This is a genomic window from Bartonella sp. AP9QHHD (assembly GCF_042195625.1).
Taxonomy (GTDB): Bacteria; Pseudomonadota; Alphaproteobacteria; order Rhizobiales; family Rhizobiaceae; genus Bartonella.
Genome location: NZ_JBHIOP010000060.1, coordinates 1 through 57,671, shown reverse-complemented (window position 1 = coordinate 57,671; position 57,671 = coordinate 1). Strand labels below are relative to the sequence as shown.

The 57,671-nt window shown below is 38.5% G+C and carries 45 protein-coding genes and 1 pseudogene (1 of these 46 running past the window's edge); 27 read left to right on the top strand and 19 right to left on the bottom strand.

The window, feature by feature from the left end; genetic code table 11:
* The 5 genes from argH to ACFIK4_RS04710 form a co-directional block, all read left to right on the top strand.
* Nucleotides 1-1,182, top strand: the 3' portion of a protein-coding gene (gene argH / locus ACFIK4_RS04730; protein WP_375675193.1) for an argininosuccinate lyase. It extends 219 nt beyond the left edge of the window; only the last 1,182 of its 1,401 coding nucleotides appear in the window; the start codon falls outside the window, past its left edge; its stop codon occupies nucleotides 1,180-1,182.
* 51 nt (nucleotides 1,183-1,233) lie between these two features.
* Entirely contained in the window at nucleotides 1,234-1,413 is a 180-nt protein-coding gene (locus tag ACFIK4_RS04725) for an LPS translocon maturation chaperone LptM (RefSeq protein ID WP_375618333.1), read from the top strand.
* An 8-nt stretch (nucleotides 1,414-1,421) separates the two neighbouring features.
* Entirely contained in the window at nucleotides 1,422-2,702 is a 1,281-nt protein-coding gene (lysA, locus tag ACFIK4_RS04720) for a diaminopimelate decarboxylase (RefSeq protein ID WP_375633602.1), read from the top strand.
* Between the two features lie 126 nt (nucleotides 2,703-2,828).
* The gene (locus tag ACFIK4_RS04715) at nucleotides 2,829-5,249 is read left to right on the top strand and encodes a TIGR02302 family protein (protein WP_375675190.1); all 2,421 of its coding nucleotides are present in this window, start codon (nucleotides 2,829-2,831) and stop codon (nucleotides 5,247-5,249) included.
* A gap of 222 nt (nucleotides 5,250-5,471) precedes the next feature.
* Nucleotides 5,472-6,242 carry a methyltransferase domain-containing protein gene (locus ACFIK4_RS04710; RefSeq protein ID WP_375675188.1) on the top strand — a complete coding sequence of 257 codons (771 nt, stop codon included), beginning with the start codon at nucleotides 5,472-5,474 and terminating at the stop codon, nucleotides 6,240-6,242.
* Nucleotides 6,243-7,141: 899 nt separating this feature from the next.
* Here the strand turns inward: ACFIK4_RS04710 and ACFIK4_RS04705 are convergent.
* From ACFIK4_RS04705 to tsaD, 3 genes are all read right to left on the bottom strand, one after another.
* On the bottom strand, nucleotides 7,142-7,822 hold the full coding sequence (locus ACFIK4_RS04705; RefSeq protein WP_375612220.1) for a response regulator transcription factor: 681 nt from the start codon (nucleotides 7,820-7,822) through the stop codon (nucleotides 7,142-7,144).
* A gap of 907 nt (nucleotides 7,823-8,729) precedes the next feature.
* The gene (locus ACFIK4_RS04700; protein WP_375612221.1) at nucleotides 8,730-9,164 is read right to left on the bottom strand and encodes an EVE domain-containing protein; all 435 of its coding nucleotides are present in this window, start codon (nucleotides 9,162-9,164) and stop codon (nucleotides 8,730-8,732) included.
* 677 nt (nucleotides 9,165-9,841) lie between these two features.
* Nucleotides 9,842-10,936 (bottom strand): tRNA (adenosine(37)-N6)-threonylcarbamoyltransferase complex transferase subunit TsaD, encoded by a 1,095-nt coding sequence (gene tsaD / locus ACFIK4_RS04695; RefSeq protein WP_375675185.1) that lies wholly within the window; start codon nucleotides 10,934-10,936, stop codon nucleotides 9,842-9,844.
* Nucleotides 10,937-11,242: 306 nt separating this feature from the next.
* Between tsaD and ACFIK4_RS04690 the strand changes: the two genes are divergently transcribed.
* The 4 genes from ACFIK4_RS04690 (at nucleotide 11,243) to ACFIK4_RS04675 (ending at nucleotide 16,651) form a co-directional block, all read left to right on the top strand.
* Complete coding sequence (locus tag ACFIK4_RS04690) at nucleotides 11,243-12,427, top strand: COG4223 family protein (RefSeq protein ID WP_375675183.1); 1,185 nt, start codon at nucleotides 11,243-11,245, stop codon at nucleotides 12,425-12,427.
* An 11-nt stretch (nucleotides 12,428-12,438) separates the two neighbouring features.
* The gene (locus ACFIK4_RS04685) at nucleotides 12,439-13,998 is read left to right on the top strand and encodes a heme biosynthesis protein HemY (protein ID WP_375675181.1); all 1,560 of its coding nucleotides are present in this window, start codon (nucleotides 12,439-12,441) and stop codon (nucleotides 13,996-13,998) included.
* A gap of 146 nt (nucleotides 13,999-14,144) precedes the next feature.
* The gene (locus tag ACFIK4_RS04680; RefSeq protein ID WP_375606037.1) at nucleotides 14,145-14,891 is read left to right on the top strand and encodes a glutamine amidotransferase; all 747 of its coding nucleotides are present in this window, start codon (nucleotides 14,145-14,147) and stop codon (nucleotides 14,889-14,891) included.
* Between the two features lie 797 nt (nucleotides 14,892-15,688).
* Nucleotides 15,689-16,651 carry a DUF2125 domain-containing protein gene (locus tag ACFIK4_RS04675; RefSeq protein ID WP_375675179.1) on the top strand — a complete coding sequence of 321 codons (963 nt, stop codon included), beginning with the start codon at nucleotides 15,689-15,691 and terminating at the stop codon, nucleotides 16,649-16,651.
* A gap of 1,312 nt (nucleotides 16,652-17,963) precedes the next feature.
* Here ACFIK4_RS04675 and ACFIK4_RS04670 read toward each other — a convergent pair.
* Nucleotides 17,964-22,673 carry an NAD-glutamate dehydrogenase gene (locus ACFIK4_RS04670; protein WP_375675177.1) on the bottom strand — a complete coding sequence of 1,570 codons (4,710 nt, stop codon included), beginning with the start codon at nucleotides 22,671-22,673 and terminating at the stop codon, nucleotides 17,964-17,966.
* Nucleotides 22,674-22,939: 266 nt separating this feature from the next.
* Here ACFIK4_RS04670 and ACFIK4_RS04665 point away from each other — a divergent pair, with 266 nt between their 5' ends.
* The 4 genes from ACFIK4_RS04665 to rpsP all read left to right on the top strand — a co-directional run bounded on the left by ACFIK4_RS04665 (nucleotide 22,940) and on the right by rpsP (nucleotide 26,140).
* Nucleotides 22,940-23,596 (top strand): carbonic anhydrase, encoded by a 657-nt coding sequence (locus ACFIK4_RS04665; protein WP_375612226.1) that lies wholly within the window; start codon nucleotides 22,940-22,942, stop codon nucleotides 23,594-23,596.
* Between the two features lie 230 nt (nucleotides 23,597-23,826).
* Nucleotides 23,827-25,395, top strand: a complete 1,569-nt coding sequence (gene ffh, locus ACFIK4_RS04660; RefSeq protein WP_375638445.1) for a signal recognition particle protein — start codon at nucleotides 23,827-23,829, stop codon at nucleotides 25,393-25,395.
* Between the two features lie 24 nt (nucleotides 25,396-25,419).
* The gene (locus ACFIK4_RS04655; RefSeq protein ID WP_375638439.1) at nucleotides 25,420-25,749 is read left to right on the top strand and encodes a chorismate mutase; all 330 of its coding nucleotides are present in this window, start codon (nucleotides 25,420-25,422) and stop codon (nucleotides 25,747-25,749) included.
* 16 nt (nucleotides 25,750-25,765) lie between these two features.
* Nucleotides 25,766-26,140, top strand: coding sequence for a 30S ribosomal protein S16 (gene rpsP / locus ACFIK4_RS04650; RefSeq protein ID WP_273787601.1), 375 nt, complete (start codon nucleotides 25,766-25,768; stop codon nucleotides 26,138-26,140).
* Nucleotides 26,141-26,275: 135 nt separating this feature from the next.
* Here the strand turns inward: rpsP and ACFIK4_RS04645 are convergent, their stop codons facing one another.
* On the bottom strand, nucleotides 26,276-26,491 hold the full coding sequence (locus ACFIK4_RS04645) for a DUF1674 domain-containing protein (RefSeq protein ID WP_273790074.1): 216 nt from the start codon (nucleotides 26,489-26,491) through the stop codon (nucleotides 26,276-26,278).
* Nucleotides 26,492-26,574: 83 nt separating this feature from the next.
* On the opposite strand from ACFIK4_RS04645, the gene htpX reads away from it, so the two are divergent.
* The 3 genes from htpX to ACFIK4_RS04630 all read left to right on the top strand — a co-directional run bounded on the left by htpX (nucleotide 26,575) and on the right by ACFIK4_RS04630 (nucleotide 30,843).
* The gene (gene htpX, locus ACFIK4_RS04640; protein WP_375638440.1) at nucleotides 26,575-27,621 is read left to right on the top strand and encodes a zinc metalloprotease HtpX; all 1,047 of its coding nucleotides are present in this window, start codon (nucleotides 26,575-26,577) and stop codon (nucleotides 27,619-27,621) included.
* 47 nt (nucleotides 27,622-27,668) lie between these two features.
* Nucleotides 27,669-29,033, top strand: a complete 1,365-nt coding sequence (locus ACFIK4_RS04635; RefSeq protein ID WP_375612722.1) for an RsmB/NOP family class I SAM-dependent RNA methyltransferase — start codon at nucleotides 27,669-27,671, stop codon at nucleotides 29,031-29,033.
* 64 nt (nucleotides 29,034-29,097) lie between these two features.
* Nucleotides 29,098-30,843, top strand: a complete 1,746-nt coding sequence (locus ACFIK4_RS04630; protein ID WP_375668528.1) for a heparinase II/III family protein — start codon at nucleotides 29,098-29,100, stop codon at nucleotides 30,841-30,843.
* A gap of 925 nt (nucleotides 30,844-31,768) precedes the next feature.
* Here the strand turns inward: ACFIK4_RS04630 and ACFIK4_RS04625 are convergent.
* The 3 genes from ACFIK4_RS04625 to ACFIK4_RS04615 all read right to left on the bottom strand — a co-directional run bounded on the left by ACFIK4_RS04625 (nucleotide 31,769) and on the right by ACFIK4_RS04615 (nucleotide 35,435).
* A complete protein-coding gene (locus ACFIK4_RS04625; RefSeq protein ID WP_375612232.1) occupies nucleotides 31,769-31,921 on the bottom strand; it encodes a DUF1127 domain-containing protein in 153 nt (50 codons plus the stop codon).
* A 364-nt stretch (nucleotides 31,922-32,285) separates the two neighbouring features.
* Nucleotides 32,286-33,905, bottom strand: coding sequence for a bifunctional phosphoribosylaminoimidazolecarboxamide formyltransferase/IMP cyclohydrolase (gene purH / locus ACFIK4_RS04620; RefSeq protein ID WP_375638442.1), 1,620 nt, complete (start codon nucleotides 33,903-33,905; stop codon nucleotides 32,286-32,288).
* 747 nt (nucleotides 33,906-34,652) lie between these two features.
* A complete protein-coding gene (locus ACFIK4_RS04615) occupies nucleotides 34,653-35,435 on the bottom strand; it encodes an SURF1 family protein (RefSeq protein WP_375675172.1) in 783 nt (260 codons plus the stop codon).
* 296 nt (nucleotides 35,436-35,731) lie between these two features.
* Here ACFIK4_RS04615 and rpmB point away from each other — a divergent pair, with 296 nt between their 5' ends.
* The 3 genes and pseudogenes from rpmB to ACFIK4_RS04600 all read left to right on the top strand — a co-directional run.
* Entirely contained in the window at nucleotides 35,732-36,049 is a 318-nt protein-coding gene (rpmB, locus tag ACFIK4_RS04610; protein ID WP_375612235.1) for a 50S ribosomal protein L28, read from the top strand.
* 119 nt (nucleotides 36,050-36,168) lie between these two features.
* Complete coding sequence (locus ACFIK4_RS04605; protein ID WP_375612236.1) at nucleotides 36,169-36,852, top strand: VUT family protein; 684 nt, start codon at nucleotides 36,169-36,171, stop codon at nucleotides 36,850-36,852.
* Between the two features lie 1,162 nt (nucleotides 36,853-38,014).
* A pseudogene (locus ACFIK4_RS04600) lies at nucleotides 38,015-38,161 on the top strand (HaeIII family restriction endonuclease); the annotation flags it as partial.
* A 48-nt stretch (nucleotides 38,162-38,209) separates the two neighbouring features.
* On the opposite strand, the gene cobT reads toward ACFIK4_RS04600, so the two are convergent.
* From cobT to ACFIK4_RS04585, 3 genes are all read right to left on the bottom strand, one after another.
* On the bottom strand, nucleotides 38,210-40,105 hold the full coding sequence (gene cobT, locus ACFIK4_RS04595; protein WP_375628610.1) for a cobaltochelatase subunit CobT: 1,896 nt from the start codon (nucleotides 40,103-40,105) through the stop codon (nucleotides 38,210-38,212).
* 14 nt (nucleotides 40,106-40,119) lie between these two features.
* On the bottom strand, nucleotides 40,120-41,100 hold the full coding sequence (gene cobS, locus ACFIK4_RS04590; RefSeq protein WP_375612717.1) for a cobaltochelatase subunit CobS: 981 nt from the start codon (nucleotides 41,098-41,100) through the stop codon (nucleotides 40,120-40,122).
* 202 nt (nucleotides 41,101-41,302) lie between these two features.
* Entirely contained in the window at nucleotides 41,303-41,923 is a 621-nt protein-coding gene (locus tag ACFIK4_RS04585; protein WP_375612239.1) for a J domain-containing protein, read from the bottom strand.
* Between the two features lie 124 nt (nucleotides 41,924-42,047).
* Here ACFIK4_RS04585 and ACFIK4_RS04580 point away from each other — a divergent pair, with 124 nt between their 5' ends.
* Nucleotides 42,048-42,320, top strand: coding sequence for a BolA family protein (locus tag ACFIK4_RS04580; RefSeq protein ID WP_375612716.1), 273 nt, complete (start codon nucleotides 42,048-42,050; stop codon nucleotides 42,318-42,320).
* 18 nt (nucleotides 42,321-42,338) lie between these two features.
* On the opposite strand, the gene ACFIK4_RS04575 is transcribed toward ACFIK4_RS04580, so the two are convergent.
* Together ACFIK4_RS04575 and ACFIK4_RS04570 are read right to left on the bottom strand one after the other, a co-directional pair.
* Nucleotides 42,339-43,307: a tyrosine recombinase XerC gene (locus tag ACFIK4_RS04575; RefSeq protein ID WP_375638443.1), complete on the bottom strand. Its 969-nt coding sequence runs from the start codon at nucleotides 43,305-43,307 to the stop codon at nucleotides 42,339-42,341.
* A gap of 3 nt (nucleotides 43,308-43,310) precedes the next feature.
* Nucleotides 43,311-44,132: a SapC family protein gene (locus tag ACFIK4_RS04570; protein WP_375612242.1), complete on the bottom strand. Its 822-nt coding sequence runs from the start codon at nucleotides 44,130-44,132 to the stop codon at nucleotides 43,311-43,313.
* Nucleotides 44,133-44,264: 132 nt separating this feature from the next.
* Here ACFIK4_RS04570 and rimM point away from each other — a divergent pair, with 132 nt between their 5' ends.
* The 7 genes from rimM to ACFIK4_RS04535 all read left to right on the top strand — a co-directional run bounded on the left by rimM (nucleotide 44,265) and on the right by ACFIK4_RS04535 (nucleotide 50,402).
* The gene (gene rimM / locus ACFIK4_RS04565; RefSeq protein ID WP_375618306.1) at nucleotides 44,265-44,822 is read left to right on the top strand and encodes a ribosome maturation factor RimM; all 558 of its coding nucleotides are present in this window, start codon (nucleotides 44,265-44,267) and stop codon (nucleotides 44,820-44,822) included.
* 284 nt (nucleotides 44,823-45,106) lie between these two features.
* A complete protein-coding gene (gene trmD / locus ACFIK4_RS04560) occupies nucleotides 45,107-45,805 on the top strand; it encodes a tRNA (guanosine(37)-N1)-methyltransferase TrmD (RefSeq protein WP_375612244.1) in 699 nt (232 codons plus the stop codon).
* A gap of 209 nt (nucleotides 45,806-46,014) precedes the next feature.
* Nucleotides 46,015-46,455, top strand: a complete 441-nt coding sequence (gene rplS / locus ACFIK4_RS04555; protein WP_375612245.1) for a 50S ribosomal protein L19 — start codon at nucleotides 46,015-46,017, stop codon at nucleotides 46,453-46,455.
* A 495-nt stretch (nucleotides 46,456-46,950) separates the two neighbouring features.
* Nucleotides 46,951-47,352, top strand: a complete 402-nt coding sequence (sdhC, locus tag ACFIK4_RS04550; protein ID WP_375606014.1) for a succinate dehydrogenase, cytochrome b556 subunit — start codon at nucleotides 46,951-46,953, stop codon at nucleotides 47,350-47,352.
* A gap of 18 nt (nucleotides 47,353-47,370) precedes the next feature.
* Nucleotides 47,371-47,757 carry a succinate dehydrogenase, hydrophobic membrane anchor protein gene (gene sdhD, locus ACFIK4_RS04545; RefSeq protein WP_375612246.1) on the top strand — a complete coding sequence of 129 codons (387 nt, stop codon included), beginning with the start codon at nucleotides 47,371-47,373 and terminating at the stop codon, nucleotides 47,755-47,757.
* Between the two features lie 6 nt (nucleotides 47,758-47,763).
* Nucleotides 47,764-49,608, top strand: coding sequence for a succinate dehydrogenase flavoprotein subunit (sdhA, locus tag ACFIK4_RS04540; RefSeq protein WP_375620955.1), 1,845 nt, complete (start codon nucleotides 47,764-47,766; stop codon nucleotides 49,606-49,608).
* Nucleotides 49,609-49,622: 14 nt separating this feature from the next.
* Nucleotides 49,623-50,402, top strand: coding sequence for a succinate dehydrogenase iron-sulfur subunit (locus ACFIK4_RS04535; RefSeq protein WP_005774220.1), 780 nt, complete (start codon nucleotides 49,623-49,625; stop codon nucleotides 50,400-50,402).
* 1,893 nt (nucleotides 50,403-52,295) lie between these two features.
* Here the strand turns inward: ACFIK4_RS04535 and ACFIK4_RS04530 are convergent.
* The 6 genes from ACFIK4_RS04530 to ACFIK4_RS04505 form a co-directional block, all read right to left on the bottom strand.
* The gene (locus ACFIK4_RS04530) at nucleotides 52,296-52,571 is read right to left on the bottom strand and encodes a hypothetical protein (RefSeq protein ID WP_375668537.1); all 276 of its coding nucleotides are present in this window, start codon (nucleotides 52,569-52,571) and stop codon (nucleotides 52,296-52,298) included.
* 1,160 nt (nucleotides 52,572-53,731) lie between these two features.
* Nucleotides 53,732-54,793: a P-type DNA transfer ATPase VirB11 gene (gene virB11 / locus ACFIK4_RS04525; RefSeq protein WP_375612249.1), complete on the bottom strand. Its 1,062-nt coding sequence runs from the start codon at nucleotides 54,791-54,793 to the stop codon at nucleotides 53,732-53,734.
* The gene (gene virB10 / locus ACFIK4_RS04520; protein WP_375606219.1) at nucleotides 54,768-55,925 is read right to left on the bottom strand and encodes a type IV secretion system protein VirB10; all 1,158 of its coding nucleotides are present in this window, start codon (nucleotides 55,923-55,925) and stop codon (nucleotides 54,768-54,770) included. The genes virB11 and virB10 overlap by 26 nt, the downstream gene beginning before the upstream one ends.
* Nucleotides 55,925-56,731 carry a P-type conjugative transfer protein VirB9 gene (virB9, locus tag ACFIK4_RS04515; RefSeq protein WP_375606008.1) on the bottom strand — a complete coding sequence of 269 codons (807 nt, stop codon included), beginning with the start codon at nucleotides 56,729-56,731 and terminating at the stop codon, nucleotides 55,925-55,927. The genes virB10 and virB9 overlap by 1 nt, the downstream gene beginning before the upstream one ends.
* Before the next feature lie 13 nt (nucleotides 56,732-56,744).
* Nucleotides 56,745-57,446: a virB8 family protein gene (locus ACFIK4_RS04510; RefSeq protein WP_375606007.1), complete on the bottom strand. Its 702-nt coding sequence runs from the start codon at nucleotides 57,444-57,446 to the stop codon at nucleotides 56,745-56,747.
* Nucleotides 57,443-57,586, bottom strand: coding sequence for a TrwH protein (locus ACFIK4_RS04505; protein WP_273790050.1), 144 nt, complete (start codon nucleotides 57,584-57,586; stop codon nucleotides 57,443-57,445). Before ACFIK4_RS04505 ends, ACFIK4_RS04510 begins: the two co-directional genes overlap by 4 nt.
* Nucleotides 57,587-57,671 lie beyond the last annotated feature (85 nt).

The window sequence follows — 57,671 nt, the reverse complement described above, 5'->3', positions numbered from 1 at the left end:
CAAGAAATTGAAGACGGTAAATTTGTTTTTTCACGAAAGCTTGAAGATATTCATATGAATATTGAAGCGCGGCTGAGCGAATTGATAGGTCCTGTAGCTGGGCGTTTGCATACGGCGCGTTCACGCAATGATCAAGTTGCTGTTGATTTTCGCTTGTGGGTACGTGAAGCAACGCAAAAGATAGCACAAGCTTTAAAAGGATTGATAGAGCAATTACTTATTCGCGCAGAACAACATGTTGATACCTTTATGCCAGGCTTTACGCATTTACAATTGGCTCAACCCGTAACATTGGGTCATTATATGATGGCTTATGTTGAAATGTTTGGTCGAGATTTATCGCGGATGCGTGATGCTGTTGAGCGAATGAATGAATCGCCTTTAGGGGCGGCTGCTTTAGCGGGGACAGGCTTTCCAATTGACCGTTTTATGACAGCAAAAGCGCTAGGCTTTCGGGAACCTACACGCAATTCAATTGATAGTGTTTCAGATCGTGACTTTGCATTGGAATTTTTAAGCGCTGGCGCTCTTTGTGCAACACATCTTTCGCGATTGGCGGAAGAAATTGTCCTTTGGTCAAGTGCACAGTTTTGTTTTATTCATTTATCAGATGCTTTTTCAACAGGGTCTTCCATTATGCCACAAAAGAGAAATCCTGATGCGGCAGAGTTAGTACGAGCGAAAGCAGGTCGATTGAATGGTGCACTTATGGGATTGTTAACGGTGATGAAAGGATTACCGCTTGCTTATTCAAAGGATATGCAAGAAGATAAGGAATATGTGTTTGATGGGGCTTTGAGTTTGGAATTATCACTAGCAGCAATGACAGGGATGATTGCTGATTTGAAAGTGAGTAAAAAAGCCATGAAACAAGCAGCGGATTTAGGGTATGCAACAGCTACAGATTTTGCGGATTGGCTTGTACGCAATTTAGGGATTCCTTTTCGCAAAGCACATCACATCACAGGGTGTGCTGTGGCATTGGCAGAAAAAAAACAGTGTCGCCTTCATGATTTATCATTAGATGAACTTCAAGCAATTTGTCCTGATATCAATGCGACACTTTTTGATGTTTTGACCGTTGAAAAATCTGTTGAAAGTCGTAAAAGCTTTGGGGGAACAGCGCCTTCAGAGGTTCTTCGGCAAATTGCGTATTGGAAAAAGCGTCTCGTGAGCGCTTGAGTGATTGTATTTTAAAGGTAACAAAGAGATCGAGATGAGGAAAGAGGACAAATGAAAATTATATTAAAGGGGTTGGTGATTGTCCTTTTGGGGGGCTTGGGTATTGTTGGGTGTGGGCGTAAAGGGTCATTAGAGTTACCTCCTTCAACAGGAGTGAATTCTTCACAAGGAACTTTTGTTTCTCAAGGCAAAACAGATAAACCTTTTATTCTTGATCGGTTAATACAATAGGAATTTTTATGCGTTTTTTTTCTTATCATCAGGGTGTGCTTCACGCTGAAGGTCTTTCTCTTTTGGAACTTGCGCGGGAAGTTAGAACACCTTTTTATTGTTATTCAGCTAGCGCAATCGTTGCACATTTTAAAGATTATCAGAATGCATTTCATGATATGCCGAGTTTAATTGCTTATGCGGTTAAAGCGAATTCCAATCAAGCAGTTTTACAACTTTTAGCTAACAATGGAGCGGGAGCTGATGTGGTCTCAGAAGGGGAATTACGGCGTGCACTTGCTGTTGGTATTCCTGCGCAGAATATTGTTTATTCTGGTGTTGGTAAAACAGTGAGAGAAATAGATTTTGCTCTTGCACAAGATATTTATTGTTTTAACGTTGAATCAGAGCCAGAACTTGAACAATTATCGGCGCGGGCTGCTGCGCTTTCAAAAACGGCTCGTATTTCTTTACGCATTAATCCTGATGTGGATGCTAAGACTCACAAGAAAATTACAACAGGTAAGTCTGAGAATAAATTTGGTATTCCACTGTCTTTGGCGGGTGATGCATATAAAAAAGCAGCCCAATTGCCCGGTCTTCATGTGTGTGGTGTTGATCTCCATATTGGCAGTCAAATTTGTGATTTAAAACCGTTTGAAGATGCATTTGTTATTGTTGCAGATTTTGTGCGTCAATTATGGAATAATGGTTATGCGATAACCCATATCGATATTGGGGGTGGGCTTGGTATTCCTTATGGTTATGAGCAGCATCCAGTACCTTCTCCTTTTGAGTATGCAGCACTGGTAAAGAAACATATTGCGCCTTTAGGGATCAATATTATCCTAGAACCTGGGCGTAGTATTGTTGGTGAAGCCGGTGTATTGGTAACATCGGTTGTGTATTTAAAAAAGGGGGAAGGACGAAATTTTGTTATTGTTGATGCGGCGATGAATGATTTCATGCGTCCAACGCTTTATGATGCGTGGCAAAATGTAATGCCAGTGAAAAAAACACCAGTAGATGCCCCTCTGATTAATGCTGATATTGTCGGTCCTATTTGTGAAACTGGTGATTATTTAGGCTTGGAACGTTCTTTACCAGTGTTGAAAGCGGGTGATGTTTTGATGTTAACAGGAGCAGGGGCTTATGGCGCAGTGATGGCAAGCACTTATAATAGTCGACTTTTGGTGCCGGAAGTTCTGGTTCAGGATACGCGTTATGCAGTCATTCGTCCACGCCTTGATTATGCACAATTGATAGGCTGTGATCATATTCCAGATTGGATTGAGCCCAAATTAGATTGAGCATTATTAAATATTTTGGGTCTTATTTTTACTAAACTTTGATGAAACAATTTATTTTCTAGAAATTGTTTTGTATGGGGTTTATGATCTTAATGCACCACGATAAAAGGGGATAAATGCTTGTTTATGAAAAATAAAAACATCAAAGGTTTTGCAATGAAGCTTTTGTGTGTGCGCATTTTGATGTGGGGGATCCTTTCATTTGAACGGATGTGGGTACGGTTGTTGCCATTTTTCCTCGTTCTTAGTCTCTTTTGTTCGTTTAGCTGGTTGGGACTTTTTGGTATTTGGGGCTATTGGTCACATTTGCTCTTACTTGGGGTTATACTTATTTGTGCTGGGGCGAGTTTATTTTTTCTTATTCGTTTTCGGTTTCCCACAATGCGGGAAGTAAATTGCCGCCTTGAACGCGTCAATGATCTTAGACACCAGCCTTTGAATATTCAGACAGATCGTTTATGTTCTGAAAATGATGAAGATTTTAGTGCTGTTATTTGGCGTGAACATCAACGCCGAATGGCAAAGCAATTATACCATTTAAAAACTGGATTTATCTCTCTTAATAATGCGGATTATGATCCTTTGGCTTTGAGGGCTTTGTGTGCTCTTCTTTTTGTGTGCGCTTTTAGTTTTTCTTTTGGTTCACAAGGGGGGCGTTTGGCTGATGCCTTTGATTTTCGTCCTATCGTTGATGAAAAACTCATGCGGATTGATGCTTGGGTAACACCACCTGCTTATACCGGTGTGGCACCGATTTATTTGACAAAAGATGAGAAAACACAACTAGAAATCCCTGAAGGGAGTAATGTTGTTGTGCGTGTTGTCAATGGGGCTGGCATTACAGTAAAAGCAAAGTCTGTAGAAGATGGGAGGGAAGTTTCGTTTTCAGAGAAAACGGAACAAACAGCTTTGAATGATCCAATTGTTCATTTTGAAACACATTTAAAGCATCCAATAAATTTATTTGTATCATCACATCGTAAAAAACAGCAATGGCATTTGCAGATAATTAAGGACACGCTTCCAACAATTCATTGGTTGGAAAAACCAGGGAGGATTTTAACGGGATCATTGGAGTTACGATATGTGGTGGATGATGATTATGGTGTGACAAAGGCTTTTGTTGAAATAGAGCCTTTTCTTCCTCAGAATAAAAGTGCTTCTTCTCTTTATAATGCTCCGGAAATAGAGCTTCTTCTTCCGCGTGGTGGAAAGGGGAAAATGCGAATGGTGCAGGATATATCAGCGCATCCATGGGCGGGTTCGCAAGTCAAAATTACTTTGGTGGCAGAAGATGGTGCGGGGCAGAAAGGGCGTAGCAAAACTTTTGTTATGATATTACCACAGCGTGTTTTTTCGAATCCTGTTGCACGCGCAGTGGTTGAACTGCGTCGTTTATTAGCTCTTAATCCTTTAGCGCGAGAGCGGGTACTTGATATGCTTTCTGCTTTGCTTGTACGTCCAGAAAAGGGGTTGCAAAATGCATCGCATTTTATTGTTCTACAAAGTGCGTGGACAAGACTTTCTTTAGCACAAACAGACGAGGATTTGCGCGATGTGGTGGATTATTTATGGCAAATTGCTTTGGGTATTGAAGATAATCAGCTTGAATCCGTGCAAAAAAAGTTAAAACAAGCACAAGCTGCTTTACGTGATGCATTGCGTTACGGTGCTTCAGCGGCAGAAATTGAACGGCTTATGGCAGATTTACGTCAAGCTATGGATGAGTATATTCGTGCTTTGGCTGAAAAAGCACCGGATAGTCAAGTTTCTAAAAGCTCAAAAAGTCCTAATCTTTCTGAATCTACATTACAAGAAAAGCTAAATTTAATTGAGGAAATGGCTAAAACGGGCTCTTCTTTAGCAGCTGAACAACTCTTGGCGGAAGTTGAACAGACGCTTGATCATTTGCATGTGCAAAAAGGCAATCAAAATGAGGGAGAAAAAAGCCAATCTGCACAAATGAAAGAAAAGATGGACCAGCTTGGAGATTTAATGCGTCGTCAGCAAGAAATTCTCAATGAAACACATCAGTTAGAGATGGAACAAAAACGCGGAGAAAATGTACCGGAAACACAAAAAAAATCTTTAAAAAAACGTCAAGCTGAATTGCAATCTGAATTATCAACATTAGAAAAAGAATTATCAGAACAAGGATTTGAAACAGGGGGGGCGTTGAAAAGGGCAGAAGAAAAAATGAATTCTGCGGAAAATGCTCTTGATAATGGAAATCATCAGGTATCTATACAAAATCAGTCTGATGCTTTGGAATCTTTGAGGCAAGGTGCACAAAATGTTTTGAAAAAAATGCGCGAAACACTTAAAGAAACGGGAGATGATCAAAATGCTGATTTTGGTCCTAAAGATCCGTTAGGACGTCCACTTTCTTCAACAACAGATGAAGAACAAGAAGGCGAGGCACTACCACAAGAAAGTGATCAAATGCGTACGCGGCAGATTTTGGATGAAATTCGCAAACGTCTTGGTAAAGAGCATCTTTCAGAAGAAGAAAAAAACTATCTTGAAAGATTGCTTCATTTTAATTAACCAGTGTTGGCTTTTTTCTTAATTGATGTCAAAAACAGTATATGAAGAACCTCTATGGGGTTTATCTCCAAAAAAATGATTAAAGTGCTTGTAAGGCAATAATCATCCTGTTGTACTGATTTTTTAATCATTTAAGTTTAAAATATGCAATATTGAAATGTTCGCTATTGCGGAAAAAAAGCAGAAGTCCATATAGGTTTGGTATATGAAAATCTGTAATGTTTGAAATTTGTTTCTACATGGTATGTTGAGTTGGATATCGTTACGCTGAAAGATTTTTATGCTTCTGCACTTGGACTGCGTGTGCAAAAAACGCTGTGTGACCAATTGAATTTATGGTGGCCTGATCTTACGGATAAACGGATTATGGGATTGGGTTATGCACTTCCTTATCTTTCTACATTGCGTGAACGTGCCCAACAATGTTTTGCTTTTATGCCAGCTTCTCAGGGTGTTTCGCCTTGGCCTTGCTCTGAGCAAGTTGCTACAGCGCTTGTTTTTGAAGAAGATTTGCCACTTCCGGATGCGTCAGTTGACTGTATTTTATTGGTACATGCATTAGAATATACAGAAAATTCATTTGAAACGTTGAATGAAATATGGCGTGTTTTAGCACCCAATGGCCACTTGATCGTTATTGTACCTAATCGCTCTGGTTTTTGGGCGCGCAATATTACTACGCCCTTTGGTTATGGCGAACCCTATAGTCGGCAACAAATTACTCGTTTGTTCGAAAAAACAAATTTTGTTTCTGGGCCAATACAAGAAATTGTACACTATATGCCCTCTACGGGTTATTTTTCGCGATTGTTCTCATTTTTTTATGAGCCATTTGCTTGCTATCTTTTGCCTTATTTTGGTGGACTCTTAATGTGTCAGGCACAAAAACGTGTTTATCAGGGTTTGCTCGTACAGCGTCGTCAGTCGCGACGTATTTTTATTCCTGCTTTATCACCACAGACAAGAAATATTTTAATTTATAAAGATAATTAATCATTTTGTCATTGTCATAAGAACCGCAAATATAGAGGCATTCTCTTATTTCAATTTTTTGCATTTACAATTAAAAAATATTCTTTTGTACATTAATATGTGGAATTGGTATGTGAATAAAAATCTCAAGTATCTATATACCAAACCATATTTCATGAATAGTGGAAACATTTTAAAAGAAAAAAATGCTGGTATCTTCGTAAACGTAAAAATAGCAGAGTCCAAGAGATCTTACATAATATGGTTTATGGTGGTTAAAAACTGTACAAGGAAGGATTACAATGCTTCTTATAAACCATCTCAAGTATCAAGGGCTCCTCTGCAACATCAAGATCTAACATAAGTGTGATGGTGCTGGCTTGTTCTTTTATAAGCGTAAAGATGGTGGTGCCCAGTGGCTTTATCGTTAGGATAAACATTTAGCGTTATATCATGAATTATATAACCTCTTAAGAGGAGATAAAGTCATAAAGAATAGAGGAAAACTATAAAGATAAAAAACATCTCTCAATTTAGGTTAGTGAATGTGAGATAAAGCAGTGCGTGGAGCGGTTTTTCTGAAAAAAATAATCATAAATAGCACTCATCTAAAGATGATAGTTATGATCAAGAATGTTGCTAAAAGATATCACGATTATTTATATGCGAAACATATTAAAAACTTTAGAAAGAACAAAAGCATGTGAAACAGAAGTTACAAAGTATATCGTGAGGGTTGAAAGCATTTTTGTTTTTGGTTCTCATGTTGGAATATTTCGTTTTTTATTCATAATGTTATATATTTTGTCATAAGAGTAAGTTCTATGTAATAGCATTCGAATTATATGCGAAGGTTTTTTCATCTCGTTTCTGTTTTCATTTAGAATATTAAAATTATTTTTGAAACAGAAAATCTCGAATTAAAGATTTAAACGGTAACCATTTTGATCTGTTATGAGAATTTGCGCATTGGAGGGATCGTTTTCGATTTTTTGTCGCAAACGATAGATATGGGTTTCTAAAGTATGGGTGATAATATTTTCATTATATCCCCAAACTTGTTCTAACAATGTTTCACGGCTGACAATTTTATCATTGGCATGATAGAGACATTTAAGGATCGCTGCTTCTTTTTCTGTGAGACAGATTTTATTGTTGCATTGATCAAGAAGAAGTTTTTGTCTTAGTTTAAAAGTATAGGGACCAATATGAAAGGTTGCGTCTTCATTTTGTTCATATTGGCGCAACTGTGCTCGAATTCTCGCTAATAACACCGCAAAGCGAAAGGGTTTTGTTACATAATCATTGGCGCCTGTTTCAAGATCTAAAATATTATCACAGTCTGTATCATAATTTATTATCATGATAATGGGGGCACGAAATCCTTGGGTGCGTAATTGTTTAACGGCTTTGTAGCCATCAAGATCAGGAAGTTGAAATCCCAAAATAGTGAGATCAATATTTTCTTCTTGGATTATTCTCATTCCCGCTTCTGCTGTTTTTGCTTGGAAAATTTTAAACTCTTGATGCATTTGCAATTGTTCTACTAAAATAGGGCGTAGATCATCGTCTTCAACGATTAAAAGAGTATAGTGGTTCATGTTTTTCCTTATAGGCATGTTGATGCACTGATTGATATAGTTTCATGAAAAATAAGATTTCATGCAAGAAAAATTAAAAGAGGAAAATTAAAAAAGAGCGCTTCTAAAAAATAAACTTTTATAATTTCTAATGGTTGCTTGCTGAAAAGACGGTATTCCGTCTGCAGGGTATTTTACGTATTGGTTGGAAGCGTTTTTTTATGTTCTAGAACGTGTTTTAGCTATTGAGTGTCATCATCTTTACGCTTTATGGAGAAACAAGGTGTGGCACTATCATTCACTTTGCCAGCTCGTGGGTGTTGCGGACAGTCCTTGGCACTTGAGACGATTCATAGGAGGAATTTTTAGTCCTTTCTTTCACGGTTTTTTCCATATGGGACTTTCTCCGTTTAGAATGTGCAAGCAAATAGCCTTTGATTGATTCAATATAAACAGGTTGGGAATGAGAGAATCCTGCGGTATGAGGCGCACTCGTCCAACATGCAAAACAATGAACACGCAATATGATGCGTTTTTTAAGCGTGAAGAGAATTGTGCAACACCTAGCACATATGCACTGTTTAGGAGAATTTCACGATCATTTTTATTGTTTTTTATCCACGTTCAGTTTTGTTTTTTTGTTGCATTTGTGTGTGAAGGGGCTGTGTGTTATGTTCGTGGTGTTGCTTATTATAATTGTTGAGCAAGCTTTGCCTTTAGCAATGCCGAAAAGATGCATCATAAAGAGGTTTTTTGTGTAATTTGGAAGGAGACTGTATTGAGAAAGAGTGCAGGATAAAAAATGACAAAAAAAATATCATATTTATGCATTTAGCATGAGAATACCTCAACAGAAGGAGGTGTTGTGCTTATTCTTCTGCGCTATGAAGCATCTTTTTATATGAGTTAATGAATAAAAATTATTGTTTTAAGATAAAAGCATTTCCCTCTTAAGGTTGCCCATCAAACAGACTTCTTTCCATTCATCTTCTGTCACGGGTTGCACTGATAAGCGGCTGGCTTTGACCAGCACCATATTTGCTAGTTTGGGATTAGCTTTAATTTGTTTTAATGAAACAGGTGTTGGCATGTCACAAAGTGCACGGATGTCCACACATTCCCAGCGTGGATCAGAGCTTGTAGAATCAGGGTGTGCTTCAGCACATATTTCTACAATTCCTACAATTTCTAAACCTTTATTTGAATGATAAAAAAAACCTTTATCACCATATTTCATAGTGCGCATATTATTACGAGCTTGATAATTGCGTACACCATCCCATTGTTCGCCATCAGCTCCTTTTTTCTTTTGCATCTCCCATGACCATTTATGGGGTTCAGATTTAAAAAGCCAATAAGCCATGAGTTCTCCTTTTTCATAGACTGTTATGTATTTATCATACGGATTTTTATAAGTATTTTCGTAATATCCTTAACGATAATTTTAAAAATGGGGTAAAGAATTTCTTATTTCAAAATAACTTGTATATAGAAAAATGCGCTCCATTGATATTTTATGTTGTATAAAGGTATTTTGCTTATCTTGTAGCAGAAAAATATATCAGTGTATCGAAGTAATAGACTTAAAATTGCTCAGCCATGTGGAAGCTTAATCATCTTTTCAGCTGCTGTTTGAAATGTAGTTACTATAGGATCATTGGAGCATTGCGTTGGAGAGAATTTAGCAAGAAAATTGGTTCTAAAAAGCTTTAAAATTACAATGACAATGAAACGAATAAATGGTCAAAGATGATGAGGTCAACGAATGGCATTCATATCTATGCTTTGTGGCATAGAGTGCGTCTTATTATGCTGTAAAATACCGTCATTTGAAGTGTAATGATATAAGGCAGTTTTTTGAAACATGAAGTTTTTAAGAATGTGTGGTGAATATTTAGGTTTACGTATCGATCTTTGGGTTAAGTGAATTGTGTGAGTGGGAAGCAGGTGGAATCTGCTCGATAGAGAATTCGGACTATCTATAGACCGGATTGAGTAGAAATCTTCGTTCTTTAAGATGTGTGTAGGACGTCAATTTTATTATGCTTTTGTTCCACGGCGACCCATCCCAATCAAGGGGGGGGCTTTTTCATCTAATGGCCAGCGTGAGCGAGGGGCAATATCAAGAGGGCTTGTTTCTCCTCGTGCAAGCTTTTGTGCACCGGCAAAAGCAATCATTGCAGCATTATCGGTACACAAGGAAAGAGGAGGGGCTATAAATTCAAAGCCATGTTGATGGGCAAGTTCTTGTAATGTAGAGCGAATGGCTTGGTTTGCGGCAACACCGCCTGCGACAACCAAAGCAGGAGAACGCTTTTCTTGATCATGAGAGAGAGGATATTGGTGGGCAAAGTGTTGTAGAGCGAGGTGAACGCGATCACGTACTGTATCGGTTACGGCGGCTTGAAAACTTGCGGCAATGTCAGCAATATCATTTTCTGTAAGAGGAGCTATGGCTGTTGCGGCTTGTCGAACAGCAGTTTTGAGTCCTGAAAAAGAAAAATCTAATCGTTTTTCACCTTTTAAAGGACGTGGAAGAGGGATGCGATTTTTATCACCAAATAAAGCTGCTTTTTCAAGTGCTGCTCCACCAGGATAAGGAAGACCTAAAAGTTTTGCTGTTTTATCAAAGGCTTCTCCTAATGCATCATCAATAGTGGTTCCTAAACGTTGGTAGTTGCCTACTCCATGAACAATGATTGTTTGTGTATGACCCCCTGAAACTAAAAGTAATAAATAAGGAAAGCTGACGTTGTGCGTTAACACAGCTGTTAAAGCATGTCCCTCTAAGTGATTTACCGCAATAAATGGTTTGCCAGTGGCAAGAGAGAGTGCTTTTGCGCTCATAACGCCTACCAATAATCCTCCTATCAAACCAGGTCCACTGGTGGCTGCAATGCCATCAATATCTTTTAATTTTGTGTTTGCTTCTGTTAGTGCTTGCAGAATTAAATGATCAAGAACTTCAACATGGGCACGAGCAGCAATTTCAGGAACAACACCGCCGTAAGGTGCATGGTGATCAATTTGACTCCAAACAACATTGGAAAGAATTTGGCTGTTTGATTCATTGTTATATTCAATGACAGCTGCTGCCGTTTCATCACAACTTGTTTCTATTCCCAGCAGACGCATTTTAAACAAAACCTTATATTGAAGCTTCTTTCCTGCGTGCGTACCATGAACAGAAAAAGATGCAAAGTATTTCTCTTAGAATTGTTTTTTCTATGAAAAATATGTGTTTTGGCATTTTCTTTGAATTTTATGATATCGTTGATTAAAAAATAAAGCTGTATTTTCGAGTATAAAATGCAAATGTTTTTTAAAAACTTGTCTATTAAAGGCGATAATTGTAAATATTATTGAGAAAAGCTGCGTTTTTAAAACTTTTTTCATTTTATTATTTTATCATTAAAAAAGTGTGCACGAAAAGTGACAGAGATGGTCGATTCTTCAAAACCAAAAGTTAAACCACATTATGCTGGTACGCGCCGTAAGAAACCAGTTATTGAACATGAAGCTGTTCCCCATGATTCAGAGGAAAAAATCCATAATTCTGTAGAATCTCAAGCGCGAGAAGAACAGAATATGCAAGGTCAGGATAAAAGTATCTCTAGTACAACTTGGCTTTTCTTATCCCTTTCTGGGATTTTGGGGGGATTCATTGCTTTGGGAATTTTTATGGGGCTTCAATGGGCTGGTTTTTTTCCTTCTCCTTTTGTGGAAAATTCTGCTAGAGGAGAAAAAGCTTTGCAGATTGCTGAAGCCGCAAAAAGTCAAGGTGAAGACACAAAGGAACAATTGAGGCGGGTCTTTCAAGAAATTGATACGTTAAAAACAGAGCTTTCTTCTTTTTCATCACAACAGTTTAAAACAACGAAAAATGATGAACTATCGAAAGAAGAAAGCAAAAAAGCTTTTGCGATTTTAGAGGAAAAAGTAAAAGCTCTTGAAGAAATTGTACAAACTTTTGTTAGAAAGTCGAAAGAGATAGAGACGGCTTTGTCTGTTGGGCAGAGCAATGCAAATGATCTTGCTGCGTTAAAACAACAGTTAGAAGCACTACAGGAAGAAACTGCTGTTAAAAATAGTGAGAAAAAAGAAATAGATACCGCGCTCTTTACTGCAATTAGTTCATTAAAAAATGCTGTAGAGCGTGGTGGATCTTATAATAATGAATTAAAGCTGTTGCGGCAATTATCGCCTTCGATTAATGGACTTGATGTGTTGCAAAAAACAGCTACTGTGGGTCTTCCAAGTTCAGCACAACTTTCAGTTGATTTTGCTCATGTTGCTGATGCAATTGTTGGTACGCAAAATCTTGTTGCGTCAGATGCTGGTTTTTTTGACCGAATTTTAGCATGGATAAAAGGGCTTATTGTTTCGCGACCGATTGGAAATGTTGAAGGGACAACGCTGGGGGCTATTGCGGCACGCATGGAAGTTGCCATTCAAGCTGGTGATTACGAAAAGGCTTTGAGCGAATGGCAATCATTGCCCCAAAGTGCAAAAGATGTTTCAATGGATTTTGTTAAGCAGCTTGAAAGACATATTGCTATTCAACAGTTGTTGCAGCAATTGTTATTGTCTGTGCAACAAGGATCTTTTAAAGCAACAAAGATGTAAATAGGCCCAAGATGATACGTGTTTTTATTTATATTTTTGTTGTTTGTATCCTCGGTTTAGCTTTCACGTGGGTTGCTAATCACAATGGTATTTTTGTTCTCACATTTTTGCATTTCAGATTTTCTGCTTCATTTCTTACAGTGTTAAGTGTGCTTATTTTATTTTTTGTAACGCTGGTGCTTTTATGGTGGTTATTGTCTTTCTTTTTTTCCATACCGAATGCTCTTTCCAATTATTTTTATAAACGCCATCAAAAGCGTGGTTACGAAGCTCTTTCAAAGGGGATTCTTGCAACTTTTGCTGGTGATAGTATGGTTGCGCAAAAAATGGAAGCACGTGTTGCTAAATATCTTGCAGGGAAACAAGAGCCATTGGTAAAACTCTTACAAGCGCAAACCTTGTCTTTACAAAATGACTCTGTTCGCGCCATCGGTCTTTATGAAGAGATGAGAAAGGAAGATCCGACAAAACTGGTTGGACTTTATGGTTTGTTTCGTGAAGCAATGAAGAGTAAAGCTTATGAGGCAGCGCAACAATATGCTGAAGAGGCACTGACTTTATCGCCAGCACTTTTATGGGCGCATCAGGCGGTGCTTGATCGGTTAAGTACTGAGGGTAAATGGGATAAGGCACTTACTATTTTTGAAAGAACGCAAAAAGCTCTCCCGCGTTCTATTCGCACGATTCCAGAGCGGCAGCATATACAGGTTTTACTACTAAGTGGGCAGGCACTTTCTTTGTTTGATACACATCCTGTACAAGCACGTGAAGCTATTTTGAAAGCCCATAAATTGGCGCCTGATTTTGTTCCAATAATAGTTATTGCTGCTGATATTCTTTATAAATTAAACGAAACGCGTAAAGCGGATAAAATGATTATAGCGGCTTGGCAAAAGGAGCCTCATCCTGACTTGGGAGCGCTTTATCTTGAAAGAGAAGAAGGAGCCATTGGGCGATTGAAAAGGGCTAAGACACTTGCTTCTTATAATAAAGATGCATTTGAGTCGGCTTTCCTTATTGCTAAAGCAGCTTTGGATGCTGGTGAAACAGCATTAGCAAGAGAGAAGGCACAAAAAGCATTACAATGTCATCCACGGGAAAGTGTTTATTTATTGTTGGCAGATATTGAAGAGGCACAGGGAAACAATCAAGGTGCTGTGCGTCAATGGCTTTCTTTAGCACTTCGTGCTGAACGTGATCCAGTGTGGATGTGTGATGGGGCCATTTTTTCTTCTTGGTCAGTGGTTTCTCCAATCAGTGGACGTTTGGGCTGTTTTGAATGGAAGGCACCTCCTTGTATGCCTTCTCTCACATTAGAGGCGGACAATATTGTGTCGAAAAGGCAAGACAAAGAGTATGTTATGGGAAAAAGTGATGATGTTGGAGATAAGAAGCTTGAAAAATTAACACCTATAGATGATTCTCTTTTGCATAATGTGCAGGTGGAGAAACAAGATATAAAAGAAAAAGATGTAAAAATGTTCAGTCAAACTCACTTAAATGTTGATGATCCAGGGGTTAAAACAGAAGAAGAAACATCTTTATCGAGGAAAAAATTTCGTTTATTTTAAATTGCACCAATGTGATAATACGAATGTTTTCTCAGAAGAAACAATTGACCTAGAAGAAAAAATATCGTTAGTCTTGTCCAATAAAATTATTCTCTTATGCTTTAAAAATAAAGTTTTGCTTGGTAGCAGAGGTGATTGGTTAAAAAATGTTTTTAAATCAGAGATGTCTTGATAAAAAACAAAAAAATAACAAACCAAGGATTGCTGTCGTTATTCATCGGCGCTCTACCTATACTGGTCGGTTGGGAAAATTTTTACAACAAAATGGTTTTGTTCTTGATATTTATCGTCCTATTTTTGGACAAAAACTCCCTGATACATTAGAGCATTATGCCGGCGTTGTTATTTTAGGGGGACCGATGAGTGTGAATGACAGCGAAGCCTATATTGGTGAGGAAATTGATTGGATTTCGTTATCACTAAAGGAAAATAAGCCTTTTTTGGGTATTTGTCTTGGAGCACAAATGTTAGCGCGAAATCTAGGGGGGCGCGTTGGTACAAGAAGTGATGGGACTGTTGAAGTCGGCTGGTATCCACTAGAAGCAACCCCACAAGGGAAGGAATTGATGAATTGGCCAGAGATGGTCTACCATTTCCATGATGAAGGTATTTATGATTTACCGAAAGAGGCAATGCTTTTGGCAACAGGGAATACATATCCTACACAAGCTTTTCGTTATGGAAACAATGCATGGGGCTTGCAGTTCCATGCTGAATTTACACGCGCTATGATGCGGCGTTTGGTCGTGCGTTCGGCACATAAATTGACTGAAAAAGGTGCTCAACCTGCTTGTGCACATTTGAAAGGTCGTTTAATCTATGATCGAGCTTTGAGCCAATGGTTTGAAAGCGCATTACACCAGATTTTTTGTACACCGCCCGTACTTGTGTGATTGTTGACAACGAATTGATTTATATAGGTAATTCACGGTTTTGTATATTGAATGAGAACCCCGAATATAGTAAAGTTTTTTCATTCCAAACCTGTGTATGTTGACTCAATAAAAACCTCTTGTTTGCATGTCACAAGTAGGGCTGGCGTGTGGGCAAAAACTGTATAAGAAAAGACTAAAAATGCTTCTTATGAACTGTCTTAAGTGCCAAGGGCTGTCGCAACATTTGGGGGCTAGCCAAATATAATGATGGTGCTGGCTTTGGGGTCTCCATAAGCGTAAAGATGGGGGGCTCAATGGCTTTATCGTTAAGAAACACTATTCATTATCATTTTTGTTGTGCTGTAAAACAGTATGGTTTAAGCTAGAGGTAGAAAATCTATGTAAAACTTTACATATGAGGTGTTTTTTGTTAAAGGGTGTAATGGGTTTTTTTTAAGAAAATCTTGTTTATTGAGCTTATGAGATACTGTACTTTAGAACGATGTATAGGGACTTCTTGAAGTGATCAGTAGATAAAATCCGATCGATTAAGAAGTTGGATTGTGTATAAACTGAATGTGGTTGGGAATCTTTATCCTTTTTAGGGTGGGGAGGAAGTTAAGAGATAAAGAAAGTTTGAATATTGTCTAAATCCTTTCAAATACCATCATCACAAAAAAGTTTTTCTTTGAGTTATTTAATTTGTGGGCTCTTTTGTTTTGCTCTGATATTTATTTATAGCGCACTCTGGTTTTTTTTCACGTAAAATAGAAGACTATGTTTCTGATATATTCACAAAAGTATCTTCCCATAATATGGCGGCGGTATGTGAGAATGTGCACAAGGATGGTTATCCTTTACGTGTCGGTGTTGTTTGTGACAAGTTTCAATTTTCTTGGCCTTTACATGGGGTTTCTTTATCGACGGGGCGTTTGACAGCTGGTGCACCAATTTACGCACCTCATTTGGTCGAGTTTAATGTTCATTCTCCTGCATTAATTGTTTTTTCCGGAAAAACTCCCATAGTATCGCATTGGCGCAATTTGGTGATTGAAACAGAGCCTTATTGGAAAACGGGTAAAACATTGAAGTTTATAGCTGAAGGGCTTGAGATTTCATCTTTTTCCTCTTCCCCTGAAGATCAAAAGCTTCAAGAAGCATTAAGAGCACCAACGACAGATAAAAAAACGACACATTTGCAAAATACGCATGACGTGATTATTCAGCCGTTAGAGCCACAAGACATGCCTCAAAAAATAACGGCAGAATTTTTTCGACTTGATCTTAAACATGAAAAGAATGATTTATCGGGACATATAACTTTTGACGGTTTTGATGCTTCTCCCTTTTTAAAATCTTCTTTTGTTGATATTCCTAAAATTGATGGCAATTTGAAATGGATTTTAAATGATGCCTCTCTTCTGTTTGAACATGAAGAAAAAAATTGGCAACAGCGACTGTATGGAAAAAGTGGACTTTTAAAGCAAGGTGAATTGACTTTTCATACAGGTGGTGCAGTGCGTATTAGTGGACCTTTTTCTTTTGATGATGAAGGATATTTGACAGCAAAATTTGAACTTGTCCTTATTCAGTCCATGAAGCTTCTTAACACTCTGCAGCGCTTATTTCCCGCGCAAGCCAATAATCTTCAAGCGTTATTTTTTATTTTGGGTGCTTTGCCTAAAAATGCGGACGGCGCTCCCGTTCTTTCCTTGCTCATTAACAATGGGTGGGTAAAACTGGGATTTTTAAAACTTGGTCGTCTTGCTCCACTTTAGGTGTTGTACCAAAGCCTTTTTTCATTTTTACTACCAAATTTCAACTTTTTCTGATTTTCACACTTTTTTGCAATTTTAGAGTGTCAAAATCTATTTTAACAAAATGCGTATTTAATGGTAAAAAAATAGCTATAAAAATAAAAAATTATCACCTACTCCTAACTCGTCCAACCTCTTTTCACTTAGTACAAAATCTTATGTCAAACTACATATAGCAACAGTGTTTCTATGGAAAAAGTGGCATTTTAAAGTATGCTGAATTGCCTTTTTATACAGGTGGTGTGGTACTTGTTAGGAACCTTTTTCTTTATATATGGAATGAGCATATTGCATATATCTGTTTGGGTGTAACCTCTTAAAACAAGTAAATAGCCTAGTTGGAGGAAGATATGAAGTTGTAAAGGGGAAAATCAACATCCATCTTTACTGTCATTTTTTATTCGATTTTACGCATTTCAAAAGCAGTTACAGTTATATCTTTTAAATAATGGATTAAGCTTATCCTTTTATTTCTGATATTTTTTAATGAAGCTATATGTCTTCCACGTAAAACAGAATATATTTGTATTGCATATTTACGCATTTGTTAAAAAAATATTTCTCAGTGCTTCCTATTTCACGATGTCGCCTGTGAATGGTATAAGGATAAAGCCATTAAGCACCATCATCTTTTCGGTTACGGAGTAACAAGCTAGGGGAAAACATCATCATATTATATTTGCTTATATTTGCTAATTCTCAATCTTACTGCAGCTTTTGGCACTTGAGGCGGTTTATGAGGGGCATTTTTAGTCCTTTCTTTACTGTTTTTATCTATTCGGCTTTCCCATTTGCAATATGCAAGGGGAAATGGGGTTAATTAATTGAATATAAATAGATTTTAAATGAGACAAATTTAGAATATCGGATTATCATAAAAATGATAAAATTATGATTGTAAATCAATATATTATATTTTTATGATGAAGGATATTTGACAGTAAAATTTGAATTTATTTTTTATTTTGAGTGCTCTGTCTAAAAATGCGGGATAGGGTTTCCGTTCTTCCCTTGTTGATTAGTCATGGATGGATAGAACGGAGCAAAAGCTTAGCTGTTTTGTACTGCTTTTAAGTCTGAAAGTTTATGTTTTTAGGGTGAGAAATCAATCCTGTTGTTTTTTTGAAATTGTTGCAAACAATTCTATTGTGATAAATAGCGAGATTTTTATTTTTGGTGTTATGTCTAAAATGCAAACTTCTGCTCTGTCTTAGTTGGTTTGTTGTGGTGGTGGGATAGAACGGGAGATTGAGAGGGTCGTTTTGTATTTTCTTTAGGTTTGAAAGCCAATATTTTGAAGTTGAGAAATCAATCCTGCTGCAAAAGTAAAACGAGAAATATTGAGATCATTTTCAATAAGGGCGCTAATGCGGTTTGTAATGTTGTGAATATGATCTTCTTCTGTTTTTTTCCAAGTGTCAAAAGGATCTTTTTTCTTTCCATAATTTTTGAGGATTTTCATAACGATTTGCCGAAAGTTTTCAGAAACATTTTCTTTGGCTTGGCTTAAAGCCATACTATCATAATAATCTACTACAGGAATTATACGACTTGCTTCGTTAATGCGGTTTATACGAATGATTTGCGCAAGTGAAAAGTAGATCTCTGCGGTTTTAATAAGATCACTGTTGCTTTGTTTTGCAATCAAAGAAATATCACAGATTGTTGAAGCAGCTTCCAAGAGAGCTAATTGTTTCGCTAATGCTTTTGGTGCTCCCTCTTCGCTGTAGTGTAATGCTTTTTCTTCAATCTTTTGCTTAATATCGTTGCCGTGAGAATGCATAAGCTCTTTTTCAATAACGCTACGGGCTTGTTTTATTGTTTTTACAATTTCTTCTAATGGACGTGAGAGATCTATGTTGTGCAAACCCCAATTGGTTGTTTCAAAGAGCATTGGGGTCATTGTTGCGTAGAATTTATTTTGGACAAGACCGGGTATTTTATTATCAAGCTTATCAATTTGCTCAGACAATTGAGGAATTTCGAAACCATCGCGGATGGCAATGAAAACGCGAATAATATTTTCAGTCTTTTGTTCTGTTGCATCATGTAGTCTATTAACAAAAGTGGGGCCTCCACGATTTACAATATCGTTGGCAATCAGCGTTGCGATAATATTACGACGCAATTGATGGTTAATAACTTCCTTCTTAAAATTTTCTTGAATTTGGGTTGGAAAATAGTTCAGCAAGGCTGTATTGAAATAGTGATCATCAACAATGGGGCTATTAGCAATTTCTTCTTTTAAGGTCAATTTAGCATAGGCAAAAATAACGGCGAGTTCTGGACGGAGAAGACCTTTGCCTTGGGTTGTTCTTTGTCGTAAAATTTGCTCATCAGGGAGTATTTCAACTCTGCGATCTAGAAGCTTTTTTTGTTCCAAATCGTGCATAAAGCGTATTTGATAGGGCAAATCAGCAGTGCTCTGGTTTTCCGCCAAAGAAAGCGCAAGAGGTTGTAGATAATTGTTGCGTAAGACGAGTTGCTCGACTTGAGGCGTCATTTTTTTCAAGAGCTTATTGCGTTCTTCGCGAGTTAACGTTTTGGCACGTAGTGCTGATGCAAGAACAATTTTGAGATTGACCTCAATATCAGAACAATTCACACCAGCAGAATTGTCAATGGCATCCGTATTGCATCGACCACCATTTAAGACATATTCAATCCGTCCACGTTGTGTAACACCAAGATTAGCTCCTTCACCAATAATTTTTGCACGCACTTGTTCTCCGGTAATGCGTATTGCATCATTTGCGCGATCACCTACTTGGGTATCATTTTCTGTTGCAGCACGGATATAAGTACCAATGCCACCGAACCATAAAAGATCAACAGGGGCTTTGAGAAGAGCAGAGATAATTTCAAAGGGTGTTCCTGTTTGTTTTTCGAAACCAATGGCTTGTGCTGCTTCAGGTGAGAGGGTAATGGTTTTTTCTTTTCGTGAGAAGATACCACCGCCCTTTGATAATTTGGTTTTATCGTAATCCTGCCAGCTTGAGCGAGGTAGTCTGAAGAGACGCGTACGCTCTGCATAGCTTTCATCTATGTTCGGATCTGGATCAATAAAGATATCGCGGTGATCAAAAGCGGCAATCAATTTTGTTTGTTTGGAAAGCAGCATTCCATTGCCAAAGACATCACCAGACATATCGCCAACACCGACACAGGTGAAGGGCGTTGTTTGAATATCGTGATTAAATGACTCTCTAAAATGTCTTTTGACGGCTTCCCATGCACCTTTAGCTGTAATACCAATGTCTTTGTGGTCGTAACCTGCTGAACCTCCAGAGGCAAAAGCATCATCAAGCCAAAAGTGGTTTGCTTGGCTGATGGCGTTGGCTGTATCAGAAAAAGTTGCTGTTCCTTTGTCCGCTGCAACAACAAAATAGGGATCAGGGTTATCATGACAGATGACATTGTGGGGAGAACTTATTTTGCCGTTAATCAGATTGTCTGTAATGGAGAGCAAAGCTGTTATAAAGTCTGTATAAGCTTGTCGTGCTGCTTCTATGATGACAGCACGGTCATTTGTTTGGGGAAGCCGATGGGGATAGAATCCACCTTTTGCACCTGCAGGAACGATAACCGCATTTTTAACTTGTTGGGCTTTGACTAAGCTAAGCACTTCGGTGCGGTAATCTAATGCACGGTCAGACCAACGAATGCCGCCACGAGCGATAGGTCCAAAACGCAAATGGACCCCTTCAACTTCTGGTCCATAAACAAAAATTTCTCGGTAAGGGCGCGGTTCAGGCAAACCTTCAATCTGGCGTGGATTTAATTTGGTGGCTAAAATACGCCGTGGACTTCCATCAGGAAGAGTCGTAAAGGCATTCGTTCGTAAACTCGCCTCGATAAGGTTACAATAACGGCGTAAAATGAGATCATCGTCTAAACCAGAGACTTTCCGTAATTTTTCTTCAATGCGCTTTTGAATAACTTGTTGGTTTTTTTTTCGTTCTTTTTCTGTATGGCTTTGATGAAATTTTAAATGAAATAAAGCATAAAGATCTTGGGTAATGTCAGGATAAGCATTTAAAGTTTGGGCAACGCGATCTTGCGAATAAGGAATTCCAGCTTGTTGGAGATAGCGCCCATAATGGCGCAAAATAACAATTTCATGCCAATCAAGCTCAGCTGTTTGGGTGAGAGCATTAAAGCCGTCATTATCAGCATTTTGTGCCCAAATGGCTTCAAAGGTTTCGGCGTGTTTTTGACCGTCTTTTTCAAAATTGATACAGCGTTGGAAAGTACTTTCTAGCTGCATATCATGAAGATACACAGAGCGCCCATTGCCATCTGGTAATTCAAGGGTTTGTTCAGCAATAACGCGAAACCCCATATTTTCAAGGAGTGGTACACGTTTGGAAAGGGCAAGTGCTTCATGGCGGTGAAAAAGCCGAAGAGAAATGCACTGTTTTTCTTTGTTTTGTGCGTGATAAAAGATCACGAAAAGGGGCTTTTCATCATGAAGACTTAGAATATGTCCGGCATCGTTAATAGCGTCTTCAGCTGAAAATAAATCACGATAGCTGTTGGGGAATTCACTGGCTAGACGTGTTTGTTGCTCTGTTATTTTCTTGTTAAGAGCGATGGCTTGAACCCTGTCTTCCCAACTTCGTGCAATCGAACGTACATGTTGTTCAAGTGTGGAGCGCTCATGAAGGGGAACAGTTTCGTTTCCTTTGCGATGGATGATATAATAGACACGTATAAGGGGGCTTTCCAAAAATAGCGGATAAGATTCAAAAAAGTCACCTTTATAAAGCTCAACAAAATGTTCGCCAACTTTTTCACGCAGGCTGCTGCTATATTGGTCACGCGGTACGTAGACAAGGATAGAAACAAAGCGTCCAAAAGAATCAGTGTGGGCAAGAACTCGTAAACGTGGGCGCTCATCTAATTGTAGAATAAGCTTAGTGTTTTCTGTCAATGTATCAACATCAGAGCGAAACATTTCATCTCTTGGATAGGTTTCTAAAGCACTGATGAGTGCTTTACCTGAATAATCGGCGTGATTGTGTCCAAGACGTTGAATAATAGTTCGGGCTTTTTCTTTTAAGAAAGGAATTTGCAAAATAGAACGTGTATAAGCTGAGGAGGTAAAAAGCCCTACAATGCGTAATTCTCCACAGAGTTGGTTTTCTTTATCAAAGATTTTAAGACCAATATAATCGAGCCAAACAGAACGGTGAATTTTGGAGCGGCTGTTCGCTTTTGTCACGATAAACAGATTATCGCTTTCCATGAAGGATAAAACTTCTTGAGGAGGTTCTTTCATGCTTTTATCGTCAACAATATGAATAGAAGCATCCGTGAGTATACCAAGCTCAATATTACTCGCTGTAAAGGATTTTAGGGGTTTTTGGTCTTTGATGAAGTTGTAAGTGCGCATACCAAGGAAAATGAAATTATCATCCATTAGCCAGTGAAGAAATTCAATAGCTTTTTCGCCTTCTTGTTTGTAGTGTGGGGGAAGACTTATTTGGTAGGCATGAATCTGCTTTTCAACTTCTTCAAGCATAGGTTTCCAGTCTTGTACAGCAGCATTAACCTGTTCAAGAACTAAGGTGAGTTCATTTTCAAGTTTTTGTATTTGCTGTTTGTTTAATGACTCGATGTGAATTTGCATCAGACTGATGCGTTTTCCAGAAGCACAATCAATAATGGGGTGTGCAATCAAATAGATATGGTTTTTGTGTTGATTAAAAACATTTAAAATAGAATCGAGAAGGAAGGGTTTGTTATCATTGACAAGCGTGATAACGGTTATAGGTCTGTTACTACGGGTTAAATTTTGCTCAAAGCAGATGGTATTTTTTCCCGTCTGATGGAGATTAAAAGCTTTTACCGCGATGGCTGTGGCTTTTTGAAGTTCTTCATTTTCGTAATAAGCAATATCTTCTTTATCGGTTTGGGCAAAAAGGATTTGTTCTATTTTATCTTGGGTGTTTTTTGTCTCTGTTTTTTTTTGTTGCAACACATTCACTCTCCCTTTTTGCTCTTAAGGGGTCTTTATTAAAAGCAGACCATTATATTTTTTATATACTGTAACACCTTCTTTCTAAAGAAAATAGCTCTTTATTTGGAAAGAATGAGTTTGTTTTTGCTATTTTTTAGTAATATTTTGTACTTTAAAGAAATATTTTGCTTCAAGGAAAGGGCACTTTTAGTATTTTTGTATGTTAATAGTTTGTTTTTTTAAATATACAAAATAAAAGTAAAAAAATAAGCAAAAGTAAAGAGAGAATGGCGCATTTACCAGAAAGACTTTTAAGTGGTTACCAAAACTTTATAAACAATCATTTTTTATATAAAATAGCAGATTATCAGCAATTGGCGATTGAGGGGCAGAAACCTGAAGTTTTGGTCATTGCTTGTTGTGATTCGCGTGCAGTACCAGAAATGATTTTTGATGCTAAGCCAGGGGAAATTTTCACCCTGCGCAACGTGGCCAATGTGGTTCCTCCTTTTTCTCCTGATGACCAATATCACGCAACATCAGCAGCTCTTGAATATGCTGTGCAATTGCTTGAGGTGAGACATATTGTCGTTTTTGGTCATGCCCATTGTGGAGGCATTCGTACTGCTCTTAATGAGACATATAAATCTTTATTATCAAATGATTTTATCGGTCAATGGATAAGTCTCTTAGCACCAGCAGCAGAAATCGTTTTGAATAATAAGTCGTTGTCTTGGCCAGAAAAACAGACGGCATTAGAGCAGCTTTCTATTCGCCATTCGTTGAGAAATTTAGAGACGTTTCCGTGGATAAAGCTTCGCAAAGATCAAGGTTTTTTGACATTGCATGGGGTTTGGTTTGATATCTCTAGCGGAAAATTATGGAGCATGGAACAGGAAACAGGTTGTTTTATGCGTGTTGAAGTTGAAAGTTTTGAAGTATAGTATTTGTTGTTTTTATTTCTTCGTATAAAAAGATATTTTATGATAAAACTTGACAAAGCTGGGGTTTTATTGTTTGAAGGAGCAAGCTTTCAGTGACAAAATTAACTTGGAGCCACCGACTGAGACCCCAGTTTAAGGGTATAAAGAGATCTCAGAGGTCAACATCCGACGGCGCGATGCGTTCTCGGATGCTATTTTGGTTTGTTTGTTATGCAACAATGAGGTAAATGATGTTTGAATCCTTGCAAGAGCGACTTGGTTCTATCCTGTCTCATTTGACGGGACGTGGCGCTTTATCGGATCAGGATGTTGTAGAGGCGCTGCGTGAAATTCGTCGCGCTTTATTGGAAGCTGATGTTGCTCTTGATGTTGTGCGCTCTTTTACCGATAGAGTTCGGGAAAAAGCTGTTGGGGCCGAAATCGTTAAATCAATTAAACCAGGCCAAATGGTGGTTAAAATTGTTCATGATGAATTGGTTCATATTCTTGGAAATGAAAGCGTTCTGAGTGATTTAAATGCACCAGCTCCAGTTGTTATCATGATGACTGGTTTGCAAGGTTCTGGAAAAACAACTACAACAGCAAAGCTTGCAAAACGTTTTACTGATAAGCACAATAAAAAAGTTCTCATGGCGTCATTAGATACACGCCGTCCCGCTGCACAGGAGCAATTGCGCCAATTGGGAGAACAGGCAAAACTTGCAAGCTTGCCTATTATTGCGGGTCAGCTGCCTGTTGATATTGCATCACGTGCCGTACAGGCTGCTAAATTGGGTGGTTATGACGTGCTTCTTCTTGACACAGCAGGACGTAATCATATTGATGAAGCTTTGATGCTCGAATTGGCTGAAATTAAAGCATGTTCCCTTCCTCATGAGATTATGTTGGTGGCTGATAGTTTGACGGGGCAAGATGCCGTTCATCTTGCTCGTTCTTTTGATGAGCGTGTAGGGATTACGGGGATTATTTTAACACGGATGGATAGTGATGGGCGTGGTGGCGCTGCTCTTTCTATGCGTGCTGTTACAGGTAAACCAATTAAAGCAATTGGAACTGGTGAAAAAATAGATGCTTTAGAAGAATTTCATCCCAGTCGTATTGCTGATCGTATTCTCGGAATGGGGGATATTGTTTCTTTGGTTGAAAAAGCTGCTGAAACAATGGATCACGAGAAAGCTGCTGCTTTTGCAAAAAAAATGCAAGCTGGAAAATTTGATCTGAATGATCTTGCAGAACAGTTGCAGAAAATGAAAAAACTGGGTGGAATGGGCGGTATTATGGGCATGTTGCCAGGAATGGGGAAGGTCAAAGAGCAGATTGCGGCTGCGGGGTTTGATGATCGTTTGTTTGATCGTCAATTGGCCATTATTTCATCTATGACACCCAAAGAGCGGGCGAATCCAGAGCTTTTAAAACATAGCCGCAAACAACGAATTGCTAAGGGGTCTGGTACGACAGCGGCTGATATTAATAAACTTTTGAAGATGTATCGCCAAATGGCTGATATGATGAAAGCCATGGGTGGTAAAGGAAAAAGTGGTTTTATGGGAAAAATGTTGGGAGGCCTTGGTTCCAAAATGGGTTTGGGTGGTATGGGAAACTTGGGAGGGGATTCTCCAGCTATGCCGGATTTGTCGGGATTGGATCCAAAGCAATTCTCAATGCTTCAAAAGCAAATTGAAAATGGTAATGGAGGGAAGCTCTTGCCCGGACTTCCTAAGCGTGGACCTACATTTCCTGGTCTTTCCAATGGCATTGTCGATGGGGGAAATTTTCCTCAGCATCCTAAGAAAAAATAAGATGTAAAGAGGGAAAGGAATATAATGCAGGAAACAGTATTAAACGAATTGGCACATTTACGAGCATCCATTGATAATTTTGATGCAACCTTGATTCATATCTTAGCAGAGCGGTTTCGTTGTACGAAAGCTGTTGGGCGCTTAAAAGCGCGTTATGATTTGCCTAAAGTAGATCCTCTGCGTGAGCAATATCAGGTAGCGCGTTTGCGGCAATTGGCTATGGATAGTGATCTTGATCCTGATTTTGCTGAAAGATTTTTAAAATTTATTATTAAAGAAGTTGTGAGTCATCATGAAGTTATTGCTGAAGAGCAAAAAATAAAAAAAGTCAATTTAAACGAAAGCCAGAGCTGACAATAGGAGATAAAATATGGCATTGAAAATTCGTTTGTCCCGTGGAGGTTCAAAAAAACGTCCTTACTATCATATCGTCGTTGCAGATGTTCGTAGTCCGCGCGATGGGCGGTTTCTTGAACGTGTTGGTGCATGGGATCCAATGTTGCCTAAAGATGGACCGAGGGTGAAACTTAATGAAGAACGTATCCAATATTGGCTTGGGCAAGGGGCTCAACCAACAGATCGCGTTTTACGGTTTTTAGATGCAGCTGGCTTGAAAAAGCGTCCAACTCGTAATAATCCACATAAAGGTGAACCGGGTAAAAAAGCACAAGAACGTATAGCAGCAGCAAAGCAAGCAGCAGAAGAAGCAGCGGCAGCGGCTGAAGCAGAATCTGCTTCAGCATAAGAAGCATGGTTGTTTAATCAATGTGTTTTAAAAGCTTTAGAAAAATAAATATTATCCGTTTTTGTCTATCAAAAACGGATTTTCATTAAAAAGCTGCTTGTTTAAATTGCGCCGTTTTTTTTTAAATCAATGGTTTTAAAAATCAATGGCGCGGCCTTTAATTTCCCAGTCTCCATAGCGGGAAGGGTCTTTGCCGCCGCGTCCGCCGTTTTCTAAAGGTTGTTCCTTTTTTGCTGCGCGTTTTCGTCTTTCTTCAGCTTCTTTAAGGGCGCGTTGTGCTGCGGGAGAAAGAGATTGCTGTTTAACGACAGTTGCATTTTTTTTGCTTGTTTTCTCATCTTTTTTATTCATTTTACACCTATTCCATTGAAGAAGCAGAAAGAAAACACCATCATATAGTATTGATTGACTTTTATCATGGAGTTTTTTGAGTAATGAATATAATGCGTACAGCTATGCTTTTGGCTTTTTTAACTGCTCTCTTTATGGGAGTTGGTTATCTTGTTGGAGGGGGCGGTGGCATGGTCATTGCTCTTTTGATGGCAAGTGGTTTAAACTTTTTTTCTTATTGGAATTCAGATAAAATCGTTTTACGCATGTACGGGGCGCGTGAAGTTGATCAGCATTCAGCACCAGTTTATTATAAGATTGTAAGCGATTTAGCTAAAAAAGCTTCTCTTCCTCAACCAAAGGTTTATGTTATTGAGAATGCACAGCCAAATGCTTTTGCGACGGGACGTAATCCGCAAAATGCAGCTGTTGCTGCAAGTACTGGGTTGTTAGAGCGGTTAAGCGCTGAGGAAATTGCCGGCGTTATGGCGCATGAGCTCGCACATATTGAGCATCGTGATACGTTAACAATGACTCTAACCGCAACGATTGCAGGGGCAATTTCGATGCTTGGTAATTTTGCTTTCTTTATGGGAGGACAGCGTAATTCTTCAGAAGATTCTCATGGCGCTGGGGCAATTGGAGGATTTATTGCATTGCTCGTGGCGCCTTTTGCAGCGATGCTGGTGCAAATGGCGATTAGCCGTACACGGGAATATGCTGCGGATCGTAGAGGGGCTGAAATATGTGGTAATCCTTTATGGTTGGCTTCGGCATTGCGTAAGATTGCTGATGGAGGACGTGGGGTATATAATGAAGAAGCAGAGCATAATCCAGCAACCGCGCATCTGTTTATTATTAATCCTTTGAGCGGTGAGGGAGCGGATAGTCTTTTTTCGACACATCCAGCAACTGCAAATCGTATCGCTGCTCTTTATCAGCAAGCAGAAGAGATGAAAGGGGCTCTTGCCAAAAGTGTGGGATGGAATAAAGAAGACGCTATACATGAAAAAAGCAGCGGGATGAACTATGGAGATTTTCATAGTGGTCAGGCTCATGCATTAGGTGAGCAAGAAAACAGTTCTTTTCAGCGTGTTACAAAACGTCCTTCTTGGCTTCGTTATGAAAATTCAAAAAGATCTCGTTCATAGAATTATTGAGAGAGCTCTTGAGAAAACTGTGATATAAAGGTGGTGTTTTGAAACACAAAAAAGCGGGGCATGTGTCTGAAAAAAATGTTCCAGGATTAGCTGTTCGACAGGTGTGTGTGCGTCTTTTGGGGGCGGTAGTTGATAAGTACACGCCTCTGTCTGGTTTGACGGATAATGAACACGGACATCCACAATATTTGAAGCTTTCACAACGAGATCGTTTGTTATGTCGGGCTATTTTAACAGCTTCATTGCGTCATCGAGGGCAGATTATGGCGGCTCTCTCACGCTTTTTGGCGCGTCCTTTGCCTTCACAAGCACTTTCACTTCAGCATCTTTTGCATATCAGTGTTGCACAAATTCTTTATCTTGATATTCCCGATCATGCGGCTATTGATTTAGCTGTGCGTGTGGCGAAACTTGATCCTCGAATGCGCCGTTTTTCAGGGGTGGTGAATGCTCTTTTGCGCAATGTTGCACGTGAGGCAGAGCCTTTACGCCAACAAGTTCCTACCATTGAAGGTGTGCCAGCGTGGTTTGGACAGCTTTTAATATCAGCTTATGGAACAGAAAAGGTACATCAGATTATCGCAATTCAAAGTGTGGAACCTCCTTTCGATTTGACAGTGAAATCTGATAGTGGTGGATGGGCTGAAAGGCTTGGCGGTGTGGTATTGCCCAATGGTTCTGTTCGATTGAAGCGTCTGGAGTGTTCTGTTTCTGATTTACCAGGCTATCGTGAAGGGTCTTGGTGGGTCCAAGATTTTGCAGCAGCTTTGCCTGCTTGTTTACTTGGGAGTATTGAGGGTAAACGCGTTGCTGATCTTTGTGCGAGCCCTGGAGGAAAAACAGCACAATTGGCTTTGCAAGGGGCTGAGGTGACTGCAATTGAGCTTTCTGCTAACCGCATAAAGCGTTTAAAAGAAAATATGGAACGGCTTCATTTTTCAGTTCATATTTGGCAGGGCGATGTGAAAAATTTCCATTCAACACAGCTTTTTGATGCGGTTCTTCTTGATGCTCCTTGTTCTTCTACAGGAACAATCCGTCGTCATCCAGATATTTTATGGACGAAATCGAGGGAAGATATCGTCAAGTTAGCGGCGTTGCAATATGATTTGCTTGTCGCAGCAATTTCTTTGGTGAAGGAGGGGGGGCGGATTGTTTTTTCCAATTGTTCATTGGCAAGAGAAGAAGGTGAAGATCTTATTGAGAAAATTTTATCGATACGCAATGACATTGTTTTAGACCCTATTTATCCAGAGGAAATGGGAGCACTGGAACATTTGCTTTGTGGGGGGATGTTACGGACAACGCCTGCGGATTTTTGTCATAAAAATTTTGATGCTGAGAAAACCGTATTTTTAGGAATGGATGGTTTTTTCGCTGCGCGCTTACGAAAAATTGCTTAATTAACGCTTCATTTACAAAAATGGTCGAAATTGTATTTGATTCAGCATAAATGGAGATGAAATTTTGGCGGTTGCGGTAAAAGCTCCTCAGGTAAAAGTGGCAGCCTGTATCGATACGATACAGAATGTTATGCGGCGTTTATGGGTTGGACCATTGTTTCGTTGGCGATTTTCAGGGTTTCGTCCTCATAAAATTTTAGCGCATCCCATGGATTTGCATGTAGCTGATCCGATGATGGCGCATGAATTTTATCATGGTCGTTTTGCTTTTGCTGGTCACATTGTTCATTCTGGTGCTGTTTCGCCGTTTTCATTGGTTCCACCAACGCTAGAATGGGAAGCGGCTCTACATGATTTTCATTGGTTGCGCCATATGGAGGCAGCAGGAAGTGATTTAGCTTCTGCACATGCACGCTCTCTTTTAGAAGACTGGTTTGACCATGCTGGTAAGAAGGTAAAAGGGCTTGCTTGGAGTGATCCTGTTGTGGCGCGGCGCTTGATTTCATGGATTTGTCATTCGAAAATGTTGTTAGAAGGGGCAAGTGAACGGTTTGAAAAACGCTTTTTACGTGCACTTGGTTTGCAATTTCGTTATTTGCGCGTAACAGTTTGTAGTATGGAGCACAATGATCAACGTTTACAAGCAGCAGTGGCTTTGACATTCGCATCTCTTGCTTTGCCTGTTTCAGCGGCAGTGAAAAAAAAGGTACAAACCACACTTATAGAGGAGCTTTCCCGTCAAATCCTAGTTGATGGTGGGCATATTTCCCGTAGTCCTGTTATTTTGCTGAATTTGTTATCGGATTTATTGTCGTTACGGCATCTTTTTATGCGTAGCAATGAAACAGCACCCCGTATTTTGATTGATTCTGTTGAGCGTATGTTGCCAGCTTTACGATTCTTTATCCATGAGGATCAAACGTTGGCCCATTTTAATGGGGTTGGTCCCCTTGTATCGGAACGGTTATCATCACTTTTGGAGCTTGATGAAACAGGAGGTCATCCTTTTAGTTATGCCCGTTATTCAGGATTTCAGCGCTTAAAAGCCAATCAAACAACAGTGCTTGCAGATACAGGAAAGTTTCCACCTCGCTCTGTAGCACAGCAGGCTTGTTCGGGGTGTTTGTCTTTTGAAATGTCTTCACAAGGGCACCGTTTTATTATCAATGCCGGTGTTAATCCTGATGGGCGGGAAGAGTATCGACATTTAGGGCGTGTTACTGCAGCACATTCAACAGCTACGCTTAATGATTGTTCAGTGGGTGCTTTTTATCATAAAAAGAAAAATGGCGCGCCATTTTTGTTTGATGGACCAACAGATGTTCAAGTGTGCCGTATAGAGGATTCAGAGAAGACAGGTTTTATTGCGAGTCATAATGGTTATGTGCGACCCTTTAATCTTATTCATGAGCGTGGTCTTATTTTGGCGACAAATGGAGATACGATCGAAGGTTTTGATCGCTTTTTTATGCCAAATAAAGGGAGAAAGAGACACAAGAGTGTGCAAAATGAACAAAATTATGTTGCTGTTCGGTTTCATCTTCATCCACAAGTTGAAGTTAACTATGATGGCAAACGTGTGTGTTTAGCCGTAAAGAACGAGAACGTGAAGAGTGAACAAATATGGTATTTTATATCGCCTGACGCAGATATTTGTCTTGAAGATTCGATTGATTTTGCAGAATTAACAGGTCCACAACGGACACAACAGATTGTTTTATATTTTCGTCCTGCATTTCAGGAAAAAGTTCGTTGGCGTTTTATCCGTAAAGCGTTTAATAAAAAATTAGAACATTGTTCCAACCCATAGTATATTGCGTTTTATTTTGCGTGTCGCAAAACATTATTGTTTATTGTGGTAATATTCTCAAAATTTGAAGATCATATCAATTTTATACATGAAGAGTTTTGTTAGAGTATGGGTTGGATGTTTTTAGGCAAGGTTTGCTCATAGAATCTCATGAGGTGATGCTAAAAGGGATTGGCTCCAGAAAAAAGGTTTTTTGAAAGACCATTGTTGACAGATGAGTACTAGTTAAGGATTTTGATCCTTTAAAGATATGGAGAGAAAATTAAGCCGTTGCTTATCTTCTATAAGTTTTTAAGTGTGCTGTTGGGATCAATATTTCTCTCTGAGAGAGTTGCATTAATAGGATTACGCTCTTCACGAAAAACAGAGCGCTATTGTATTGTATATTCACGGACTTATTTTAAAGAAAAATCCCTTAATGCTTCCAAGCCTATTTTGCGACGATGCCCGTGATGGGTATAACGGTAAATCCATTAAGCACCCCCCATCTTTATGCTTATGAAGGAGCAGTTCGGCACTATCACACTATTTATCAGTGCCCAATGTTTGTAACAGTTCTTGGCACTAGAGATGGTTCATAAGAGGCATTTTTAGCCTTTTCTTAATAGCTTTTATCCATACAGCTCTCCCCGCTTGTAACGTGCAGGCGAATGGTTTTTGTTGATTCAACATACACAGATTTGAAATGAGAGAATCTTACGGTATTCGGGGTTCTAATTTAAATGAATAACGCTAAATTATTATTACAAATCAAATGTTGTACATCACAGAAGCATTGAAAATTCGAGAAACAATACATAACAATGGCCGAGAAAAATAACTCTTCTGCTCTTTGTTATTATACTAAAAATGAAGTTATAATAACAAACCACAAAATGCGCGCTTTTTCATAGCAAAGCATTCTCTCAAATATCTCAAACAACTTTCATAAAGATCTACGCGAATAACGTCGTGCAATTGAATCAATATCACCTCGACAAATTCCAAGATCGTTGAGTTCATATGTTGAAAGACGACTTAACGCATTAACGGTTCGACGATAACGGCGCCAATTACTATAAAAACGTAGAATATTCATATCCCCTACTCAAACTTTTCATTACACTCTTTAGTTTAAGAATAGAGTATATTACTAAAAAGAGTTGTGTTATAATATCATAGCAGGTATGCATCTACATACAAGATAATGTCCCTTTAACATTTTCCTCATGCGAAAGGGTAACCATTAAAAATATCAACAAGAACATCTTATCCCTAACCAATGGCTAAATTATGTGCATTGGCTAAATTATGTGCATTTTCTGCGGTGATAAACTTCTTCACGTGTAGCTTCTTTGGATTGAATAACTGCTTCCATTTCAACAGTTATCAATAGTCATACGATAATTATGAAAAATTCCTTGAAACATTTGTCTCATACGAAAAGAAAAGCAGCAAAATTATTAATGGCGGAAGTGACGTGTTCCTGTAAAAACCATCGCTAACCCCTGTGCATCAGCAGCGGCGATAACTTCTTCATCACGCATGGAGCCTCCTGGTTGAATAACTGCTGTTGCTCCTGCTTCAGCTGCTGCTAATAAACCATCAGCAAAAGGAAAAAATGCATCTGATGCAACAACAGATCCTTTTGTGAGAGTTTCTGTTAAGCCTGCTCTTTGCGCACTTTCTGCTGCTTTACTTGCAGCAATTTTTGCTGAATCGATGCGGCTCATTTGTCCGGCTCCAATTCCAACTGTTGCGCTATTTTTCGCGTACACAATAGCATTTGATTTAACGTGCTTTGCTACACGAAAAGCAAATTGAAGATCACGCATTTCATCTTGAGTTGGTGCCCGCTTTGTCACTACTTGCAATTTAAGATCATCGACTACCACGTTATCACGTGATTGTACTAAAATGCCTCCTGCAAGTGTTTTCGCAAGAAGTCCTCCACAGCGTGGATCAGGAACTCCACCTGTAATGAGCAAACGAAGATTTTTTTTCTTGGCAATAATTTCACGTGCCGCCATTGTGGCATCAGGAGCAATAATCACTTCTGTGAAAATTTTAACAATTTCTTCAGCACATTCCTCATCAAGGGTTTGATTTAAAGCAACAATTCCACCAAATGCCGATACATTATCACACATAAGAGCTTTCAAATAAGCGTCTTTCAAATTTTCTCCTTCCGCAACACCACAAGGATTGGCATGTTTAATAAGAGCGACAGCAGCGGTTTTTTGCGGATCAAATTCTGCCACAAGTTCAAAGGCTGCATCTGTATCATTCAGATTGTTATAAGAAAGCGCTTTGCCTTGTAAAAGTTTTGCTGTTGCAATACCAAAACGTTTTTCATTATTGCGATAAAATGCTGCCTGTTGATGTGGATTTTCCCCATAGCGCATAACACTTTCAAGATGACCGGAAAAACTCTGCCATGATGGAGTTTCAATTTTTAAATCCCGTGCAAACCACGATGCTATTGCCGTATCATAGGCAGCGGTGTGTGCATAAGCGCGCATTGCTAGCTGATGACGCATAGATAAGCTTAAACATCCATTATGCTGCTTTAATTCAGCTAGAATCGAATCATAATCTTTTATCGCTGTTACAACACCGGTATAAGCATAATTTTTTGCCGCAGCGCGAATCATCGCCGGTCCACCGATATCAATATTTTCAAGAGTCGTTTGCCCATCAGCTCCCGAAAGGATCGTCTCTTCAAAAGGGTAAAGATTCACCACTAAAAGATCAATTCCATGAATGCTGTTCTTTTCCATAGCTTCCCTATGGTTAGGATCTTCTCTTACCCCTAACAAAGCACCATGAATCAAAGGATGGAGTGTTTTTACACGCCCATCCATTATTTCAGGAAATCCGGTAACTTCAGCAACATCTTTTACGGGTAAACCAGCTGCTATGAGGGTTTTTGCTGTTCCTCCTGTTGAAATTAATTCAACATTGTAAGTAGCATGAAGGGCTTGTGCAAAAGCAACCACACCCGTTTTATCAGACACAGAAAAGAGAACACGACGAACCCGATGAAGATCAGGTATGGGAAAATTTTTGGCAACAACACCCATAACAGAAGCCTTAAAAATGAAAGAGTTAAAATTCTAGTAAAACACGCTTATACGTTTATAGCATAAGCCTTTAGCAAAATACACTGAAAGGATAAACTGTCTTTTTAGAATATAGGATGATTCACCTTTTTCTATTATCCTGTAAAAACCTCTCATTTGAGGTGTGGTGATAGGTATAAAAGTCTCATTGAGACATTAAATATTTTTTTGTTGCTTATAACTCAATATCTCATCTTCATAGCAGTTTTGAAACAAAAAATGCATCCGTATGTTCTCTGCTATATTAGCCTTTATACTAGATGAAGGCGAAAGTATTGCGTATATAAAAGGCGAAAGTATTGCGTATATAAATTGGAGTAATCTCTGAAATGGGAAATAATCTAATGAAGCAAGAATATAAAATTATAAAGGCAAAAATGAGTGCTCATCTTTCCTATCATTTTTAAATTTAACTTTATATTTTTCAAAAGCGTTTATGACAATGTTTTTTAAGAGTGAATTTTTTATAGAGTGGAGATAATGCATTGCTTCACATTTTTGGGCATTACATTTTTAATGAATAAACCCTCGTTTTATGATGATTTTTTAAAGAGTGTCGCGTAAATCTTTTGTGGATGGTATAAAGTTCATTGTATGCCTGTGATCTTTAATTTAACAAAGGCGCAAGTTGGTAGATTTTATTCTCTTTATCAGTTTTCAAGATTCTAAAAATTTTTGTTACTTGAGATGGAAGAGGTATTTTTTTTTTTAGTTTTTTTGCCGTAGCAGAAAAAGAAAACCTCCTAATACACCAGCAGCTAAAATAAACCACGTGATTGCATAAACGAGATGATTATTTCGAAAATGGATAATCGTAAGACCAACGACGGGAAGTTTTGCTTGTGGAGATGTTTTTCTGGCATCAATGAAATAAGGGGCAACAGTGGACAAACCAAGTTTTTGTGCCATAGCGGGGAGATCGCGCGTATACCATAAATTTTTGTCAGGATTATTTTTACGCGGGAAAAATCCATTTTTTTCACTCATGCGTAATAAACCTATAATCGTTGTTTGTTCTGTGTCCGTGGTAGAATTTTGCTGAGATAAGGCATTTGTATGCGATTGCTCTGTGTTTTGAAAATTGTTACGTTCATCCATGGGGATAAAGCCACGGTTGATAAAGATCAGTATATTATCAGCAGTTTGTAAGGGAGTCAAAACCCAATAGCCTGTAGTATTTTGAGCGGCAGCCGTGACTAAAATATTTTTATCTGTTAAAAATTTTCCTGTGATAATAACAGGTTGATATTCATATTTTTCAAAAGTAACATCTGACCATTGATTTTTTGGAGGGGCTTTTATGGGGGGTAAATGAATGCGCTGATTGGTACTGGTGATAAGATTTGTTTTCCAGTTTAACCGTTGTACTTGCCATATACCTAATGCGCTGAAGAGAAGAAAAAAACAAACACATAAAGTTCCAAACAAAAAAGAAGAAAAACGGTTAGGATTTTCTTGAAGCTTTGTCATGGGGGACTCTTGTTTACTCATGATTTATATTTCCTTTCAGGACAATAAGCTTTCATTCTAACATGGTGTATATTAAAAGAAACATTTTGTACGCTTTTTGGCAGAATTTGCACGCCTTATTGAGGAAAAAGATGAAAAATGAGCCAACAAGAGATGAAAAAGGTTTTATAAAAGACTTGACCTTTTGTTGTCGACCCCCTATTAGAAAGAAACTTCCCAATGATGCCCGTTCAAGGTTGCATTGCGCGTGTTTTGCGTTCATTGTGTCTTTTGGGTATGGGGATTTGAAAGTTTCTTAGAGTTTAAGGGTGAAGTTTATGTCTCGTGCATGTGAATTGACAGGGAAGACGGTTCTGTATGGTAATAATGTTAGCCATGCGAATAATAAGACTCGGCGTCGTTTTTTACCAAATCTTTGCAATGTGACATTGATTTCAGAGGTGTTACAGCAAAGTTATCGCTTGCGTATTTCAGCAAATGCATTGCGTTCTGTTGAGCACCGCGGTGGTCTTGATGGTTTTTTGATTAAAGCAGACGATAAAGAGTTGTCGCAACGTGCGCGTTTGCTAAAACGCCAAATCATTAAGAAAAAAGCTGAGCAAGAAGGTGAGCAAAAGGCTGAACAGGCAGCATAATTGTTAGCGCCATTCTTTTTGGTTTATTAATGCTTTGATTTCGGTTTTCTGTTCTAGAAGTTAAGTTTTTTGCAGGTTGATCGTTTCATTTTATTGGTTCCATATCCCAGGTTAAAAAAATGTCTTCAAGCGGTCTTTTATTAGAACAGCAAAAGAAAAGGTATGTTGTTTTTTCTATTTTTGCAATGTGCCTTGCTGTCACGGCTTCTAATATTTTAGTTCAATATCCTGTCTATTGGTTTGATTTGAATGAGCTGTTGACTTACGGGGCTTTTACCTATCCATTTGCTTTTCTAATCAATGATTTGACCAATCGTTTTTATGGTCCATCTGCTGCGCGGCGTGTGGTTTATGCTGGTTTTTTTACGGGTGTCTTTGTTTCTTGGATATTGGCGACACCACGGCTTGCACTTGCTTCTAGTTTTGCATTTTTATTTGGGCAACTCCTTGATATTGTGGTTTTTACTCCTTTGCGACGTAAAACATGGTGGAAAGCACCTTTAGCAGCAGCGTTGGTTGGTTCAGCTTTGGATACAGTGCTGTTTTTTGCTCTTGCTTTTTCTAGCTCGTTTGCTGTTTTTGATAAGATAACAGGGTATGCAGATAGTTCACTGGTGGAGAGTACTGTTTTGGGAGGGATAGGCATGCCAGTTTGGCTATCGCTTGCTTTTGGTGATTTTTCGGTAAAAATTATTATGAGTCTGTTGATGTTGATTCCTTATGGGACAATTCTTAACATCGTAAAGCTTCCTCTTTATCAATGTCATTCAAAAGATGATTCCTCTTTTGTTTGTCACAAATAAGGATTTTTGTCTTTTTGTTTTCCTGAAGCCAAGAAAATTGTACGCTATGCTTGGTGTGACACGTTAGTTATAATGGATACTTTATCATTTACCAACTTAAGTAAGAACTCCAACACAAAACGCTTTTTTATTTCAAAATTCTCTTGTGAGGAAAAGATAAAGTCATTTGTTTGAGAAGGGGCTAAATATGCTTTTACAAATGATTCAATGTGACAGAAATTGCAACTGATGTTTATTAATAGATTGATTTAAAATGATAACTTATATTTTTCATTTGAGTGAAAGAGCCCAATATCATAAAATTTTACGCGTTTTAAATATTCTTATATTGAGTTAATAAAAATCATTTGCTTGCCTATGTTATAAGAGGAATTGGCGTGCGGACAACGTCATTTGAGAAAGAAATACTTCTTATGAAGAGCTTTAATGCAATAAAAGTGCAATATTAGGCGCTGAAAGTATATTGATTTATCTTAAAAACATTGGAAACTTGAAAGTAGGATTCTGCTTTTGGCTTGTAGCTTGTAAAGTAAAGGATGATTCTGGATTTTGCATTATGCCATATATGGGCGCTGTTGTGAAATAAGCTTGGAAGCAAGGAAGAATGTAGGAGTGCGGATAAGATATATAATGGTGTGTTCTTTTTCGTGAATGAAGTAATATTTTTTTTCGTGTTTTTCTTATATTTTATGTGAGTAAAGATTTTTTCTTTTATCCATGAGATGGGAGCTTATGTTGATAGATCACCCGTGGTGAGTACTGTTTTGGGAAGGTTAGGGGACAGGTTGGCTTTCGCTTGCTTTAGCAATTTTTGCCGAAAAATTGCTATGAATCCATTTATGCCGATTCTTTTATAAAGAAATTCTTAGTGTTTAAAATATCCTCTTTTTTTTCGTATAATAAATACAACTTTTATCTTTTTGTATTACTGAAGGTGAAAGTTTAGGTATTATATTTTCTGTGAGAGCAGCATTTTAGAGCTATGTCTAGTGGAGATATTTTTCTATATACGTGTATTTCAATATAATGAAATAACACAAGATCGAGACAAAAATGGGTGATTATTCAGTCTTTGAATTTGAATGGTACTCTGGGATATGGTCGTAAATGGAAAGTTCTAAGCAAAACTTTATCAGTCGCAATATAACCAGAAAGTAAAAACAAACTCATTACAATTTTTGAAGATGGTTGGAGCATTTCTTTTAGAGCTCATAATGCATCCAGTAAAGTAGAAGCTTCTTTAAAATTCGATATTCAATTTGTGGGATTATCTTCTCAGGTTGTTAGCCATCAAATTCCAATGGTTTAATGATAGAAATAATTTTTTAAATGTAATCGTTGCTGATTCAAGGCAGGTTTATTTCTTATGAATATGAGTTCTTTTATCACTAAAAAGTATTTCTAATTGTTTTGTTATGGCGTCGGCAAGTTCTTCAGCATTCATAATTGTTACAGCACGTTGGTAATAACGTGTGACGTCATGACCAATTCCAATGGCAATGAGTTCAATAGGGGAGTGTGTTTGGATTTCTTGAATCACTGCGCGTAAGTGTTTTTCTAAATAATTGCTGGAGTTGACCGATAGTGTCGAATCGTCAACAGGAGCGCCATCAGAAATGACCATGAGGATACGACGTTGTTCACGCCGTGATAAAAGGCGTTGATGAGCCCAAATTAAAGCTTCTCCGTCGATATTTTCTTTTAATAATCCTTCTTGCATCATTAAACCTAAATTGCGTCGTGCGCGACGCCATGGGGTATCAGCACTTTTATAGATGATATGGCATAAATCATTGAGGCGTCCAGGATTATGGAGTTTGTTTTGGGTAAGCCATTGTTCGCGCGATTTTCCCCCTTTCCAAGTTTTGGTGGTAAAACCTAAAATTTCAACTTTGACACCACAACGTTCAAGAGTTTGTGCCAAAATATCAGCACAACTTGCAGCAACGCTAATGGGGCGTCCGCGCATTGAGCCAGAATTATCAATGAGGAGTGAAACAACTGTGTCCCGAAATTGGGTGTTGCTTTCCATTTTAAAAGAAAGGGGTTGCATGGGGTCAATAATTAGACGTGGAAGCCGTGTTGTATCAAGATATCCTTCTTCAAGGTCAAAGTTCCAGTTGCGATTTTGTTGCGCCATCAAGCGGCGCTGGAGACGGTTTGCTAAACGTCCAACGATGTTTTGCAGATGATTGATTTGCTTATCAAGATAACGGCGTAAGTGATCTAACTCGTTTTCAGAACAAAAATCTGTTGCTTCCAAAATTTCATCAAATTGACGGGTGAAGATTTTATAATTGCCAAGTCTTTGCATTTGTTCCGAATCAGAAAAAAGGTGTTTGGGTTTGCTCGGCTTTTCTTGCCAAGGTCCATTTTTTTGCTCGCCGTCAGCTTGATCATTGTTGTTTGATTGTGTCGCTTGTGTTTTTCCATCATCTTGCACATCACTTTCTTGTTCAGTGCTGGTTTGTTCTTCACTTTGAGCGTGTTTTTTGTTTTTACTCTCTTCTTCTCTTTGGTCTTGAGGTTCACACGCATTTTTTAATTTTTTATTGTTTTCACTGTTAGAAGCTTCAGCTTGTTGCACTGTCATTTTGAGTGTAACAAGCATTTGGCGAACAATCTGTGCAAAAGCTTGTTGGTTGTAAATATGATGTGGGAGTTCATTGAGTTGTGATGCTGCTTTTTGTTCGAGTTCTTTACGCCACAATTCTAAGACAGAACCCGCTTCTCTTGGAGCTGCGCGCTTTGTTATTTTTTCACGCAATAAAAGTGCAATCGCTTCTTGGATGGGGGCTTCACTTTGGTTGCTAATTTTATGATAATGGGCTCTTTTGTATTTATCGGCGAGCATGACATCAAGATTTTTTGCAAGTCCCTCCATGGCTAAAGTACCAATTGCTTCAACACGTGTTTGTTCGAGGGCATCAAAGACAGCACGTGCTTCTGATTCTAGTGGAGAAAATTGCATGTGAATGCGGTTGTCATGCCATGCTTTGCGCAGAGCCATGGAATCACCTAGTCCGCGGGTAATAGTGATGTCTTTATTCGTTGCGTATTGAGGTAATTCTGGTAAACGCGCGCAACTTTCGCTTAAAGATGGTCGGTTATGACTAAAGGAAACTTCAAGGTTGTTTGTGCCTGCAATCGCACGCATACAGGTGGAAAGTGCTTTTTTAAAAGCTTCAGCATTAAGAGTGTTGTTGGAAGAATCTTTTGCCGGATTTTTGTTGTCGCCAATATCGGTAGCCATGAGTGACAGATTCCTTAAGGCGAAACACCATGAATGAGTGATTCGGGAAGCTCTTGTCCAAAGGCGCGTTGATAAAATTCTGCAACAGTGGCACGTTCGAGTTCATCACATTTATTGAGAAAGGTTAATCGGAAGGCAAAGCCGACATCTTGAAAAATTGTTGTATTTTCTGCCCAAGTAATGACGGTACGTGGACTCATGACAGTTGAAAGATCTCCATTGATAAAAGATTGGCGTACCATATCAGCAACATGAACCATTTGTGAAATTGTCTTTTTTCCCTCAGCCGTTTGAAAAGATTTGACCTTTGAACAAATGATATTAACCTCTTTATCATGGGGTAAATAATTGAGTATCGTAACAATAGACCAGCGGTCCATTTGAGCTTGATTGATCTGTTGGGTACCATGATAGAGACCGGTTGTATCACCAAGACCAATGGTGTTTGCCGTTGCAAAAAGACGAAATGCTGGGTGTGGAGAGATGACACGGCTTTGATCAAGTAAGCTTAGTTTTCCAGAGGTTTCAAGAACGCGTTGGATGACAAACATAACATCGGGACGCCCCGCATCATATTCGTCGAAAACAAGAGCAATATTATTTTGATAAGCCCATGGCAAAATGCCCTCTTTAAATTCAGTGATTTGTAAGCCATCTTTTAAAACGATAGCATCTTTTCCTACAAGATCGATACGACTTACATGACTATCGAGATTAATGCGAAGACAAGGCCAGTTAAGACGTGCAGCAACTTGTTCAATATGCGTTGATTTCCCTGTACCGTGATAGCCAGAAACCATTACACGGCGGTTAAAGGTAAAACCTGCGAGAATCGCTAAAGTTGTTTGCTGATCAAAAAGATAATCAGGATCGATATCAGGAACATGGGGACTTTTTGTGCTAAAAGCAGGGACTTTCAGATCTGTTTCAATATGAAATAGATCGCGAGCACAAAGTGTAATATCGGGCAAATTTTCAACGGTAAGATTTGTCATTATGTTTCTGGAAGGGAGAGGACGCTATTTATTCATTAGAAACGATACAAGAGTTAAAGTATTTATGCAATGCTCTATAATGAGAGCCTTAGATATTGAAGAAAGATTTTTTTACGTATTCTATAATGTTTTGCAAAAAAAGTAACATTTTGCGCAAATAATGATGGTCTAAATGAAAATAGACTCATATAAGCGCATGTTTTCAGCACAAACCAGACTTTTTTAGCAAATTGTAAGCATGTAAAACATCACGAAAGCGCTCTTCTGAAGCACGATTACCACCATTGGAATCAGGATGGTGCTTTTTTACCAACTCTTTATATTTCATTTTGATGTCTTCTGCTGAAGCGTTTGCCTGTAGTCCCAGTGTATCAAAAGCTTTTGCTTCTAAGGGCTTTAATTTTCGTGAGAACTTATTGTTTGAATGCTGCCCAGTAAAAAGCGTGAAGGGATCGCGCATGCGATTTTGATAGGCAGCTGTTCCAGAGCGAATCTTTGCATAATTCGCGGCTGTTTTTTTCGATGTACCATTGCTCAGATCTGTAGGCCATGTCGGACGATGTCCTGTGAGAGCATCCTTTTGAAATTTTGCGATATCTTTATTGCTAAGACCAGAGAAGTAATTAAAATTTTTATTATAGGCGCGTACGTGTTCAATACAAAAATATAAATATTGTCCTTCGTGATTTCGACCTGCTGGTGCTTTATGGGACCCTGTTTTTTCACAACCTTCCCACTGACACTGTTGTGCTTCTGGCTCAGCTTTTTGTTTTTTATTTGAGCTTATGCGAATTGAATCGAATAATTTAGATGTTATTGTCATATTATTGGTTTATGCAAAATTGATTAATTTTACAAGAATTGACTTTTGAAAAATTTGTTTTCACACTTATTCTATTATGAAAAAGGTGTATCTTTGCACGTTCATTTTGTTTGAGGAATGAAAAATGTTTATAGAAACAATAATTCAGAGAAAGCTTCAGGATGCTTTTCATCCGCAAAAGCTTGAAGTGATTAACGAAAGTCATCTTCATGAGGGGCATCCTCATAATGAACATGCTTTTGATGGTAAAGGAGAAACACATTTTCGAGTGAAAATTTTATCTTCTTCTTTTTCTAATATGACACGCGTAGAAATACATCGAGCGATTTATAAAGTTTTACAAGAAGAGTTAGCTACTTGTGTTCATGCTTTGGCACTTGAGGTTGAAACACTCTAATTTTTTGATGAGACGTTTTTAGGAACGGGGATGGGCCTTTTGATAGATTTTTAACAAATGGTCTGTATCGACGTGGGTATAGATTTGTGTGGTGGAAAGACTAGCGTGCCCAAGAAGTTCTTGAATCGTGCGCAAATCTCCCCCCCGTGATAAAAGATGGGTGGCAAAAGAATGGCGCAGTGTATGAGGCGTTGCAGTTTCTGGTAAACCAAGGCTTGCACGTAAATTACGGACAGCTTTTTGAATAATGGCAGGCTGTAGGGGACCGCCTCGCGCCCCACGAAATATGGGTTGGTTATCCAATAAAGGATATGGGCAACATTTGAGATAATTTTGTACAGCTTCGTAAACAATTTTGATGAGAGGAACAAGGCGTGTTTTGCCGCCTTTTCCTGTTATAAATAAACTTGTTTTTTTAGGATCAGAAAATTGTTCTGGTGTGAGGCTTAAGGCTTCTGATATTCGCATTCCACAGCCATAAAGAAGCATGAGGACAGCAGCATTACGAGCGCTAATCCAAGGTTCATTTTCCAGTTGATTTTCTTGTTTGACTATGTGAAGTGCTGATTTTATCGCTAAAGGTTTTGGGAGCAATTTGGGGTGTTTGGGGCTTCGGATAAGTTGAGCTGCGGGAACATTGACGATTCCTTCACGTGATAAGTATTTGAAAAAAGAACGGATGCCTGCTACTCCGCGGCTTAAAGAGCGCGCACTTACATTGTTTGTACGCCGATAAGCAAGATAAGCACGCAAGTCACTGATGCGTAAATGAGCAAGATCTGTAAGGGTTGGTGTATGGCTTAAGTGTTGACAGAGAAAAGACAAAAATTGCCGCGTATCACGTTCATAGGCTTGCACTGTTTGTGCTGACATACGACGTGTTTGGGTAAGACACTCTAACCAATTTTTCCTTGCGTTTAAAATTGCATGGTCTGCTGGAATGAGAGGAATATTTTCATCTTTTCTCTTGTCGTTTTTGATGGGCATTATCTAGTTGAGAGTTTCTTTCTTTTTAGATTTTTCATCGTTAGAATGACCATTCTTGTTTTGGGGTTGCTCTTCACGATTGATAAGTTGCTTTTCACCTTTGAGAGAGAGTATTTTCACAAGATTGTGTGTTGACATCAAATGCGCAAAAATTAATCCTAAAAAGCCATTTTTATGAAGTTTGGCAAGTTGGCTTGCTGATAATTTATTCAATTTTTCTTCATCAACAACCCAAAAATGTTCCAATTGCGCTGAGAGACCTTTATCGTTTTTCACATTGATGGATTTTTGGCTTAGAAGATCCATTTCTACAAGAGCATCAATAAACTCAGAGGTTTTCTCCATAGCGATTTTAAAACTTTCAAGAAAGCGAATACGTTCTTCCATAAAAGGAGAAATAGAGCCATCGGAATTAAAAAGTTCTGTTCCTGCAACTTCATTAAACATACCGGACTGTTGATCAAAGCAGACAGAAAGTTCTTTTTCATTGCTAATTTGTGCCAAAACAAAAGGATAGCGACGGACAAAAGCTGGAACATAAGTATTGTTTTTCCAACTTTTATCAGAAGCGATATAGTCATTTTCGTCATTAGAAAGACCGACAAGAGCTGCGGATGTGTAGTGCCGTTTTTTTTGTTCATCTTCGGCGCACATAAATAAAATAGGATAGTCTAGCGCTGCTTGAAAATATTCAGTACTTGCTAAAGGAACCCAATGAGTATCCTTGGCAAAAGACATATCAGTTGGAGGAGCAAATTTTAGATTTTTATGGGAAATTTTGTTGATTGGTGTGATATCTTTGTAAAATAGCATAATATTTGCCATAAGACTTTCTCCTTTATTAATTTGTTTTTTGTTACCAAGAAAGGTCTTTTAGAAGATTGTCTCATATGGCAACAAGATTGAATAGAAAACTATAAGATTGAAGGGTTCATTTTTGAGAGATAATATTTTTGCATGAAGTATAATAAAGAAAAGCTTAAAAATAAAGTCTATCTTGCCATTATTGGTATGCCTCATGGTATAAAAGGAGATGTTTTTGTTAAAATTCTAAGTGCTGAGCCACAGCGTTTCAAGTTTTACAGCACTCTTTATGATGATATGGGGCGTTCTTATGAAATTGTAACTCTTCGCATACAAAAAAATAAGGCGATTGTACGTTTTAAAGGGGTAGAAAATCGTAATGCGGCTGAGTCTTTAAAAGGTATTCGCCTTTATGTGACGCGTGATCAATTAATTGATGATTTGATGGAGGATGAGTTTTATCAAGTCGATTTAATAGGCTTGTGTGTCCAAGATTGTGGGGGGAAAATCTTAGGTGAAGTGTGTGGTTTTTTTAATTTCGGGGCTGGTGATTTGCTTGAAATACGTTTGAATACAGGTAAAAGAGTTCTTATTCCCTTTAGTAAGGCGGCGGTACCAGAAATTTGTATGGATTCTGGTTTTCTTGTTGTTGATCCCATGGCCGCTGGTTTAATTGATGGGGGAGACAATGATAAAAAGGAAATAGCTTGAATCTAAAAATAAAGATGAAGGTAAAAAACAACAGATGAATTTCGTCAATAAAAAGTGGAATGTGTGAAAATATTAAAAATGCTCTTTTGAGCAGATATTGTAAGCACTTTATCTCGAAATAGTCCTGAATTTTTAGAGTCTTTTTTAGTGCAAGTATTTAGAAGGATCGTATTAAATATGGCGCAGATCAAGAAGACTCAGATTAACGCTATAGCGTTAAAAGTCTTGTTTGTGCTATTTTTGCTATTAAGAGTCTGTTTAAGAAAATAAGGATAAGAAATAAAATGAAATTTCAGGCGCGCGTTTTAACCCTTTATCCTGAAATGTTTCCTGGTTTTTTAGGGTATTCTTTAGCAGGGCAAGCTTTAGAGCGTGGAATTTGGTCACTGGAGACGGTACAGATTAGGGATTTTGCTTTAGACAAACACCATAGCGTTGATGATAAACCTGCTGGTGGGGGAGCTGGTATGGTAATGCGGGCGGATGTATTGGCGGCTGCTCTTGACTGCTGTCCACAGGATTCGCCAAGATTGTTGATGAGTCCACGTGGGCGTCCTTTTGACCAAGCTTACGCGCATAGCTTGGCTCGTGATACGGGTGTAACGTTAGTTTGTGGACGTTTTGAAGGGGTTGATGAGCGAGTCATAGAGGCACGAGAACTAGAAGAAGTCTCTATTGGTGATTATATTCTTTCAGGGGGTGAAACAGCTGCATTGGTTATCTTAGATGCTATTATACGTCTTCTGCCTGGAGTGATGGGGAATGCAGCTTCTGCAAGGTGTGAAAGTTTTGAAAATGACTTGCTGGAACATCCGCAATATACCCGCCCTTCTCTTTTCGAAGGGCGGGGTATTCCGCCTGTATTGCTCTCAGGTCATCACAAAGCGATCGCAGATTGGCGTCAAAGCCAAGCCGAATTGTTAACACGTCAACGTCGCCCTGATCTTTATGCGCGTTATAATAAAAATCATCAGAAAACTTGATTCATATGATAAGGTGGTGTATTGCATGGCTCTCTTTTTAGAGAGTTTTTTATAAAAGGTTTTCTGTAGTTCCAAAATTAAAATGAAGGAATGGTGTATTCGCTCCTGTGTAAGACATAGCCTAAAGAGCTCCTTATTCTTAATAAAGGCTTTTTTGGTAAGAGTTGAGCGCTCTGACTGTTCGATAAAGAACATGAAGGATAAAAGAAATGAATATTATCGCACAGCTTGAAGCTGAACAATGTGCAAAAATTGAAGAAAAGCGCCAATTTCCAGCATTTCAGCCAGGAGATACAGTCCGTGTTATGGTGCGTGTGACAGAAGGTACACGGACGCGTGTTCAGGCTTATGAAGGTGTCTGTATTGCGCGTTCAGGCGGTGGGTTGAATGAGACCTTTACAGTACGCAAGATTTCTTATGGTGAAGGGGTGGAGAGGGTATTTCCTGTTTATTCTCCTTTGATTGAAGGTGTTGAGCTGGTGCGCCGTGGTAAAGTGCGCCGTGCAAAACTCTATTATCTACGTGGCTTGAGAGGTAAAGCTGCACGTATCGCTGAAAAGAGAGATTATCGGAAAAAAGCTGAAAAGGTTGTTGAGAAAGTAGAAGCAGCATCTGTCAGCACAGATGTTGAAAAGCAAGTTTCTGAGTAAAGATTATATCGGCTAAACTTTATGCAAAAGCGGCTTTTATGCCGCTTATTTGTGTCTTTCTTGATTCGTTTTGCCTTTTAAAAGGCTTGGAGTGGACATAAAAATGTTCAATCTATCAATTTTTCCTCTTTTTATTCTTAATTATGGGTGCAGTTTAAGAGACTATTGCATATATCGTGAATACTCAAAAGGATAAGTTTAATCTGAAAAAATGTCTGTTTATATTTGGAAAAGATTTTAGACCTTTGACGTGAAGATAAAAGTGTATTAGATTAAGGCGAGTTTTGCGGATCATATCCGGAGAGTAATCGGTTTTTTTATGCGTGACCTTTAATCCGTTATTTGAGACAACCGACCTGTAATATCGGTATCTTGAGATGCCAAACAAGTAAAAACGAGAGAGTATGTTTAGTCGTTTTGCGCGAACTTTCTCGTTCATTGCGGTTGCAAAAACCAGGTCAGGATATTTTATGATAAACCAGGTCAGGATATTTTATGATAGAGACAACTAGGATAAAAGAGCGCCCTCGTTCCCCTCATATAAGTATTTATCGTTGGACAATTACTATGGCCATGTCCATTGCACACCGCATTACGGGTATGGCACTTTATGTTGGAACGGTTTTTCTTGCTGTTTGGTTAATTGCTATTGCGTGTGGCGAGGAGACATTTAGAACAGTTTACGAAATTTATAGTTCTTGGTTTGGATTGTGTATTTTGTTTCTTTATACTTTGGCAGGGGTTCATCACATGGTTGGTGGTGTTCGCCACATTGTTTGGGATCTGAAGCCTTGCCTTTTGGCAAAAGAAAAGGCAACAGTCACTGCTTGGGCGACAGTGTTTATTTCTCTTATTGTTACTTTTGCGATTTGGATTATTGGATATACCGTTGTTTAGCTGGGGGAGAAAAGAGACATGAAAAAAGATTTTCGAACGGAACTTGGAAAAGTACGGGGGCGTGGCAGTGCTCATGAAGGAACAGAGCATTTTTGGCTAGAACGTTTGACGGGGTTTATCAATCTACCACTTTTGATATTTTTTATTGTTCTTATTCTTTCGCTTGTGGGAAAGGATTATAGTATTGTGCGTGCAAGACTTGCACATCCTATTGTTGCTATTTTGATGGGATTGATGACTTTTTCGGTCCTTTATCATATGAAACTTGGTATGCAGGTAGTGATTGAAGATTATATTCCACGTGAAGGTTTTCGGATATTCTTTTTGACGTTAAATATTTTATTTTGTTTTCTCATAGGTGGTATCATTATTTTTTCTCTTTTGAAAATTGCATTAGGGGGTTAAACAAGTATGGCGGGTACAGGATCATCTCTGGGTGCTAAAGCAGGTAACGCCCCTTATCGCACTGTAGATCATAAATTTGATGTTGTTGTTGTTGGGGCAGGTGGTGCAGGATTACGTGCGACACTGGGTATGGCAGAACAAGGATTAAAGACAGCTTGTATTACGAAGGTTTTTCCAACGCGCTCACATACGGTTGCAGCACAAGGGGGAATTGCTGCATCGCTTTCAAATATGGGACCTGACAATTGGCAGTGGCATTTATATGATACCGTGAAAGGTTCTGATTGGTTGGGCGATACCGATGCAATGGAATATTTGGTGCGTAATGCTCCTGCTGCTGTGTATGAATTAGAACATTATGGCGTTCCTTTTTCGCGAACGCAAGAAGGCAAAATTTATCAGCGTCCTTTTGGTGGACATACGACACAATTTGGTGAAGGTCCGCCTGTTCAGCGTACTTGCGCAGCAGCTGACCGTACAGGCCATGCCATTTTGCATACGCTTTATGGACAAAGCTTAAAGCATAATGCGCAATTTTTTATTGAATATTTTGCACTCGATCTCATCATGACGGATGGGGTTTGTACGGGGGTTGTGGCATGGAATCTCGATGATGGTACAATACATCGTTTTTCTGCCAAAATGGTTGTTCTTGCAACCGGTGGTTATGGACGCGCTTATTTTTCTGCGACATCGGCGCATACCTGTACGGGTGATGGTGGTGGAATGATCGCACGTGCTGGATTGCCACTTCAGGATATGGAGTTTGTGCAATTCCATCCGACAGGGATTTACGGTTCTGGCTGCTTAATTACAGAAGGAGCTCGTGGTGAAGGAGGCTATTTAATCAATTCTGAAGGTGAACGCTTTATGGAGCGTTATGCACCTTCCTTTAAGGATTTGGCTTCACGTGACTTGGTTTCGCGTTGTATCACACTTGAAATTCGTGAAGGGCGTGGCGTTGGACCTAAGAAGGATCATATTCATTTGGTTCTCAATCATATTGATCCTGCAATCTTGCATGAGCGTTTACCAGGGATTTCAGAATCAGCACGGATATTTGCAGGGGTGGATGTAACAAAAGAGCCTATCCCCATCTTGCCAACGGTTCATTATAATATGGGTGGGATTCCTACCAATTACTACGGGGAAGTTCTCAATCCAACGGCTGATTCGCCTGATCGTATTCAACCAGGGCTGATGGCGGTAGGAGAAGCAGGATGTGCTTCTGTTCATGGAGCTAACCGCTTGGGGTCAAATTCATTAATTGATCTTGTGGTGTTTGGTCGTGCTGCTGCCATTCGCGCGGGTGAAGTTATTGATCGGAATGCAGAAATTCCACCCATCAATGAAGAAGCTGTTGACGAAATTATAGCGCGTTTTGATCGTTTACGTTTTGCACAAGGGGCAATACCAACAGCTGTATTGCGTGAAAAAATGCAACGCACGATGCAAGAAGACGCAGCAGTCTTCCGTACAGAAGATTCTTTGAAACAGGGATGTCAACGGATGAATAAAATCTGGGGGGAATTGTCGGATCTCAAAGTCACAGATCGTTCTCTGATATGGAATTCTGATTTGGTTGAAACATTAGAGCTTGAAAATCTTATGGCGAATGCAATCATGACTGTTCATTCTGCCGAAGCACGTTCAGAAAGCCGTGGCGCTCACGCTCGTGAAGATTATCCAGAGCGTGATGATAAAAACTGGCGTAAACATACGATTTCACATTTGTCAAAAGAGGGTAAGGTGACATTATCATATCGACCTGTCCATGTGGACCCGTTAACATCTGAAGCTGATGGTGGGATCGATTTAAAGCGCATTGCACCTAAAAAACGGGTTTATTAAGGGGAGAATGAAATATGGTACAAATTAAGCTTCCCAAAAATTCTCAAGTAAAACCGGGAAAGGTTTGGCCTAAACCTGAAGGTGCTACAAAGCTGACGGAATTTCACGTGTATCGTTGGTCGCCTGATGATGAGGAAAATCCTCATTTAGATACTTATTATGTGGATCGTTCTGCTTGTGGTCCTATGATTCTTGATGGGCTTTTGTTTATTAAAAACCATATTGATCCAACTTTGACACTTCGTCGATCATGCCGTGAAGGCATCTGTGGTTCATGTGCGATGAATATTGATGGAACCAATACATTAGCTTGTACCAAAGGGATGGATGATGTAAAACATCCCATTAAGGTCTATCCGTTGCCTTCCATGCCGGTTGTTAAAGATTTGGTTCCTGATTTAAAGCGTTTTTATGCACAACACCGAGTCATTGAGCCTTGGTTGCAAACAGTTTCTCCTGAACCTGCAAAAGAATGGTTACAAAGTCACTCCGATCGCCAAAAAATCGATGGCCTTTATGAATGTATTTTGTGTGCGTGTTGTCAGACTTCATGTCCAAGTTATTGGTGGAACGGTGATCGTTATTTGGGGCCCGCTGTTTTGCTTCAAGCTTATCGCTGGATTGCGGATTCACGTGATGAGATGTGTGGTGAACGTCTTGATAATTTAGAAGATCCTTTCCGCCTTTATCGTTGCCATACGATTATGAATTGTGCGCAAACTTGTCCAAAGGGATTAAATCCAGCGAAAGCGATTGCTGAAATTAAAAAACTCATGGTTGAACGCCGCCTTTGAAAATTTACTGATTGATCAAAATAAAGCGTAAGGTGGAAAAAATTGTATCTCCTTTTAGCAATTAAATCTCTAAAAGAAGATCGGCTGCTTATGAGGGTGCAGTAGCTATAATCATTCTAAAAGTGAAGTAATCCCTAAAAAATTAAGCAATCCTTGTAGAAGCAATCCTTGCAATGGCTGAGCAGAAAACTCATAGTTGAATATTATCTTTGAAATTTGACCGATTAACGAACAGTAAAAAGAAAAATAGAAAATTGTGCATGTTTTTGTGCCTCTTTGAGGCTTAATCTCTAAAAATTTATTGGCTTCTATGAGGCGGTTAGTATAGTTATTATTGCCTTTAAAAAGGCATTAGTCTTTCGAGTAAACTATACTTTAAATAGCGTTCTATGTAAAAACAATAAAATCAATATGCCATGTGTTTTTATTTTTATTAAATTCGCATCATAATTTATACTTTGATGCAGATTTAAGTAATCATTTTTTATAAAAAATGATTACTCTGTATAAATATAGCACAAAAATAAATGCTGATACAAATATTATAACGCATGTAAATTATCTAAATGAAATACAAAGGAGTGATCATTATGACAATTCGTCATTTTACGACACATTTATTGTAATATCGAAAACATTGCTAATATTCAAGGATTAGGAATTTTTGATAATATCATTATATATTTAAAGGTCATATTTTTTATTTTAAAGATTGGATTGTTAATCGCATTAAAAAACAAAATTTATAGTTCTCAAAAAATGGAGAACGTAAAATCCTTCTCTATTGTAGAGATAGATTATATAGTTAAGGGGGTAGTAATTTAAAAATATTGTAACATCATAGATTTAAATTCACTAAAGAGCAAATAAGACGTTTTTAAAAAATATCAAATTTATAGTTTTTTCTAAAAATTTAGAAAAGGCTAGTGAGAATTCTAAGAACACGTGTTGCGAATGTGGTACAAGGGATGTTTATAGGTTCGTTTGAGTTGAATGAATTCAATCATCAAAGAAAACATGTTGTATTTTTATGAGTTTCGTGGGTTTTTATTTTATATGTTTTTATCTATAAAAAATAGAGATTTCTAGATTTAGGTCTTATTTATTATGTTAGGGGATTTCATTTTTTCTTGTATATATGCTGAAGAAAGTTATTTAAGCAGTAAAAGTGTTTTTTATTTTATTTTTTAGCATAAAAGATATTTCTTAACATGAAAGAGAGGTGTCCAAGTATTAACGGTATAATCAGCCATTGTTTTGGTATTTATTCTGTTGTGCTGTAAAACACTATCTTATTTAGGATGTGGTAATTAGAGTGGTTAGAAGGTGAAATCTGCTAGGTGAGGGGGCGGATTGTTTGCAGATCAGTGGCGTGTTAAGAGGCTTCGTCCTTTGAGGTGTGATAGGTGGAGTCTGTTAGCCAATTACGTAAACTAGAGCGAAATCTACGTGGACAGGTTTTTAGTCTAATCTCTCTTATATATTGTGATAGGAAATTCACATTAATAAGGACTACGACCGGTTACAGAAAACAGAAATCATTGCGAAAAAACAAGCGTGCTTATTTTAAAATTTTTAATATTTGTGATCATAATGGCATGTGAAATCTCCTGTAGTATCACGCAGACCGTTCGTATTCTCGAGCCAAGAATTGTTCATATATCCTCTTCAATCTGATCTTCACGAATTGATGCAAGAGATGGGTACGAACACCTGTAAGAATAAGCAGATGCAAAGCCAGTTGTATCATTATTGTTGCTTTGCAGAGTGTTTGATAAAAATCTGGAACATTTCTCCAATTCATTGCCGGTTTATTAATGACTTTATGGCGTTGTTTTTCTAAAAGAGCTTTTGCTGTTGCAGCTTTTACTTATCAAATGGGAGTTAAGAGTATTATGTATCTCTGTTGACGTAATCTTTGAAAGTTGCTATACAGCCGCCTAATTTGAGGAGAATATGAAGCTGTAAAGGTGCAAACCAGTTTCCATTTTTAGCATCATTTTTTAATTCTGCTTTACGACTTTCAAAAGCATCTAGAGTAATGTCTTTTAAATAATAGAGATTACGCATTGCTTCACGCTTTTGTTTCTCTCGTTCTTTAATAAGATCAAAACCCTTATGTAAAACAGAACGCCCCGAACCAAATACACTTTGCTTGTCAATTTGCACGCTTGTTTTTAAGAAACCTTTCTTTAAGGTGCCTAAGCTTATTTCACTACAGAGTTCGTGGATGGTATAATGGTAAAGCCCCGATGAATAATATAAAATTTATAGAGCATCTCCATTTTTACACTTCATAAAAGAACAAGTTGGGCGCCATTAGACACTTTGCAAACTCCCAATGTTGTGACAATTTTTGGCATTTTGGATGGTTTATAAAAGGCATTTTTAGTGCTTTTTTGTACAGTTTCATTCTATACGGCTTTATTTACTTATAATGTGCAAGAGACATGGTTTTGGTTAATAAACAGCTTTGAAATGAGAGAATCCTACGGTACTAAGATCTTTTATCCAACACGCAAAATAATGAACACTCTTTATAAGACAATGTGATGCATCTTAAGAAGAGTGATTGTAGATCTGTTCTTTTAGGAATTTTTGCTTTTTGTGGTGCAGAGAAGAGAGCAGGAATATTCAGAGTAGAGCTTACCTTATGTAGTCTATGGATATCATCTTTAGGAGAGGGACATAAGCCACGTGATATGGTTAGCAAAGCTTTCTTAAGAGAAATTTGGTTGTTTACGAACAACTGGAGGTTAAGAATCTTTCTTCGTCCGAAGAAGACGTCGTATATACTACTATACTTTTTATTACCAAATAGAACGTGGTTTATGGATGCTAAATCGAAATGATAATTTATTTCGTATGAGGTTTTCCGTATTTGGAGATTGTTTGGTTAAAAAACATATTTATTAATCACTTGAAAATAGCGCTTAGAATTTTTAAACGGTAAGTTTTGGTCTTGATGACGATAATTATTTGTGATGATCGAAAGTACCTATTTTACGAAGCTTTCATTGATAGGCGAATCAAAATTTATTCTTTTCTTTTGTTTAAATATTTATTTTGCAGCTATTTTTTCTTTTTTGCATCAAAGATACTTTTTCAAAAGGTAAATGGAAAGAATGATCAAAGGCAAGAGAATAAAGAGAACCTTATGTATAATTTGGTTTTCTCGTAGAGTTGTTGTCTATTAACTTTTTTCCTCATGAAGAGTGTAGAAAATCCATCGGAGAAGCAAAGAGAATAGGAAAAGTTAAATAAATAGCCGTAACAATTAGTTACGGCTATTTTTGTTTGCTTCATATTACCGAGAGAGGAAGCTCCCCTTAAGCGATTTTTGATTTAGCAAAAATCGGGTCGTAAAAGACTTCAGAGAGTTTTCTATCTTTAAAGAACAACACTACGTCAACTGTTGTATAGAGAACGATTTTTATCATTTCTAACTCGAGTTGCCGGCCAATTTCTGATCTTTTAATCAAGGTGGCACATCGCTCAAATGTCTGCAAAGCGCTGTTAGCATGCGTTGTTGTAATCGATCCGGGATGACCAGTGTTGAGCGAATTGAGATATTCCCATGCTTCATTGCCTCGCAATTCAGCGAGAAAAATTCTGTCAGGCGACTGACGCATACACGCATCTAGGCATTCTTCAGCTGAAACACGGCCTACATTGTTACCATAAATCATATGTACATGATTGGGATGATTGGGTAGAAAAAGCTCATGAACATCTTCAATTGTGATAATACGCTCCTCTACAGGGACCTTTTCAATTAAAGAGCGAGCAAATGTTGTTTTACCAGATCCTGTTTTGCCTGCAATAATAATGTTGCGTTTGTGAAGGACGCATTCTTCCAAAAATTCAAGAATTTTTCCCTCACGTTTACTTTGTAAGAGTTGAACTTCAAATGGTTCCAACCGTGTGAAGTCCTGCCTCGATAACAAGTTATTGGCTTCTTTTGCTGAAGGCTTATTAAAACTTACATCAGAAAAATCGTCAAATGCCCCTTCTTCTTTGAGTTCTTCTAACGTTTTAACTATGAGAGAATGTTTACGAATTACAAAGGAAAGAGCACCATCAACAACAGCTGGTGTTTGTATAATTGTACCACGTTGTCCACCAGGCAAGAGCACATAATTAATACTTCTGGGAGCCATACCGTTATAAACGATAATAGCTGTAATAAGCGTTTGCAAAAAAGTGGTTGTTAACTCTGGTACGCTGTGTAGTTGCCAACCCTTAAAGCTTTTCGTCCATACTTCACAGGGGCGGCAAATCGATAATTCAGTGATCGTGGGATCTTCTAAAAAACAATCAAGCGGTTGCAGAAGCTGAAAAACTGCTTGATCTTTTTGTATCGGGTTAACGTGTGACGAGACTGTAGACATCGCTGAAATCCAGATCACGAGCAACAAAAATATTTACTCGTTCGCCTTGGTTTTTGTAAAGTGTTGGTGTGATATTGATGGAATTTTGAAGAACATCGATTGCTATAGATTCAGCATTCTGAGCTCCTTTATTTTGTGAGTTATCTTTATTTTCTTTGCTGCTTTTACCAACTTTTCCTCTTACCCATTCTCCTAAATCACCGATAATGCTTACCATAATTGCACTACCAAATCGTTCCCAAAAATGTCTGTCAACCCAGCCACCAATACCCGCTTCACCCAGAGGACCTGTGCCTGGTGAGTCAAGATTGACAACAACACCAGAAGGCGTTTCAATGCGTAACCATTGCACAAACACGCGCGTTTGTCCTTGTTGTATGCCACTTTGGTAAAAACCAACAACTTTAGAACCACGGTCAAGCAAAACAACACGTCCACTCGTGGAATAAATATCGCGTGTTAAATGACACGTCGTCATTCCGGGTTGTGATGTAATGATTTTTGTTTCTAACGTACAATCTATTTGCGTTCCTTGTGTAATCAAAAAGTCACGGTTACGAAGTTGCATCGCATGTGATTGACCTAAACGCACGGGCTGAAGGTTATCAAATAATACGCCATTACCTCTATCATTATTCGATGCTTTATTATTTGTATCTGTAGATCCTTCGCTACCACCGTTGTTAAGGCTAGAACTGAGCATACGTTTGCGTGCTAATTCTTCAGAATCTTGGAGCATATGTGGAGGAATGGCTGTTTGAAGAAGTTTACTCAATGCCGGTGGAATATCCAAGTTTGAATCTTCTGTTTGTGTTGATTTTTCTGCTTCTTCTACAATCTTTGGCTCTTCTATAATCCGAGGGACATAGTTTGGTATAATTTGCTGTACTATTTGTTGTGGTTTTTCTTCCTCAACCTCCACGGTATTACGCATTTTAAAAGCTTTCCAAGTCAAGGCAATCGGTATCGCTACTATGACAATAAGTCCTACCATTAACAATGCACGGGTACCTGGAATTGTTGGACGACGTTCAGAACCTAGTTCGGACCCTCCATAGGTACCTTCAATATGTTTTTGTTCGACGTTGTCCAGTTTTGTACCTTTTCCCTCTCCTTCCTTATTGTCAAACATCATTTTCCTCCTTTATTGATACGATAAACCACCGAAGATACTGTCCCTGTTGTGTTTGGTACGCCATTGGGGTCATAGGCTTCATTAAAAACAGCTAGAGCGCGTTTACCAAGCCGTATAAGCCATTTAGGATTGACCTTATGAACGGCGATAATATCATTAGAACTGCCGATAACGGTGCGTGGTATTAAGCTTTCATTACCTTCAGCATCTACGACATAAATCGATGGCATATCCATGTTAGCGGGAAATTTAAAGTAAGTAATACGCCCATTGTCCCAAGCATTTATCGGAGCAATATCTTGGTGACCACTCATGGTATAACTGAGATTATAGCCGTTGACGCTTTGGTGAAAACCACGTTCAATCGCAAGGCGCCGATTGTTTTCTTCTGACTTTTCATCGTTTGAATCGGGATAATGGAAAGCCAATTCATATGTTGATCCCGCACGGTCATTCCGAAATTGTAGTCGGAATTTATAACTCCGTTTGTCGGTTACAACGATGAGATTGGTATTGGCAAGTTCTGCTTTTGGTTTAATAAAAATATGCCGCCCTTTATGAGCAAAGGCATAGGCTTCAGAATCGCCAAAGGCATGAGTTATGTACTGTTCACCTTCTTCAAGAATAATATGTGTTGCCACACCAAGAACTGTTTCAATTTGAACCACATCGGCTTCGTTATATGTTATATAGCGAATGCGATGATCATATTGTGAATTTGATGGACTTTTGAGCGCCTGCACAGGTACCGTATAAAGAGAAGAAAACGAAGACAATAGAACAACGAACGCAAGTTTTTTCATAACAATCAATTCCTTAATCATTCAACAGTATTTCTGGGTCAGAACGGTAACTTGTTACTTGAAAACCAAGGGGGTTAAGCAATCGATCAGATGATTTCATGGGTGCACCAACATAGGTGTAACCAATTGTTGCAATTTGGTGCTGTTTTGGTCCAGTAGCAGCACCGTTGCTGTCAAGTTGCTGAGTCGTAAAACGTACAGTTGCTTGACCGAGTCCATTAGGCTGGATTGATCGTACTTTAACTGTAATACGTGCTTTGTTGGAAAGCACTTTGTCCCGTGCATTTTCTCCATCATAGATTTTATAATATTCTTGTTGAACAGATGCCGCACTTAAAAGTGCTGTTGTGTCATAGTTCAGTTGAATAGTATCGTAGTCGTAAGTTTCGCGGTTAAGTACATATTGGTTTAGCCAATATCTATCTACAACTTCACCATAGCTTTCTTCGTGTTCACGCATGATTGAGATAACATCAACTGCACCCGTCGTATTATCAACGCGCAATACTAAGGGAGTTGGAGCTGGTTGAGAAAATCCAACAACTCCACATATCATACCGAATAAGCCAAAAAGACCCACAGTACTCGCAACACGCCATGCCGTTCTGCGCGACCTTATAAATTCATTGATAAGATCACGTTCTAAGCCACGGCTTTCTTCATAATAACTTCTAAGTTGTTCGGCTTTCACTGGTTTTGCTTGTTTTGTTTTCATCTGTCTCCTCGCTTGATTTCGGCAGGGATTGTTTTATTAATAGGCACGCGGTTCCTATCATTAGGCTGTTTTAGCTTTGGTGCTAATGCACAAGCCGATAAAAGGTTTGCAATCAAAATTATAAGAATGATCGACTTCATTTTAATATGACTCTTTTTACTGTTATATACATTCTGATATTTGTTGTCATTATTATAATTTTGACACTAAAGTAAAGTGTATAGT

What these genes read in the sequence shown, in the direction of transcription:
- ACFIK4_RS04725 (WP_375618333.1), top strand. Translation starts at nt 1,234, where the DNA reads ATGAAAATTATATTAAAGGGGTTGGTGATTGTCCTTTTGGGGGGCTTG.
- lysA (WP_375633602.1), top strand. Translation starts at nt 1,422, where the DNA reads ATGCGTTTTTTTTCTTATCATCAGGGTGTGCTTCACGCTGAAGGTCTT.
- ACFIK4_RS04715 (WP_375675190.1), top strand. Translation starts at nt 2,829, where the DNA reads ATGAAAAATAAAAACATCAAAGGTTTTGCAATGAAGCTTTTGTGTGTG.
- ACFIK4_RS04705 (WP_375612220.1), bottom strand. Translation starts at nt 7,822, where the DNA reads ATGAACCACTATACTCTTTTAATCGTTGAAGACGATGATCTACGCCCT.
- ACFIK4_RS04700 (WP_375612221.1), bottom strand. Translation starts at nt 9,164, where the DNA reads ATGGCTTATTGGCTTTTTAAATCTGAACCCCATAAATGGTCATGGGAG.
- tsaD (WP_375675185.1), bottom strand. Translation starts at nt 10,936, where the DNA reads ATGCGTCTGCTGGGAATAGAAACAAGTTGTGATGAAACGGCAGCAGCT.
- ACFIK4_RS04690 (WP_375675183.1), top strand. Translation starts at nt 11,243, where the DNA reads ATGGTCGATTCTTCAAAACCAAAAGTTAAACCACATTATGCTGGTACG.
- ACFIK4_RS04685 (WP_375675181.1), top strand. Translation starts at nt 12,439, where the DNA reads ATGATACGTGTTTTTATTTATATTTTTGTTGTTTGTATCCTCGGTTTA.
- ACFIK4_RS04680 (WP_375606037.1), top strand. Translation starts at nt 14,145, where the DNA reads ATGTTTTTAAATCAGAGATGTCTTGATAAAAAACAAAAAAATAACAAA.
- ACFIK4_RS04675 (WP_375675179.1), top strand. Translation starts at nt 15,689, where the DNA reads ATGGCGGCGGTATGTGAGAATGTGCACAAGGATGGTTATCCTTTACGT.
- ACFIK4_RS04665 (WP_375612226.1), top strand. Translation starts at nt 22,940, where the DNA reads ATGGCGCATTTACCAGAAAGACTTTTAAGTGGTTACCAAAACTTTATA.
- ffh (WP_375638445.1), top strand. Translation starts at nt 23,827, where the DNA reads ATGTTTGAATCCTTGCAAGAGCGACTTGGTTCTATCCTGTCTCATTTG.
- ACFIK4_RS04655 (WP_375638439.1), top strand. Translation starts at nt 25,420, where the DNA reads ATGCAGGAAACAGTATTAAACGAATTGGCACATTTACGAGCATCCATT.
- rpsP (WP_273787601.1), top strand. Translation starts at nt 25,766, where the DNA reads ATGGCATTGAAAATTCGTTTGTCCCGTGGAGGTTCAAAAAAACGTCCT.
- ACFIK4_RS04645 (WP_273790074.1), bottom strand. Translation starts at nt 26,491, where the DNA reads ATGAATAAAAAAGATGAGAAAACAAGCAAAAAAAATGCAACTGTCGTT.
- htpX (WP_375638440.1), top strand. Translation starts at nt 26,575, where the DNA reads ATGAATATAATGCGTACAGCTATGCTTTTGGCTTTTTTAACTGCTCTC.
- ACFIK4_RS04625 (WP_375612232.1), bottom strand. Translation starts at nt 31,921, where the DNA reads ATGAATATTCTACGTTTTTATAGTAATTGGCGCCGTTATCGTCGAACC.
- purH (WP_375638442.1), bottom strand. Translation starts at nt 33,905, where the DNA reads ATGGGTGTTGTTGCCAAAAATTTTCCCATACCTGATCTTCATCGGGTT.
- ACFIK4_RS04615 (WP_375675172.1), bottom strand. Translation starts at nt 35,435, where the DNA reads ATGAGTAAACAAGAGTCCCCCATGACAAAGCTTCAAGAAAATCCTAAC.
- rpmB (WP_375612235.1), top strand. Translation starts at nt 35,732, where the DNA reads ATGTCTCGTGCATGTGAATTGACAGGGAAGACGGTTCTGTATGGTAAT.
- ACFIK4_RS04605 (WP_375612236.1), top strand. Translation starts at nt 36,169, where the DNA reads ATGTCTTCAAGCGGTCTTTTATTAGAACAGCAAAAGAAAAGGTATGTT.
- cobT (WP_375628610.1), bottom strand. Translation starts at nt 40,105, where the DNA reads ATGGCTACCGATATTGGCGACAACAAAAATCCGGCAAAAGATTCTTCC.
- cobS (WP_375612717.1), bottom strand. Translation starts at nt 41,100, where the DNA reads ATGACAAATCTTACCGTTGAAAATTTGCCCGATATTACACTTTGTGCT.
- ACFIK4_RS04585 (WP_375612239.1), bottom strand. Translation starts at nt 41,923, where the DNA reads ATGACAATAACATCTAAATTATTCGATTCAATTCGCATAAGCTCAAAT.
- ACFIK4_RS04580 (WP_375612716.1), top strand. Translation starts at nt 42,048, where the DNA reads ATGTTTATAGAAACAATAATTCAGAGAAAGCTTCAGGATGCTTTTCAT.
- ACFIK4_RS04575 (WP_375638443.1), bottom strand. Translation starts at nt 43,307, where the DNA reads ATGCCCATCAAAAACGACAAGAGAAAAGATGAAAATATTCCTCTCATT.
- ACFIK4_RS04570 (WP_375612242.1), bottom strand. Translation starts at nt 44,132, where the DNA reads ATGGCAAATATTATGCTATTTTACAAAGATATCACACCAATCAACAAA.
- rimM (WP_375618306.1), top strand. Translation starts at nt 44,265, where the DNA reads ATGAAGTATAATAAAGAAAAGCTTAAAAATAAAGTCTATCTTGCCATT.
- trmD (WP_375612244.1), top strand. Translation starts at nt 45,107, where the DNA reads ATGAAATTTCAGGCGCGCGTTTTAACCCTTTATCCTGAAATGTTTCCT.
- rplS (WP_375612245.1), top strand. Translation starts at nt 46,015, where the DNA reads ATGAATATTATCGCACAGCTTGAAGCTGAACAATGTGCAAAAATTGAA.
- sdhC (WP_375606014.1), top strand. Translation starts at nt 46,951, where the DNA reads ATGATAGAGACAACTAGGATAAAAGAGCGCCCTCGTTCCCCTCATATA.
- sdhD (WP_375612246.1), top strand. Translation starts at nt 47,371, where the DNA reads ATGAAAAAAGATTTTCGAACGGAACTTGGAAAAGTACGGGGGCGTGGC.
- sdhA (WP_375620955.1), top strand. Translation starts at nt 47,764, where the DNA reads ATGGCGGGTACAGGATCATCTCTGGGTGCTAAAGCAGGTAACGCCCCT.
- ACFIK4_RS04535 (WP_005774220.1), top strand. Translation starts at nt 49,623, where the DNA reads ATGGTACAAATTAAGCTTCCCAAAAATTCTCAAGTAAAACCGGGAAAG.
- virB11 (WP_375612249.1), bottom strand. Translation starts at nt 54,793, where the DNA reads ATGTCTACAGTCTCGTCACACGTTAACCCGATACAAAAAGATCAAGCA.
- virB10 (WP_375606219.1), bottom strand. Translation starts at nt 55,925, where the DNA reads ATGTTTGACAATAAGGAAGGAGAGGGAAAAGGTACAAAACTGGACAAC.
- virB9 (WP_375606008.1), bottom strand. Translation starts at nt 56,731, where the DNA reads ATGAAAAAACTTGCGTTCGTTGTTCTATTGTCTTCGTTTTCTTCTCTT.
- ACFIK4_RS04510 (WP_375606007.1), bottom strand. Translation starts at nt 57,446, where the DNA reads ATGAAAACAAAACAAGCAAAACCAGTGAAAGCCGAACAACTTAGAAGT.
- ACFIK4_RS04505 (WP_273790050.1), bottom strand. Translation starts at nt 57,586, where the DNA reads ATGAAGTCGATCATTCTTATAATTTTGATTGCAAACCTTTTATCGGCT.